The sequence below is a fragment of the Rhodococcus sp. PML026 genome, from assembly GCF_000963615.1.
GTDB classification, from domain to species: domain Bacteria; phylum Actinomycetota; class Actinomycetes; order Mycobacteriales; family Mycobacteriaceae; genus Rhodococcoides; species Rhodococcoides fascians.
In genome coordinates this window covers 230,687-286,973 of sequence record NZ_KQ031371.1, presented here as the reverse complement: position 1 = coordinate 286,973, position 56,287 = coordinate 230,687, and the positions used below count along the sequence as shown (strand labels likewise).

The following is a 56,287-nucleotide window of genomic DNA, read 5'->3' as shown; positions in this document are numbered from 1 at the left end:
ACACAATCCGCTCGTGCCGCCGCGACTGTTCACCCGACCGGCGTTCACCGGCGGTGTGATTCTCGCGCTGGTGTACTTCGCGGCGTTCACCAGCATCTTCTTCACCATCTCGTTGTTGTGGCAGACCGGGCTCGGCAATACGGCCCTCTCGTCCGGGTTGGTCTCGATACCGTTCGCGATCGGCAGCATCATCGCGTCCTCGCAGAGCAACAAGCTGACGATCCGGCTCGGCCGCACCGTATTGATTCTCGGCGCATCGCTGGTGTCGATCGGCTTGATCTGGCTGTGGATCATCTTGGCGACCAGTTCCGCCGACACCATCTCCCATTGGACTCTGCTGGTCCCGCTGTTCATCGCCGGCCTGGGTAACGGCGCGTTCATCGCTCCCAACGCGCAGTTCATCGTCGCAACCGTCGACCGCGACGACGCAGGGGCCGCGAGCGGCGTAATCTCGACGATGCAGCGCGTCGGCTCCGCAATCGGTATCGCAGTCATCGGTAGCGTGCTGTTCGGCTCACTCACCATCACCGGCCCCGATACCGTGGGATCCGGCTTCCTGCACGGTGCCGCAATGGCCATGGCCGTCAGCGCCGCGTTCAGCGTCGTTGCGTTGACGTTGGTGTTCGCTCTACCGAAGAAGGTGCAGAGCGGTCATTGACCTCGGCGCGTTCAGCTCGACAGGCCCTTGCCGTGCCGCTGGACGACCGTCGATGCGAGATCGGCGATCTTGACGTTCAGATCCTGCGACGATTTGCGGAGCAGTGCGAACGCTTCTTCGTCGGATACTTTGTGCAGCGCCATGATGAGGCCGATCGCCTTGCCGATCTCGCGGTTACTCTCGAGGCCGTCGCGCAAGGTCGATGCCTCTTGGCCGTTCAGCATCGCCCCGACCGTCACAGAAGTGAATGCAGTCAGGATGACGGCTTTGTCGGCGGTGTCGGCATCGAAGGCACCCGCGGTGTCGGTGAACAGGTTGAGAGCACCCACCTTCTGCTCGTCGACCTTGAGGCGGAACCCCATCGCTCCCCGGACCGGCGTGCGGTTCAGGACACCCCGAGCCATTGCGGGCCACTGGGTGGGGCTGCTGAAATCCGGCTCGAGTTGGACGGCCTCGGTGGTCAGCGCATCCAGGCACGGTCCCTGACCTGTGGCGCGTTCGATGTCGTCGACGACGCGTGCCACGTCATCCGAGGCCGCGACGGTGACGGCCTTTCCGTGGCGCAACAACATGAGGCTCGCGTGATCGCAGTGAGGGACAACCATCGTCGCGGCGTTGCAGATAGCGGTGTAGACCTCTTCTGCGCTACTGCCGCGATACACGATGTCGGCCAGAGCGGCGAATACAGTTGCCGGGTCGGTCGACGGAGCGTCGAACTGTTCGTCGTCGGTCATTGCTTCTCCCGTCGTGTGGCGCATGCCGGGCAAACCGGTTGCGCAGCACATCAACCGTACCGCCCTGCGCCGGGGTCCCTGCACCAACGGGCTGGCAGTAGCCTCATGTCGTGAGCAATGCGCAGGAATCTACGGGATTCGAGTACGGCCACGACGGCCCGAAGTCCATCGTGGTGGGCGTCGACGGCTCGGATTCGTCCTGGCGGGCCGCCGCATACGCCGGAGGACTGGCCCGTAGGCAACAATCGCTTCTGGTGCTGGTCTACGTGCAGCCCATCGCCACCGCGTCGTGGGGCCAGGCGGGGATCTCGATGGTGGAAACGGGCCGACAGATCGCCGACGAACTCCTCGAATACATCAGAACCTCGGTGGCCCGCTTCGGGGAGCGAGAGCAGGTTCGCTGGGAATTCCGCACTGCGCAGGGTGATCCTTACAACGGACTCGTCGCGGTTGCCGATGGACTCCGCACCGACGCCGTCGTGGTGGGGGCCTCCGAACGCGCCGGGCACCGATTGGCGGGATCTGTGGCAGTGCGACTGGTCAAGGCGGGCCGCTGGCCGGTCACAGTGGTGCCATGAAGGCTCGAATTCCAACCAGTCCGCGGTTTTCCCTGCAAAAATAGGCAGTCACCTCGTCGGATGCGAGGCGCATGTGGTGCGGTTCTCGGATTCGGGGAGTTCCATGGCTGGTCTGTCGCGTCGTCAATTCGTCACTCGGGTGGGCACCCTCGCCGCGGCATGGGGAATCGCACCGCAGGTTCTGGGCCACGTCCTTGTCGCTCGGGCGCAGCCGGCGTCAGGAGAGACCGATGTCGGCGGAACGCTGGCGCAGACCATCCTGAGATCGTCGACCGGCCCCGGTCGGTACCGGGTGCTCGCTGCGGGGCCGGGGGAGCCCTACGTCCCTCGCCTCGACATCCTCGGGCGGGCACCCAGCGCGTCTCGGGTGCAGGCCAGACGCTCGTTGCTCTACTTGGGGCACCTGTCGGACATGCATGTCATCGATGCGCAATCGCCCGGCCGGATCGAGCCCATGATCGTCTCCGACCATGCCGCATGGGGCTCGGCCTTCCACCCGCAGGACCCGCTGACCGTGCACGTCACGGCAGCGATGGTGAAGGCATTTGCGGATGCACGAATCAGTTCGGTCACCGGCGCTCCCATGGGGGCCGCGGTTGTCACCGGTGACAGCGCCGACATGCATTCTCATCTCGAACTTCGTTGGTACATAGACGTTCTCGACGGCGTCGCGGTCCGGCCCACGAGCGGCGCATCCGACGTCTTCGAGGGCGTGCAAGCGTGGCCCGAGGCGCAGTGGGCGTATCGGCCGGGCGATCCGTCGGGAGGGTCGTTCGGTGACTACGGATTTCCGACGCTTCCCGATCTGTTGACGCAGGCGATGTCGGGGACCGTCGAATCGGTGGGGCTACCCGTCCCGTGGTATTCCGTCTACGGCAATCACGACACGTTGTTGCTCGGCACGTTCGATCTCTCCTCTCAGCTGCATGCCCTCGCGGTCGGCGGACGCAAGGCGTACACACTCGAAGCGACGGCCACGTCGGCATTGGCCGGCTACGCATCGACGGGTAGTCCGCTGCAGAGGATGGTCGATGCGCTCGGGGTCGGATCCGGTGCCCGGCCCGGGTTTCGGGCAGTGTCGGCGGATCCGGCTCGGTATCTCTTCGAGCAGCGTGAGTTCATGCAAGAGCACTTCGAGACGACTCCCACCCCAGGGCCGATCGGGCACGGTTTCACCCAGCACAACCTCGACTCGGGTGAAACGTGGTGGGCGGCGGACCCGACTCCGAACGTTCGCACGTTCGGACTCGACACGTGCAACGCCGTCGCCGGCCCCGACGGGGCGGTGCCCGAGGACCAGTTCGACTGGCTCGCTCAGCAATTGGAGAAGGCGCAGGCCGAGCGCAAGCTCGTCCTGATCTACACCCACCACAACAGCCTGACCCTGGAGAACCGTGCACAGCGGCCGGGACAGTCGGTGAAGCTGTACGGCGCAGACGAATTCATCGACCTGCTTCTGAAATATCCTGTGGTGATCGGTTGGCTCAACGGTCACACCCACCAGAATCAGATCTTGGCGCATTCGCGAGACGGACGAGGGTTCTGGGAGATCACCACCGCGTCGTGCATCGACTTTCCGCAGCAACAGCAGGTGGTGGAGATCGTCGACAACAGAGACGAGACATTGTCGCTGTTCACCACGGTGCTCGATCACGCGTCGCCGATCACGCCCGGCAACAGCGGCAGCTACCTGGACCTCGCCTCGCGTAGTCGTGAGCTGGCTGCGAACGACTGGGCCGAGAATCCGCTGATGCGACGGGGTTCGCGCCTCGACCGCAACACCGAACTCCTCCTGCCCGCGCCGTTCGACCTGAGCGCCATCACCGACGCGGCTCTGGAACAGCAACACCTCGACGAGCACGCCAGACTGATTGCGTACGAGACGAGGCAGGGACGATGAACGGTGTTCGTAGACAGCTCATCACGGCGGCGGCAGTGCTGGCCTGCGCGGGGTGCTCGCAGACCGCCGCGCTCGCGCCGGTCGGGGGAGCCGAACTCGGGAATCTCCGCTACGCGGTGAACGACGTTCTGTTCGAGCAAGGAATCGAGATCCTGGTTGCGCCCGTGTGCTCGGGCACCGGGGCGGACATCGAATGTGCCGGGACGACAACCGGTAACGAGACGATTAACGGTACGGCCACGTCCGACGATGCCAGTACCGTCGAAGTGAAGGTCGGCGCAACCCTTCTCTACTCGGGTTCGGTGCAGGACGTACTCGACCGCAATTCGACGGTCGGTGCGCCATGAGAGGGGTGCTACTGCTCGCATCGGTGGTTATCGTCTCGGCTCTGATTCAGGCGCTGACCGTGGTGGGGGATCCGGCTCCGACGTCCTCCCTGAGATTCGCTGCGCTGGTCGTCGTTTCCGCCGCAACGGTGGTGTGTGCGCTGTGGTTCACCGCCTCGATAGCACTCGACGTGGTGGACGGTAATGCGTCGGGCGCATCGAGCCGGACGTTGCGACGACCGCGGGTACTGGCGTGGTGCGTGGTGCTGACCGGGATGGCCGTTGCGCTCGCAATTCTCTTCCCCTTGCTCCCGGTTATCGTGATTGTCTTTGCGCTGCTGATACTTCCAGCGGCGGTCGACGGTCGCCGAAACCCTCTGCGCGCTGCACTACACACCGTGAAGCAATCCCCGTGGCGCTGTACCGCAGCGGCGGTCATCACGATCCTCGCCTACCTACTCGGCTGGGTGGTGGCACTCGTGCTGGGATTCTTCGTCACCGGCGTGGTGGCGGCATTCCTGACGTGGCTGTGGTTCGGGGCCACTGCTGCTGCACTGCTGCTGTATTGGTCGGCTGTGTATCGGAGAGCAACCGCTGTGACGATAAAGGTAGTATGCCACCGCGCTTCATAGTTCCTTGGTTGCGTAGTGAAGGATCGCTCGATTTGCTCAGGAAGTTGAAACGTGAAGTGAACACCCTTTCTGCGACGCTGTACCCGCCCCTGTGTTGGCACCGTCCGCAATGACGGATTCCTTCTTGTCGGACACTCGCGCTAGCCTCCACGAAAGTGAACTCGGCCCCGGGGGAGTAATAGAATGATGAACGTCGAATCCGCGCAAACCAGTCTCAAAGGGTTGGTCCAGGACTTCTTCGAAACTACATGGGCACGCCTCATCGATATGTCGTTCTTGCTTCTCGTTTCCACGTGGGTGTGGTGTGCTGGTGTGTCAGCGATCCTCAACGAGTCGGGGTTCCCAAGGCCCATCGATTGGTATCGAGGACCTGTAGAATCGATGGGTTGGCAAATGCCGACCTGGATCGTATCCCTCTCGGACTGGCGGAGCCCCGAGGGAATGTGGTGGCCACAAGCTGCGGTCTTGGGAGTCGCTATCGCGTGTTCTCTTCGGGCCCGTACTTCAGTCGCACCAGGATATCGGTTGTCAGCACTGGTTCTGCTCGTGGCATCTTGTCAATGGTTTGGGGTGAAAAGCACGTTTGCGGGCTTTGTCTCAACTTCTGCATTTTTAACGCTTATGGCTTTGATCAGAAGCGGAATCGACCAGCGCTTCGGTGAACGCGACAACGCGACATATTCGTACTTGCCGAATATCGTTCTCCGAGTCTTCGTATACGGGCCACTTTTGGTCCTGGTATTGCCATTCTTCGCGCCGGTACTGGCGCTGGTCGCTGCTCTACGGTCGTTTGCTTTCGATAACCGCGACTTCATAGAGCCGAGTGAGCTTGCAACCGTGACAGCAGTTGTCGACGGATGTCCCTCGGGTGAGGGGACAGCAGCCCAAATGTCAACACGGCGTTTAGCGCTGCTCCTGACCGCCGCGCAGTTGGCAGCGGCTGCCGAGAGCGGCACTAGATCTAAGATTGCGCAAGCGGTGGAAAGAAGTTTGCAGAGTCGGTGATCGGCTGAGTAAACCCGGCTTCGCCCTGGCGACGGCCGCTAGTTGAGCTCCAGGGGCCGTCTGACGACCCGGCATCTAGACAATGTCAGAAGTCTTGGTGGGGCGGGCGGGGCTCGAACCCGCGACCAATGGATTATGAGTCCACGGCTCTAACCGACTGAGCTACCGCCCCAATCCCGTACCAGGTACGAGCCAGCAGAATCGTACAGAATCACGCCGTCTCATGGTTCCATCGGGGGCGCTACTTGGCCCTCACCTGCACCGGAACGCCGTTGAGAATCGCGTTCGCCGAGACCGCGTCGACTCGGGCGGGGTCGGTGATGTCGTTGACGCTCGGTCCGGTGACAGTGGTGGCGACCGAGAGCTGCACGCCCGGGCGCTGATGACCGAATCCGTGCGGCATGCTCACCACCCCGGGCATCATCTTTTCGGACGCCGCAACCTCGATGTCGACGGTACCGGCCGCGGAAGTGACCGACACCATCGAACCGTCCTCGATCCCGCGCTGGAGGAGATCGTTCGGGTGGGCCAGAAGCTGATGTCGCGCTTTGCCTTTGGTGAGCCGAGCGGTGTTGTGCATCCACGAGTTGTTGCTGCGCAGATGCCGTCGACCGATCAGCAGGAGCTCGTCGCCCTTGGGGGCCGCGCTCGAGTGCATCAGGTCCACCAGGGTAGGCAGTTCACCGACCACGACGTCCTGGATCAATTGAATGCGCTTGTCCTTGGTCTTCAGCTTCTGGGGAAAGCCCGGACGCAGCGGTCCCAGATCTATGCCGTGCGGGTTGGCTCGAAGCCTCCTCAGCGACAACCCTTTTCGTCGGCTACGGAGCAGGATATCCAGAGTACGAGCAGGAGACAGGCGCAGACGGGCCTCGCCGATGACGCTCTTCGGCGTCAATCGTGCCTTAAGTCGATCGACGGTGGAACCCGCCATGCGGTTCTTGTAGCGCAGTGACAAGTCTCGGAAGATCTCCCAATCATGCTTGGCCTCAGCCTGCTTGGGTAGGACTGCGGGCATGTACTTGGCAGTGTTGTGTACCGCGAAAGAATTGAAGATCAGATCGTAGTGATCGCGTTCGAGGGACATCGTCGGAGGCAGAATCACGTGAGCGTGACGCGAGGTCTCGTTGATGTAGAAGTCGAACGACACCATGAAATCGAGTCCCGCGAACGCGTCGTTCAGGGTAGTACCGCCGGGCATCGACAGCACCGGATTGCCGGACAGGACGGCCATGGCACGAATCTGGTCCTTGCCCTCGGTGGTGATCTCGTCGACGAGCGTCGAACAGGGATACTCGCCGGCGAACTCGGGTAGATCGCGAACGCGGCTGCGCCACTTGTCGAAATGTCCACGACCGACGATGCCCTGCGAGATCAGATCGATCGCCGGATCGGTCACCATCGCACCGCCCGGGCGGTCGAGGTTGCCGGTGATGATGTTGAGTACCTGGATCGCCCACTGGCACACCGTGCCGAACTGCTGCGTCGACACTCCCATCCTGCCGTACGCCACAGCAGACTTCGCCGCAGCGAAGTCCCGTGCGAGAGAAGAGATGTCGTCTGCCGACATGCCGACGATCGGTGCCACCGCCGTCGGCGTGAATTCGGCGACGAGATCGGCAAGTCGATCGGCACCATCGACGTAGTCGGCGACACGGACGGAGCCGTCGGCGACGATCGTGTGAATCATCGCCAGCAACAGCAGCGCGTCGCTACCGGGACGAACGAAGAAGTGGGTGTCGGCAATATCCGCCGTTTCGGTCTTACGTGGATCGACCACTACCAGTCGGCCACCCCGCTTACGGAGTGCGCGTGCTCTTTTGGCGAAGTCGGGCACCGTCATCATGCTGCCGTTGGAGGCCATCGGATTGCCGCCGAGGACGAGGAAGAAATCGGTTCGATCGATATCCGGAATGGGCAGCAGGAGCTGGTGGCCGTAGAGCAGATGGTCGACGAGCTGGTGCGGCAACTGATCCAAGGACGTCGCCGAGTACCGATTGCGGGTGCGCAGCAGCGACGTGAACGGAATGCCGTGGGTCATCGCACCCATCGAGTGCACGTTGGGATTGCCCTGATACAGCCCGACAGCATTGGATCCGTAATTCTTCCGCGTCGAGACAAGGCCATCGACGACGAGGTCGTACGCTTCCGCCCAGCCGATCTTCTCCCACTTCTCACCCACCCGCTTGACCGGTGTGGTGAGCCGATCGGTGTCGGCATGAAGGTCGATCAACGACAGAGCCTTGGGGCAGATGTGGCCCCGGGAGAGTGGGTCCTTCTCGTCGCCGCGGATCGAGACCACCGTCTTGTTCTCCACCGTGAATTCGAGACCACAGATCGCCTCGCACAGATTGCACGATCCATACACAACCGACATCGCATTTCTCCCATTCCTGTCGTCCGAGACTAGCCCGGCAGGGGACCGATCCACGGGCATCGGCAGACAATTAGGCTCTGGAGTCGTGACTACCCTCGATCTCACTGCCTCGTGGCCCGTCGACCATGTCAGTGCCGCCGTCGTCACCGACGCCGGAGTGCGGGAGGAGGTGGGGGACACCGCGCGCGTCTTCGAGCTGGCGTCGGTCACCAAATTGCTCACCGCCTACGCGGTGCTTGTTGCCGTGGAGGAAGGTGCCGTCGAGCTCGACCAGCCCGCAGGGCCGGAGGGGTCGACTGTGCGGCATCTGCTGGCGCATGCCTCGGGACTGGCGTTCGGCGAGCGGAAGGTGCAGGCTCCGGCCGGCACCAAGAGGATCTACTCGAGCGCGGGATTCGAGGTCTTGGCCGAACTCATCGAAGCAGAGTCGGGAATCACCTTTCCCGACTACCTGGATGAGGCAGTCTGCGGACCGCTCGGGATGGTCGACACGTCGTTGCCCGGGTCGGCCGGTCACGGTGCCCGTTCGTCCGTTGCAGACCTGACCAAGTTTGCCGCGGAACTGTTGCAGCCGAGTCTCCTCGCGCCGCAGACATTCTCTTCGGCCGTCGACGTGCAATTTCCCGGACTGAACGGAATCGTGCCCGGGTACGGATCGCACAAGCCCTGCGACTGGGGTCTGGGGTTCGAGCTGCGCGATGACAAGACCCCGCACTGGACTGGGAGTAACAACTCGAGGGCAACGTTCGGCCACTTCGGACAGGCCGGGACGTTCCTGTGGGTGGACCCGTCGGTGAGGATCGCGTGCGTGGTGCTGACCGATCGAAACTTCGGAGATTGGGCCAAACCGCTCTGGCCCGAGCTCTCCGACGCCATCCTGGCCGGGTGAAACACCACCGTTCACAGATTGCACTGGCGCAACAGGGGCAACTCGGGGCACACTAGTACACACACGCGTTGAATCGCTGCAACCAGTTCGAGCATGTCGAGGTCGTTGGGGAAGACGTCCCTCGTCGAAGCTGGAGGTAGTGCAATGCGTGGATCGAACCAATTCGCAGATGCGACGTCGGGTGTTGTGTACATCCACTCGTCGCCCGCTGCGCTGTGCCCGCATGTCGAATGGGCGTTATCCGACGCCCTCGATTGCCGTGCCAATTTGAAGTGGTCCGCGCAGCCGGCATCCGACGGACAGCTGCGCGCCACCACGGACTGGATCGGGCCCGTAGGCACCGGAGCGAAGCTCGCCGGCATCCTGCGCTCCTGGCAGATGCTGCGCTACGAGGTGACCGAAGACGCCAGCGAAGGCGTCGACGGCGAACGGTTCTCGCACGTACCCGGATTGGGTCTCTGGCGCGGATCGACGAGTGCCAACGGGGACGTGGTGCTCGGCGAGATGCGACTGCGCGCCCTGATGGAGAACAACCAAGGCAACCTCGCCGCCGCAGTGGAGCACGCGCTCGGCTCGGATTGGGATGCCGCACTCGAGCCGTTCCGCACCGGAGGCGCAGGAGCAGAAGTGACCTGGCTCAGCCGCAACGTCGGCTAGCAGCGGTTGCCGGGGATTCGTCGCGGCGGTAGTTTCGCGTTCGTGCCTGGGGTAGGCATGTGGGAACGACCGTGGAGTGGTGAGTTCGATGTTGTCGACCGGAAAAGTGATTCGATTCGACGAGTTCAAGGGGTACGGATTCGTAGCGCCGGACGAGGGCGGCGAGGACGTGTTCATCCACGTCAACGATCTGGACTTCGACAAACGACTGTTGGCACCGGGAGTACGCGTCGAATACGTTGCCGTAGACGGTGACCGTGGTCTGAAGGCCACCGAGGTCCAGATCATCGACGGGCCGACGTCGACCGCTCTGGTTACCCGTCACAAACCCGACGTCCCATTTCACAACACCGCACCCGTCAGTGGTCACCAGCGCCACGACGACGCAGGCGCGGACGTCCTGTCCGAGGCGGACTTCACCACAGAGCTGACCGAACAACTACTGACGTCGAACGGCACGCTCACGGCTGCGCAGATACTCGACGTGCGATCGGCCGTAGTTCGACTGGCCCACGATCACCGATGGATCCAGGGCTGACCGACCTCGATCGACCTCGTTCGCCCGTCCCCGGTGTGAATCAATGTGGCTTTCTTGCACATGGAGTGCCTGAAAGGCGCATTGATCCCAACCGGGGTGGGTTTCCCAACCGGGGTGGGTTTCCCAACCGGGGTGGGGTCTCGGGGGTGGGGTCTCGGGGCAGGGCTGACGGACCGCAGGAAGTAGCGGTCGGAGTCGATCAGAGCGGAATGTTCTTGTGATTTCCGCGAGCCGCCGGTGCTGCGGCGAGAGCCTTCGCAACCGTGCTTCGGGTCTTGCTGGGCTCGATGACCTCGTCGACGACGCCGATGGCCACGGCGCGATCGACACCGCCTGCGATGCTCTCGTGCTCGACGGTGAGGCGGTCGTGCAGTGCCTCACGCTCTTCTTCGGGTGCGGCGGCGAGCGCCTTCTTGTGCAGGATGCCGACGGCCGCCTTCGCGCCCATTACGGCGACCTCGGAGCCGGGCCAGGCGTAGACCGCGGTGGCACCGAGTGCGCGGGCATTCATCGCGATGTAGGCACCGCCGTAGATTTTGCGAGTGACCAGCGTGACGCGGGGGACGGTGGCCTCGGCGAACGCGTGCAGCAACTTCGCTCCGCGGCGAACGACGCCTTCCCATTCCATGCTGACGCCCGGCAGGTAGCCCGGCACATCGACGACCACAATGAGCGGTATACCGAAGGCGTCGCACAGGCGAACGAAACGCGCTGCCTTCTCGGCACTTTCGGAGTTCAGGCAACCTCCGAGTCGGATGGGGTTGTTGGCGATCACGCCGACGGTGCGGCCACTGATGCGGCCGAGACCGATGACGATGCTGCGAGCCCAGCCTCCCTGGAACTCCTCGAACGTCGATTCGCCTTCGACGTTGTCGAGCAGTTCGTGAATGATCGGGTGCACGTCGTAGGCACGACGGTTGGATTCGGGCATCAGTGCGCGTAGATCGGTGTCGCCGTGTTCTGCGGCGGCGATGTCGAACACGCCCTGCTCGCAGAACATCGACACCAGACGGCGGGCGCGGGTGAACGCGTCCATCTCGCTGTCGGCGACGATGTGGCAGACCCCGGACTTCTTGTGGTGCGTGTCGGGGCCCCCGAGCGACTCCATATCGACCTGTTCGCCGGTGACGCTGCGAACGACGTCGGGTCCGGTGACGAATACGCGTCCCTCGGGAGCCATGATGACGACGTCGGTCAAGGCGGGACCGTACGCTGCACCACCGGCTGCGAAACCGAGGACGACGGAAATCTGTGGGACGAGGCCGGACGCTCGCACCATGGCCTCGAAGACGAGTCCGACGGCATGGAGAGCCTCGACGCCCTCGGCGAGGCGAGCACCACCCGAGTGCCAGACGCCGACGATCGGGGCGCGCTGTTCGATGGCGGTGTCGATCGCGGCAACGATGTGCTTGCAGCCGTCCACCCCCATGGCACCGCCCATGACGGTGGCGTCGGAGCAGTAGGCGATGGTGTGGACGCCGTCGATTTCGCCCGATGCGGCCAGAATTCCCGACTTGTCCCGATCATGCAGGGGGACAGTGGTTCCGGCGTCGAAGAGCTTTTCGAGGCGGGTCAGGGGGTCGCGCGGATCGGTAGAGGTGCCGGATCGTGTGACAGGGGCCAGAATGGTCATCGCGTTGTCCTTCTTCAGGGCCCCTGGCGGGGGCGAGGCCCGAGCCGGGACCGTCCGTCGAAAGAACGGCCCCAGCTCGGATCATGCACTGCGAGAGCGGGATTCGCTGAGTCGAGAAGTCGACTCAGTGGATCACGCCTTACCGAAGGCGAGCGCTACGTTGTGCCCACCGAATCCGAACGAGTTGTTGATCGCGTAGTCGATCTGTCCGACGCGGGGCTCGCCCTTGACGACATCGAGATCGATTTCGGGATCCTGGTTCTCCAAATTCAGTGTGGGAGGGATGATTCCCTCTCGCACTGCCAGCACCGTCAGTACCGACTCGAGGGCGCCGACGGCACCGATCGAGTGGCCCAGAGCGGATTTCGGTGCGTACACCGCTGCGTGATTTCCGACTGCCTTGTTGATCGCCAGCGCTTCGGCGGTGTCTCCGATGGGAGTTGCCGTTGCGTGTGCGTTCACGTGGGTGATGTCGGACTTCTGCAGGCCTGCGGTCTCGATGGCGCGCTGCATCGCACGCGCGGCACCCTTGCCCTCGGGGTCGGGGGCCACGAGGTGGAACCCGTCCGAGGTGATTCCGGCACCGAGCAGGCGGGCGTGGATCGTTGCGCCGCGTGCTTTGGCGTGCTCCTCGGTCTCGATGACCATGAGCGCACCCGCTTCACCGAAGACGAAGCCGTCACGATCCTTGTCGAACGGACGTGACGCACCCTTCGGGTTGTCGTTGTTGGTGCTCATCGCCCGCATCATGGAGAAGCTGGCGATCGGAACCGCGTCGATGTATCCCTCGACGCCGCCGGTGACGACCATGTCCGCGTCGCCCATCACGATCATCCGCCATGCATGCGCAATGGCTTCCGATCCCGAGGAGCAGGCGGAGACGGGCGTGATGACGCCGGCTTGTGCTTTGAGCTCGAGCCCGACGACCGCTGCTGGGCCGTTCGGCATGACCATCTGAACGGCGAGCGGGGACACCTTGCGGTAACCGCCGGCCTTCATCTTGTCGTTGGCGTCGATGAGAGAATCGCCGCCACCGAGTCCGGTACCGATCGACACGCCGAGGCGAAGGGGATCGACGTCGGGCGAGCCGGCGTTCTTCCAGACCTCACGACCGAGCACCGTGGACAACTGCTCCACGTAGCTCAGGCGACGGATCTCGACCCGCGAGAGCAGACTCTGCGGGTTCACCGCGAGGTGTCCGCCGATCCGCACGGGCAGGTCGTACTCGGTGACGAAATCGTCTTCCAGAGTGCCGATTCCGCTTTCGCCGTTCAGCAGACCCTTCCACGTGGCATCGACGTCACCCGCGAGTGACGTGGTCGCAGCAAGGCTGGTGACGACGACACTGGGGAAGCGTCCGTTGGCGGTGGATGGGTTGGTCATGGGTCGTGTCACTCGCTCGCGGAGTCGTCGAGCTTGGCCTTGATAGCTTCTGCGGCTTCGGGGTTCTCCGCTTCGAGCTTCTGGATGTAGTTGACGGCGTCGCCGACGGTGCGCAGACCTGCGAGGTCTTCGTCGGGGATCTTCACGCCGTACTTGTCCTCGGTCTGCACTGCGATCTCGACCATGGAGAGCGAGTCGATATCGAGGTCGTCCACGAAGGACTTCTCGATGGTCACCTCGGACGGTTCGATGCCCGTGACCTCCTCGATGATCTCTGCAAGTCCGGCGATGAGGTCTTCCTGGCTGGCCACTGTTGTGGCTCCCTTCTCTTCTGTGTCGAACGCCGAAGTCATGTGCTTCGAGACGCGGTTGTGCATTTCTGCCACTCGGGGAGTGGAAGTCGATCCGCAGTACCGAGACTGCGGTGTGAAGGTGACCGAGCTATCCGAGCTCGGCCAATGCGGCGATGTCCGCCGGTGTCTTCAGGCCGAGGTTGGGCACGCCGCGCAGTTCACGCTTGGCGATACCGACCAGTGCGCCTGCCGGGGGCAGCTCCGCAAGTCCGGTGACCTGCGCGGTACGCAGGTACGCGCTGCACAGGTCCCACCGCACGGGGCGTGTGACCTGGGCAGCGAGTTTGGTGAGCGCATCGGCACCCGATGCGACCGGCTGACCGTCCGAGTTGGACAGCAAGGTGTGCGTCGGCTCGGACGGAGTGATGGCGGCTGCGGCCGCGGCGACGGTGTCGCCTGCCGATGCCATGTACTTGGTGTGGAAAGCACCCGCGACCGGAAGTGCTCGGACCCGCGCCTTCTCGGGTGCGCTCTCGGCCAGTTCCGCCAACTTGGTCAGCAGACCTGCAGCAACGATCTGACCGGCTGCGTTGACGTTGGCCGGGGCGAGATCGAGTTCTTCCAGCCTGGCCAGAACTGCAGCTTCGTCGCCGCCGAGCACGGCGGACATGCCGGTGGGTTCGAGGGCGCAGGCCTTGGCCATCGCAGCCCCGCGCACCGCCGCCAGGGATACCGCGTCGTCGGAGGAGATCACGCCGGCAATGGCCGCAGCCGCCAGCTCGCCGACCGAGTGGCCGGCCACGATGGCGTCGTCGGGGAGCAGTCCACGCGAGGCGATTTCCTCGAAGGCCAGTAGGGCCGACGCCACGACCAGTGGCTGAGTCACCGCAGTGTCGGTGATTTCTTCAGCGGTGGCGGTGGTACCGAGTCGCACGAGATCCAGGCCGGAGGCCTTGGACCACAGCGCCAACCGATCGGCCGCGCCCGGGATTTCGAGCCAAGGCAGCAGCATGCCGGGAGTCTGGGAGCCCTGACCGGGCGCAAGCAACGCAATCACAGAGTTAAGGGAACACTGTCGGGCCCCTCATCAGTGATGTCGCGCTCGATGAACTCTCGACAAGCAATTTGTGGGAACCCTACAAATTGCCTCGTGGAGACCCGCTATCGCCGGAAGGCGGTTCGGCGTTACGTAACCACTTCTCCAAATGTGACCTGTGTGACATATGGGGCTGGATATGTCGGTTCGTGATGCGTTCGAGCCAACCTACCTACCGTTGCCGCGACCCGAAGGACGTACGCATCGCGTGGGTGAGTGGGATCACGACCGGTCACCTCGGCGATGCGCTTGAGCCGATACCGGACGGTATTTGGATGAACAAACAGCTGCCGAGCGCAGGTTTCCACCGCACCGCCGCAGTCGAGATACGCGTCGAGCGTGTCGGCCAAACCCGAACCTGCCGCGGCCAACGGCACGACGACATGATCGTTGAGAGCCGAGATGGCCGCCCCGTCGTTCAGCAACGCTCGTTCGGGCAGCAACTCGCCGGCGTGAACCGGCCGCGGTGCGCCCCGCCAGCCCGCCACGGCCTGCATGCCGGCAAAGGCCTCCACCGCGCTCGAGTGCGCTGCGCCCAAGGTGCGGGTGGTGGGACCGATGACGACAGGGCCATCGGAGAAGTTCTGCAACATGTCGTCGATGAACGCGTGATGCGCCGCGGTGTCGTCGAGCTGGCCACTGACCACCATCACCAATCGGGTCCCCTGAACCACCGCCAAAGCAGCTCGACCGTGCTTCTGAGCGACGGAGTGCACGGTGCCCACCACGGACACGCCGCGGTCTTCCGGGGGAGTCCCCACCAATACCGTCGCGGGCGCAGTGGCGTCCCAGTTCAACGTGGCAGCACGGGAGAGCATGTCCGATCCGGTATCGCCCCGGACGACGGCGTCGACGACGAGGGCTTCGAGGCGGGTGTCCCACGCGCCTCGTGACTCGGCTGCACTGGCGTACACGGACGCCGCTGCGAAACCCAGCTCGCGGCCGTACCGCAGCACGGCCTCGGTCAGCGCGACCAACTGCTGGTCGTTGCGGGCGAGCGCGGGGAGCCACTGCTCGAAGAACTCCATCGCCACCCGGACCATGTCGACGGTCTGACGCAGCGTGAGGCGTCGGGCGAGGTCTTGCGGGATCACCTGGAACGCGTCGAGGCTGAATCGAATGTCGCTGTTCGGGTTCTTGAGCCATTCGAGAAAGTTGTCGACGGCCGTCTGGATCAGCAGCTGGACGCTGGCCCGCTGGGCGGCGTCGAGGTCGCCGAAGAACGGCAACTGGCCCTGCATCGTGGTCACTGCCTCGGTCGACAGGCGGCCGGAGAACTGTTTGACGCGTCGCAACAGGGCGTCGGGCAAAGGGTCGCGCTTCTGGCGCGAAGGGGCCAACGAGTTGACCGGAAGGTGGACCTCGTTGTCGGTCGTGAGCGAATCACGGGTGGGGGAGTCACGGGCCGGGGAGTCACGAGCCAACGACTCACGCAACGCTTCACGGTAAGCGTCGCGCCGGGAGACATCACGCGCGGACGAACTGTCCGGTGAATCGGGTTTCGCATCGGACATAAGGAGAACCTACGCCCGACCCCCGCCCACCTCGCGCTGGACACTCGTCGCGAGGTGGAACGGGGGTCGGCCGATCACGGCGAAGACCTACGCCGAGCCGGTGTCGGCGTACGACGTCGGAGCTGCGGTGACGTCGTCGATCTTGTACTTCTCGGCAGCCTCGACGGCCTTGGACTTGTCGATCTCGCCCGATGCCGCGAGAGCGGACAGTGTGGCGACGACGATGGACTCGGCGTCGACGTTGAACACCCGTCGTGCAGCCGGGCGGGTGTCGGAGAAGCCGAAGCCGTCGGTTCCGAGGGTGACGTAATCGCCCGGAACCCACTGGCGGATCTGATCGGGCACGGCGCGCATCCAGTCGGACGACGCGATGACCGGGCCGTTGGCATCGGCCAGGGCCGAGGTGACGAACGGAACGCGCTTGTCGGCACCCGGGTTACGCAGCGACTCCTTCTCGGCTTCGACGCCGTCGCGGCGCAGTTCGCCCCACGAGGTGACGGACCACACGGCTGAACGAACGCCCCACTCCTCGAACAGCAACTCACGTGCCTTGCGGGCCGAGACGATGCCGACGCCGGACGCGAGCAGCTGTGCCTCGGGTCCGTCGCCCTCCTGGGGTTCTGCGAACCGGTAGATGCCCTTGAGCAGCCCCTCGACGTCGAGGTTCTCGGGCTCGGCCGGCTGTACGTACGGCTCGTTGTACAGGGTGATGTAGTAGAAGATGTTCTCGCCGCCGAAACCAGGCAGCAACTCTCCGTCTGGGCCCTTGGTGCCGCCGTACATGCGACGCAGACCGTCCTTGACGATGTGCGCGATCTCGTAGGAGAACGCCGGGTCGTACGCCACCGCCGCGGGGTTGGTCGACGCCAGCAGCAGCGAGTGACCGTCGGCGTGCTGGAGACCCTCACCGGTCAGCGTGGTGCGACCTGCCGTGGCACCGAGCACGAACCCGCGGGCCATCTGGTCTGCTGCAGCCCAGAGACCGTCGCCGGTGCGCTGGAAGCCGAACATCGAGTAGAAGATGTACAGCGGGATCATGACCTCGCCGTGCGTCGCGTACGAGGTACCGACCGCGGTGAACGACGACGTGGAGCCTGCCTCGTTGATGCCCTCGTGCAGGATCTGACCGACCGAGCTCTCCTTGTAGGCGAGCATCAGTTCCGAGTCGACCGAGGTGTACAGCTGGCCGTTGCGGTTGTAGATCTTCAGCGACGGGAACCACGAGTCCATACCGAACGTGCGGGCCTCGTCGGGAATGATCGGCACGATTCGGTGGCCGATCTCCTTGTCTCGCAACAGCTCCTTCATGACGCGCACGAGTGCCATGGTGGTGGCGACTTCCTGCTTGCCCGAGCCCTTGCGGAGCGTCTTGTAGGTATCGTCGCCGGGCTGCGGCAGTGGCTTGACGTCGACGCGGCGCTCGGGGACGAATCCGCCGAGCTTGCTGCGACGATCGAGCATGTACTGGATCTCGGGAGCGTCCGCACCGGGGTGGTAGTACGGCGGCATGTACGGATCCTTCTCGAGCTCCTCGTCCGAGATCGGGATGTGCTGGAGATCGCGGAACGTCTTGAGATCGTCGAGCGTCAGCTTCTTCATCTGGTGCGTGGCATTACGGCCCTCGAAGTGCTTGCCCAGGGTGTAGCCCTTGATGGTGTGCGCCAGGATGACCGTCGGCTGGCCCTTGTGCGACATCGCAGCCGCGTAGGCAGCGTGCACCTTGCGGTAGTCGTGGCCGCCGCGCTTGAGGTTCCAGATCTCGTCGTCCGAGAGATCCTTGACGAGCTCCTTCGTTCGCGGGTCGCGGCCGAAGAAGTGATCGCGGACGTAGCTGCCGTCGTTGGCCTTGTAGGTCTGAAAGTCGCCGTCGGGCGTGGTGTTCATGAGGTTCACCAGTGCGCCGTCGCGGTCCTTGTGCAGCAGCGAGTCCCACTCGCGGCCCCAGACGACCTTGATGACGTTCCAGCCGGCACCGCGGAAGAACGACTCCAGTTCCTGGATGATCTTGCCGTTACCGCGCACCGGGCCGTCGAGACGCTGCAGGTTGCAGTTGACGACGAACGTGAGGTTGTCGAGGCCTTCGGTCGCAGCCACATGTGCGAGTCCACGCGATTCCGGCTCGTCCATCTCGCCGTCGCCGAGGTACGCCCAGACGTGCTGATCGGAGGTGTCCTTGATGCCGCGGTCGTTCAAGTAGTGGTTGAAGCGCGCCTGGTAGATGGCGTTCATCGGACCGAGGCCCATTGACACCGTCGGGAACTCCCAGAAGTCCTGCATCAAACGCGGGTGCGGGTAGGACGGCAATCCGCCGCCCTCGTTCACATGGCTCGCTTCCTGACGGAAGCCGTCCATGCGCTCGGCCGGAATGCGGCCTTCGAGGAAGGCGCGGGCGTAGATACCGGGGGAGGCGTGCCCCTGAATGAAGATGTGGTCGCCGCCGCCCGGGTGATCCTTGCCGCGGAAGAAGTGGTTGAAGCCGACCTCGTACAGCGCAGCCGACGACGCGTAGGTCGAGATGTGGCCACCGACGCCGACACCCGGACGCTGTGCGCGGTGCACCATGATCGCGGCGTTCCAGCGGATCCAGGCTCGGTAGCGGCGTTCCATCGACTCGTCGCCGGGGAACCACGGCTCGTTCTCGGTGGGAATCGTGTTGACGTAGTCCGTCGATGTCAGCGACGGGAGCGCAACGCGGCGCTCACCGGCGCGCTCGAGCAACCTGAGCATCAGGTAGCGAGCGCGGTTGGGGCCGGACCTCTCCAGCAAGCCGTCGAACGACTCGATCCATTCGTTGGTCTCGTCGTTGTCGATATCGGGCAGGTACGACGCGACACCCTCACGGATGACGCGGACCCGGCCGTCCGAGCCCTTCTTGCCTGCAGACGATGTGTTCTGCCGTTCGCCGCTGTTCACTTCGGACAACGTGTGCACTCCTCAATGTGGCGGACGCTCGGTGTGGCGCCCGGTCCGGTAGCTCGCCCCTGTGACGGCGATCTACATTCCTCGTTCTCGTGATTCCTCCCCAATCCTGCCGCATCTCGTCGGTTCTGGTAGTACAGAGGTCCGATACCCACCAGTAGAAATTTATGTACGCAATTTCGGCGCGGTCAGCTTGCGCGAACGGCTTCGACCCTGTTCGCTTTGTCTACTGCACCCACAATTCAAGGAGGTCACCACCGTGGTCGCCGCGGCGGACGCTCAGAACTACGCTCAGAAACTTGGCATCACTCGCGACATGGTCGTTCAAGAGCTGGGCTGGGACGAGGACACCGACGATGATCTGCGCGCCGACGTAGAAGATGCGATCGGTGGCGAGACCCTCGACGAGGATTCCGACGAGGTGATCGATGTCGTACTGCTGTGGTGGCGCGACGGAGACGGTGACCTGGTCGATGCACTCATGGATGCCATCGGTCCGCTCTCGGACGATGGAATCGTGTGGGTCCTCAGCCCCAAGACCGGCATGTCCGGTCATGTGGAGCCCAGCGAGATTGCCGAGTCCGCTCCGACAGCCGGATTGACGCAGACCTCTGCGGCCAATCTCGGTGACTGGATCGGAAGTCGATTGGTTCAGCCCAAGACCCCTGCCAGCAAGCGGTAGGCCCATGCTCGACACAGGAAGACGGTTCTAGATGCCGATCGAGGTTGGCGCTGTTGCGCCCGACTTCACCCTCAAAGACCAGAACAACCAATTGGTCACGTTGTCGTCGTACCGGGACGTGAAGAACGTACTGCTCGTGTTCTATCCACTGGCCTTCACCGGAACGTGCCAGGGCGAGCTGTGCCGAGTGCGCGACGAGCTACCGACATTCGAGAACGACGACACCGCGATCCTGGCGATCTCGGTAGGTCCGCCTCCGACCCACAAGATCTGGGCAGCAGAGCAGGGTTACACCTTTCCGCTGCTGTCCGACTTCTGGCCACACGGTGAAGTGGCTCAGGCGTACGGCGTGTTCAACGACAGCGCAGGATTCGCCAACCGTGGAACCTTCGTGGTCGACAAGTCCGGAATCATCAGATTCGCCGAAATGAACGGTCCCGGGGAAGCCCGAGACAGTTCATCGTGGGCTGAGGCACTCGCACAGGTGAGCTGACCTGCGGAATTGTAGTTAGACAGCAGACACGATAAATTTCTCCAAGCGTTCCGGTGGCCCGGGGATGTCCCTAGGCCACCGGCACACGGGCGTATAGCTCAGCGGTAGAGCTCTGGTTTTACACACCAGCGGTCGGGGGTTCGAACCCCTCTGCGCCCACCCTGGTCACAGGGGCCTATTGGCCCTGGTTTAACCTAATCGACGGCGAGTTATTGTCACGTTTGTCGAAAGTGCTTCCGCCGCGACATCCTGTTCGTTAACGAGGCCAACAACATCAGCTTTCCGATCTACCGCCAGCTCGCAGGCCGTACCCGCAAGGCCATCATCCTCGACTTCAATCCCGTCGCCGCGTTCTACGCGCACGAGAAGCTGATGCCCCACCGCGACCACGACTTCCTGAAGCTCCCGATGGTGGTGGATATATCGACATCACACCGGTGAACATCACCGGCCAGCAGAACAAGCAGGTGGTCATACCGTTCTTCTCGAACCAGCAGATCCGCGCCTACGGTTTCGGGATCGACACTTAGCTCTCGAACGCCATACTCGGAACCGTCAAACTGACTGCCACTGATTGCAGCATCTACAAGGCCAGGTGATGGCGACCGTTATCGTTGTCCCACAAACGCTTTCATCGGTGAACACGGGGTGGATCGACAACGGAACGCCGACGCCTGCGAAAGTGAACACGGACGACGAGGCGTCGAGTTTCATCTACTCCCCGACGAACACGAGCATTGTTACCTATCTGATGTCGGCGCATGGCATTTGAGCTGGATCGACGATCAATTCGGTCACGGTTCAGGTGAAGGTGCTCAAGCTCGACCCGGTGGATGCGCTCACACGTGAGGCGGTACGCATCGGCTCAACGAACTACACCAACGGGATTGCCTTCTCACCAAGCGCGCAGAACGTCTACGAGTTGTCCACAGGCTGGACGATGACTACGAACCCGGCAACAGGCGTGGCGTGGACGTTGTCGGACCTCACTGCCCTAGAAGCGGGGATCTACAAGGAGAACACTGCAGGGGAGCGCTGCACGTACATCCCGATGTCGATCGACTACACGGCAGCTCCGACTGGACCAGCGGACATCGCGGCGACGACGCAGACGCTTGTGAGCACAGTGTTCTTCTTGTAGCGCTCTAGTGCATCAGAAAATCCGCAGGCCTACTTCGGTAAGAACGGCAGCTATTAGAAGAAATACGAACGCAATTTGCAGTCGCAGTGCGAGTTTCAGATTTTGTGCGCGAGACTGATTGGCTTTCCTAAGTGTCTGGAGAGTTTCAACGTTGCGAGCAGCCACGATGAAGCGAGCGTGGTTCTCCGATGAACCCCATTTCTCGCCGATCATCATATTCAAGGTTTCGTCACTCACCAGCGAATATTGGCTTGTTCCGCTCTGAACAACGGCGGAGTAGATCAGTGAGGGCACGAGTGCGCACACGCTTAGGCCGAGCACGACGAACGATGCTGTTTCGATTCGGAATGGTCCGAACCTACCTATGGCGAAAGCTGCGATCGCGACAACAGCAGTGACGATTGCGAGATCATTCCGAAATATCAATCCGCCGCGACCCTCCAGGGTCTTCTGGCGATCGAACTCAAGGTCTCTTCCGTTGGCGATGAAGTCGCCAAAAACGACTCCATGTTCCGTCGTCTCATCGTCGCCGTCGTCGCTCATCCGGGTTCCTTGGAGCGCCGCTACCTGTCACAGATTGGCTGCTGCCCCAATCTCGGGCCTGCATCTCTGCTGATGAGGCCTCATCCACGTCGTCGTCATCCGACTCATCGTTGTCATTTTGCCGTGCCATGCTCAGTTCCTCGGTCTCAGCCCAGGCATCTCGCCGCGCTCGTTGGGCTCACCACGACCACCGAGGAAGAGCTGACCACCGCCCCAGTCGTCACGACCTGAGTCATCCGAGCCCGTGTCGGTGTCGCTCGTCGGTCCTGCGTTCAGCTCTTCTTCTGGAGTTGCCATGTCAGATGCCCTCTCCCGTGCAATGTGGTGTGTTCGATCTTACATGGCTGTTATTTACGGAGCATAATACGAGGTAGATGCAGTACATCACTGACTTTCACCAAGCTGAACTGAACGCAGCTGACAAGATGCGGTCGTGGGGATTCGTGGATGAAGTCGCAACGACTGGCAGAGCGGACGGAGGTATAGACGTTCGATCAAGTCGAGCCCTTGCGCAGGTGAAATGGAAGGGTGGAGCAGCCGGCAGTCCCGACATGAACCGGCTATTTGGAGCACGGGGCAACGACACCTCGAAGCAGCTGTTCTTCTTTGTCGCGTCGGACTACAGCAAGGCAGCAGTCAAGGACGCGGACCAGGTTGGGATTGCCCTGTTCACGTATGACCCCGTGGGCAAGGTAGAAGCGTCGACCAGGTGGCGAGGGCGTTCATTCAATCGAATGATGGAGGAGTGAAGGTGTCGTTCAAACGAACGATGTGGCTCCCACTGCTTAGCCCCCGCGACCTCACCTTCCTCGGCCTAATCGCAGGTGGCCTGTTCGGCGTCGGCGTGTTGTTTCTGCTGCTGTCGATCTAGTCAATGGATACTTCAGATGTGACCAGCCCGAACTTGCCTCGCCGCCAGCAATTTGTGAACGTTTGGCGAGACAGTCCCGACTGGTTACGAACGTCTACCAAGGTCAGTGTGACGCTCTCAATTATCCTGTTCGTTCTCGGCGTGGTGGCTGATGCGCAAAATTGGGGCGTAAGTGAGTGGGGATTTGCAGTCAACATCTACTCGTCATTGACGGCCTTCTTCCTCGCCGTGCCGATCGCACTCGTTGGGTTGGACGCCGTTTCGGAGATGCGTCGAGGCGAATCCGAAATTTTGAAAGTCAACAATCAGACGGTGAAAGCGTGGGATCGTTTTGCGAATGCCGTGAAGGACTACTGCTCGCCTGCGGCAATGGATGTGCTGACTGTTAAGTTTGCTGACCCGTATCGGTCCTTTGACAAAGTGCGGCGCGAAATACGCACCTACGTCGCCGCCCAACCGTTGGAGCCGCTACCCACAAACCGGTACATGCAACAGCCCCAGGTTGGGCTCGACGTGGAGGGGTACCTCAGTCTTCGCAACAAGATCGAGGTCGCCATCGTCGAGATCAAGACTGCTCTGGATCAGATTCAGTCAATCTTGCCAGCGGAGTCCGAGTCAAAGGTCAGGTGGTTTCACCTACTACGGACATGGAAAGTATTCAGCACTGAGGTTCAACTGCGGAGGGATGAGCTCGACCTGGCCTCAATCGACGACCACACATTTGCCGCTATCGACTATAAGACAAGTTCTGAGAAGCATCCGCTGGCAGATCTATACCAGTCACGGCGGCGTTCGAAGGCGATACCTGATACGGCAGAACGGATGGGAGATACACCTCATCTCCTTCAGCGTCTGCTTGATATGAATGAAGCTGACTTCTTAAATACAGTTTACGCGGCAACGACTAATCCGTTCAGGCGCGAAAATGACGGGTCGGAGATGTTTCTAGTAGCTGTAAATGAAGCGCGAATGCCAATGTTAGACCTTCTTGAATTAATTGAGAATGTGGACATACGGCATGTTGTCGGGAGTCGTTAGCTATTGTTAAGTGTGGTGGGTTGATTTAAGTTAGGGTGTATATGAAGAGCACTGCGATCTTACTCGATGCTGGCAGATCGCAATGTTAAGAATTGCGGTTGGGTCAGTCCAGCTTGCGGGCGTATTGCGACTGCAAGTAGAAGAAGTCATTGGCGTCATTGCTACTCATACGACCGTGATTGTCATGAAGCCTTCGCTTAACGCGGCATCCCCAGTCGCCAAGAATGCCCTTTTGACCGCCAGCAGTAAAGTCTCCATAATAAGAACAAATAAGCGGTAATCAGTTCAATGTCTACGACACTCGCAATAGAATCATTCAACGAGACCAACCTACGAGAACGAACCTCACTAACGACGGGGGCGTCTGCAGGCGACACGGAACTCCTCGTCGACAGCACCCAGGGCTATGGCGCAGGCGACATCGTCTACGTGGGACAACTGAGTCGTGAAGGATGCGAGAAGGCGTCTGTCGCCGCCGCAGCCAATGAGACGACTCTTCTTCTGTCTGCCCCACTCACACGCGCCCACGAGCGCTTTGAGCCCGTCACATCGGTACTTGGAGACCTCCTCCACGTCTACCGCGCTGCCAACATCAACGGCCAGGTTCCAGACGAGGCGGCGTTCTCCGTGTTGTCAACGCGCTCAATCGATCCGGACCAGCTGTCGACGTACTACACGGACAGCGCAGGCAACTCTAACTTTTGGTACCGCAATACCTACTACAACGCGGTGACGTTGGCCGATACAGCGCTGGGAGATTCGACTCCCACTCGCGGCAACGACTTTGGCCACTACGCAAGTCTGAGCGAGATCCGCAAAGAGGCCGGCTTCGAGAACTCGCTCAACCTAAGTGACACCATCGTGGACCAGCAGCGCCGAGCGGCTGAGGCGGAGATTAACACTGCGTTTGGCTCGCTCTACACAGTGCCGTTCGTCAAGGTTCCCGAGATCGTCCATATCCTGACCATCAAGCTCGCAGCAGCGATGCTGATTGACAATCAGTACCCAGGAACGATGCGTGCGGACAGAAAGCTGGAGGATGCACGCGCTGCAATCAAGGCAATTCAAGACGGTGAGCAGACGATCGTCGATGAAGGCGGTCAATCCGTCGGCACTGCGACTGGCGGCGTGGCGTTCTGGCCAGATGAGACTGAGTACAGAGCATTCCACATGGGAGATTCGTTCTAGGTGGCTAACAGCTCCACCCTCAGTCTCAAGCTCTCCGGTGACAAGGACGTCAAGGAGATGCTGCACGACGTGGGTCTTGGGATGACCGACCTCCGACCAGCTATGCAGGACACCGGCAAGTATCTGAAGGGCCTCTTCAGTGGTGAGGTGTTCGCCTCTCGGGGTCAGATCATCGGTGAACCATGGCCCCGACTGTCTGAGCCGTACGCAAGTCGCAAAGCCAAGTTCTATCGCAAGGGTGTCTTCGTAGCGACGGGTGCGATGCAGAAGTCGTTCTCGTACGCAGCAACCAACAGCTCAGTCACGATCACGAACACTGATAGGAAGTTTGAGCACCACCAGCTCGGCACTCGCCGGATGCCGGTGCGCACGATGATGAAGCTCGAAGACAACGATGCCCGCTACGACATGGTCGTCACGATCATCGAGCGACGTCTTGCGAAAACGATCGCTGAGAAGGGTGGCGCGTGATGGCAGAAGTTGTCTACCTCGACAATGTGCAGCGTCTCCTCGACCTGATGCGCCAGACCTTCCCGGCATCCAAGGGATCGTCAAGTACTTCTATTACGGTGACCCAGAGGAGATTCCAGTCATGAATCTTACCTGCATCATCGTCCAACTTCCGAGTGAGGATGTCGCTCGCGATGCTCAATCTGAGGATGAAGTGACCGAGACCTAGGTGATCAAAGCTGTGTTCAACAAGGCCGACGACTGGACCAACGAAGTAGAGGACAAGGACACGACGCTCTACCGGCTACGACTTGCCGTTGGTATGCGCGACCTCACCACACGGGAGTACGAACCCGGCACGATCAAACACGCGGTGCGCAACGCTGCGACTAAAGGTTTGAGCGCGGATGCCGACGACATCAGTGTCGAGTACACAGCAGTGCTGCGGTCGGGTGGTCAGGAACCCCTCGTGACGGCGGAGGCAGCTGTCACCGTCCCGATCAGGTACTCCGTCTAATTCGACGAGACCGATCGCGCTCAGCTGTCTTAGTGATGAATACCCCTTACGGCGTTATGGGCACTTTTTTTGTTTTTCTCAGGGCAGTGTCCTGGTAGAGAACGTTCAGGTCGAGGGAATCGACAAACTCGTCCAGAAGTGAGGAGTTGTCTGTCCGGTAGGCCTCGAAAACAGTCTTCTTGTCCACGCCCTCAAAGATGGACCGCATCGCAACATTGAGTGCTTGAAGCGCCAGATCAAACGAAAAGTTTGCCATCGAGTCACATGCGTCGAGGGATAGGACGCCTCCGTGTACTGCTGCGTTTCGCGACCGCCTCAACCGCTGGGCTAGTGTGATGATCCGTTTGCGATCGCTGTCAAAGTGCGCTTGGACCGATGCGCTGTCCTTGAGTATTAGCGCGAGGTCTCTCAATGGCCTGGCAAGCGCCGTGTCCTTCTGCACCTTGCGTAGCTGGTCTAGGTGCTTGGAGATGGCAACGATGTTGTAGGCACCTCTCTCTTCTTCAGCCTCATCTTGTACGTGCCTCAGCATCGCTTCGGCCTCATAGTCGGGTGGATAATGAGATGGCGGGTTTGTAGCGGCCGAGTGGAGGTAGTTCCCGACCATGATCCTAAGTCTGAGCTTGAGCGTGGCGTCAGCTAGGTAATTGTTAACGAAGGTGCTCCACGGCGGTCCCTCGCCTGCCACCCAGGACTTAACATGCTCGGCGGATCGCACAGAGGCCATGATCACAGACTCAAGATCACCGTGCTTCGTTTTTAAAACATCGTTGATCAGCTTGAGAATAGGTTGCGCGTCCTCGATAGAATCCTGATTTATCGTCTTCGGTGCGCTGTCCAGTGTCTTCAGTTTAGCGAGAGTGTGATCATTCTCGATGAAGAGTCTTCCTTCAAACGGCTCTCGTCTTCCCCACTCAAGTGCACGGTAGAAGAAACTTCCGGATACAAACCTCAGATGCCCGCCCATGACGTTCCACTGGTTGTCGTCGAGATAGGAGACGTCGAGAACCGCTTGCAGCAGAGTGCGCGCCTCTTCCTCGGCTTTATGAATCGGCACGTCAACTAGCGACACCCGCACGTAGACCACGAGTGGCTCGTTTGGAAACCCGAAATAAGCATCTGGCTCATCGGATGCACGGAACTTTTGCACTTCTGGATCCAGCAACTCAACAGGCTTTACGGTGTAGGCATCCTCAAGTTCAATTGGGTTTGCTACTAACCAACTCAGTCGCCTTCCCTCGTAGAACGTGATCGCGCCGTAGGAGACACTGTCGGTTTCCGGTAGATACGCATCCTTGATTCGTAGCCAAACGACAACATCCCGCCTATCTGGCGCGATTGCCACGAGCCGGTCGCAGAGCGCCAGACGTTCCGTTTCGTTCAGCCTTGGCTCACTCGTCTCTTCGAAAGATGAGGCCGGTCCTAGCTCGTCTAAAGTTTCCTGACCCCTATAAATGCTCGTGTGGTCAGCATCTAGTATCTGGATCAGGGTATCTAGTGGCCCTCCGAGCCCGGTATTGATGTAACGGTCCTCAAGGATTGTGAACATGGATTCTCGCAGGTAACCAATGCGATCACGCGTCAGCGAGGCATCGTGCATGTCCTTGCAGCCAGCCATGAGGTCATGCCAAGAGGCGACCGCTGCCTCCGGTGTTTGTAGCTTCTCAATCAAGGTCTGGATCTTTGAGAAAGTTTCGTCTCGTTTTTGTTTATTGACTACAGATTTTTTCCTGTTCTGTACATGCTTAGTTTGCACGACAGTATCAATCTTGCCAAGTGCAGCGTCATATTCCGGTTTGATGAGATCGGTTAGCTCAGGCCCGCTGTACCCGTAAGCGTCGAGGAGATCCTGCCTCAGGGACTCCCAGACGCTGGTGTCAGAATCGATCGGTTTGCGCGATATCTCTGATGCGTCTCGGATCTCTTTCGATATTCCAAGGAGTGTCATATGACCTGTGCGGCTGGTCTTTTTGGTCCGTTCTTGCATCTCCCAGTACAGCTCTTCGATCCATCGGTCACGCTTCTCGAACAAGTTCGTGCCCCCGTCTCCCTCTGCACCTTTGGTGATTCCAGGCATCTTAGCAACACAGGTCAAGGCAAAGGTGATGGTCCGGGTTATATACCTGTTCATTATTAATCGCAAATGATTTATATTGAGAGACATGAGTAAGAAGTCTACCGATCAAAATGAAGAAGCGCTCACCAAGTTCCTCGTGCCGGCTGTTGGCGAGGTAGAAGCTAAGGACTTCGACGACTTGGCCAAGAAACTAGAACAGCGAAAGAAAGAGGATGGTGATGGCGACAACGAATAGTCCTGACATTGCACGTAAGAACTTTATTGGGATTGGCAGCAATGTCGCCGCGCAGACCTGGTTCCGCTGGCTTGATGAGGACGTACAGCCGAAGACCGAGGTCGTCGAGAACGACAGCGCGATGGGCGTGGTCGAGGAAGTCAACGACAGCGATTTCGCATCAAAGTGGGTTGAGGGCAATCTCGGGGGAAGATGACGATCCAGTCATTCGGCTTCATCCTGCTCAACCACTACGGCTCTGTCTCTACCGGTGCAGCAGCAGGTGGCAAGTATCCGCACACCTTCAGTGTCAACCAATCGTCAGTCGCACCTGCGATGACCTACGCCCGCAAGACTCCGCTCACGACGAAGCGACACAACAAGCTCACGATCGACACGCTGGAGATCACGGCTGAGGAGAAGTTCTACGTCACTTATTCGGCTGCGGTCAAAGCGACGATCGGTACCGATTCCACCGAGACACCAGCCTTCAGCACCGAGAGTGAGTTTCAGGCCAAGAACATCGTGGTCAAGGAAGCTTCAAACACAGCCGGCCTCGCCGCAGCACCAACGAAGCGCCCGATCAGCTTCAAGCTCAACTCTGAGCGACCATCTGAGGCAGAGTTCCCATTTGGCAACATCGACGATCCTGACTTCTTCCGTACTACGTTCAAGGCGAACGGTGAGATGGTCGTGAACTACTAGGTCAGCAGATCGGGCTCGGGGGCAACCCCACCGAGAGGCGATTCGAGTTCGCTAGTAACCGCGTCCGATCGGGGGTCACGCCTGCGCGCGATGGCTCCTGACTTCCCGCACTATCTGCTGCGCCCGGTGTTCCTCGGGCAATCGTTCACCCTTACCGAAGAGCTTGTGACGCAATGTGCCCGGTGTGTATTGGGTGCGATAGACACCCCGCCGCTGCAATTCTGGAACGACGAACCGAACGACATCCTCGAACGTTCCCGGGGTGATGGCGTACGCAAGGTTGAATCCGTCGACGTCGGTCTCGTCCACCCACTCCTGCAATTGGTCTGCGACTTCGCCGGGGGAGCCGACGATGCGCGGACCGGCACCGCCGATTCCGCCCCACTCGGCGATATCGCGCACCGTCCATTCCTTGCCGTCGGCCCCGATCGACTGGAACGACGCGACGAACGACTGAATCGCGTTGCTCTCGACATTGCCGAGCGGCTCGTCGAGCGCATACCGCGACAGGTCGACTCCCATCCAACCCGACATGAACACCAACGCACCCTCGGCACTGGCATACGACCGATACTCGTCGTGCTTGGCGTGGGCGAGCTCTGATGTCTCGTCGGTGACGATGGTAAGCAACTGGTAGATCCGTGCCGAGTACGGATCTCGGCCGGCATCGCGCAAGGCTCGACGAATATTCGAAACCGTTTGCGCCAGAATCGCCTTGGTGGGTGCGCCGACGAAGATCGCCTCGGCATTCTGCGCCGCGAACCGCACGCCGCGTGGTGACGCGCCGGCCTGGAAGATCACCGGCGTCCGCTGCGGCGACGGCTCGGCCAGATGGATACCCGGCACCGTGAAGTGCTTGCCGCGGTGGCCGATTCGATGCACCTTGGTGGGGTCGGTGAACACGCCGGTTTCGCGATCACGGACCACCGCGTCGTCGTCCCACGATGCCTCCCACAGCTTGTAGAGCACCTCGAGGTATTCGTCGGCGTGGTCGTAACGATCGTCGTGTTTCAGCTGATCGTCGTGTCCCATGTTCTGCGCCGCCGACGGCAGATACCCGGTGACAACGTTCCACCCGATGCGGCCGTTCGTCAGATGGTCGAGCGTGGAGAGACGTCGCGCGAACGGATACGGATGCTCGAAACCGGTTCCCGCGGTGATGCCGAAGCCCAGATGCTGCGTGACCGCGGCCTGCGCACTGACAAGCAGCAGCGGGTCCGACACCGGAATCTGCGCACCGTGCCGGATGGCTGCGTCGTGATTTCCGCCGAACACGTCGTAGGTGCCGAGGACGTCGGCCACGAACAGGCCATCGAACAGCCCGCGCTCCAACAGCTTCGCAAGATCGGTCCAGTAACCAAGTTCCTTGTACCGCCACGACTGATCGAGCGGATGACGCCACAGACCGGGGGACTGATGCGCGACGCAATTCATGTCGAAGGCATTGAAACGAATCTCGCGTGACACGGGGAACTCCTTCGGCAGGACGACCTGTCTTGGATATGGACAGCGATGCGACGCTATCGACGACCTGGGCCGGTGGGAACAGTTCGGATCGTGATGAGTCGATAGCTGGTCATCGAGCCGCCGACACCTCAGTGTTGCGCCGTCACATCACTGAAAAGAGCGTCGGAGCATGATCGAAATAGCGCAGTTGACCAAGACCTACGGGACAGGGGAGAGCACAACCGTCGTACTCGACCGGCTGGATTTCTCGGTTCGGTCCGGCGAGATTCTCGCCGTGGTCGGCCCCAGCGGTGCCGGCAAGAGCACGCTGGCCCAGTGCATCAACCTGCTCACCCGGCCCACCTCGGGCTCGGTGATCGTCAACGGGGACGACCTGACGGCGTTGAATGCCAAACAACTTCGGGTTGCGCGGCGGCGCATCGGCACGGTGTTTCAGTCTTCGAGTCTGCTCTCGCGTCGAACCGTGGCGGAGAACGTCGCCTTGCCATTGGACTTCCTGGGGGCCACGAAAGCCGAGACGGCCAGGAGGGTGGGTGAGCTTCTCGACCGAGTGGGATTGTCCGACAAAGCCGCTCGCTATCCCTTTCAACTCTCGGGCGGACAGCGGCAACGAGTGGGAATTGCGCGTGCGTTGGCGCTTCGACCGTCGGTGCTGCTCTCCGACGAGGCCACCTCCGGCTTGGATCCGCAGACCACCGAATCGGTGGTCGAGTTGCTGCGAGAACTGCGCCAGGACCTCGACCTAGCCATTGTGTTCATCACCCACGAAATGGATACCGTTCTGCGAGCCGCTGATTCGGTGGCCAGACTCGATCACGGACGCATCGTCGAATCGGGTCGGCTGGTCGACCTACTGACCGACCACACGTCGGCGCTCGGCAACGAGCTGCGCCCCAGGCGTGACGACGCACAGGCTGCAGCCGGCGACGTGCGCTGGTACGTCACCTACGACTCGCCCGACGTTCCGCAGGACTGGATCTCGCGGCTGGGCCAGGACCTGGGCGCACCGGTTGCGCTGTTGGGAGCCTCCGTTCAGGTAGTGGCCGGAGTGGCTGTCGGCAGTGCGTCGCTCGGCATCGGTGCCCACCTGAGTGGACGCGTCCCCGGTGCACTGAAAGTCCTGGGGTTGTCCGGATCTGCACAGACCGCGCAGCCGATCTTCGAGGCTGCGTCGTGATCGCAATCGTGGCCGCAGGCAACAAGGTTCCGGTCGACGAGCTGCCTGCTCTGCTCCTGCCTGCGCTCGGCGACACACTGACCATGGTCGGCATCGTGATGTTCATCGTGGTGCTCGTCGGTGTGCCGCTCGGAGCGGTGCTGTTCAACCTCGGCCCCGGCGGACTGTTCGAAAACCCGGTGTTCCATGCGCCGATCAGCTGGATCGTCAGCATCGGGCGGTCGTTGCCGTTCCTGATCTTGATGGCTGCGTTGGTTCCGGTCACTCGTTGGATCACCGGAACCAACATCGGTATTGCAGCCGCGGTGGTACCGATGTCGTTGGCGGGCATCGCATTCTTCACCCGCATCGTCGAGAACTCTCTCCGCTCGGTCCCGACGTCGGTGGTCGACGTCGCCCGGGCGTCCGGCGGTTCCACGCTGCAGGTGACCACCACACAATTGTCCGAGGCCGTGCCGTCGATCATCGGGGGCCTGACCATCAACGTCATCGCCATGATCGAATACTCGGCCATCGCCGGCACCATCGGAGCGGGCGGAATCGGTTATGTCGCAGTCACATACGGATACCAAAGATTCGATCACACCGTCATGATCGCCACGATCGTCATCCTGATTCTCACTGTCGCCGTCGTGCAGCTCGTCGGCGATGCGCTCGTTCGCTTCACCACACCTCATCAGCGCGCATTGCGCACTGCTTGAACCACATTCGAAAGGTCTCATCCATCATGACAACGTCCACCGAAGCGCACGGCTTCGAGCTGAAGAACCGTCGGAAAGCGCCCTGGATCATTGGGGCCGTCGTGCTGCTGATCGCACTCGCCGTGGTTGTCCGCATCGCGTTCTTCGGCGACACGGCCTCGGCCAACGAAACCGAGGGCGCAATACTCGTCGTCGCCACTGCCGAAGGCAACGCATCCGAGCAGGCACTCGTCGAATTCGTCGCCGATCAGGTAGCTCCCAAGTATGGCATCACGGTTGCATTCCGCGGACTCGCCGACAGCAACACCATCAACCGCGCGGTGAGTGAGGGCGAGGTGGCCGCCACGGTGTACCAGCACAAGCTGTGGCTCGGACAGGTACTCGAATCCAACCCCGACTTCCAGGAAGAGGCCGCAACCCCGGTGTTCCGTTGGGGCTTCGGATTGTGGTCCGACAAGTACTCCGACCCAGCTCAACTGCCGGACGGCGCAACGGTCTCGCTCTACTCGGATCCCGCCAACGAAGCGCAGGGTCTGTGGGTACTCGAGCGAGCCGGTCTGATCACCCTCGACCCCGCGGTCGACAAGTCGACGGCCACGCAGAAGGACATCGTCGGAAACCCGAAGAACCTGAAGTTCACGTTGCTGGACTTCGCCGCGCAATCGCGGGCATTGCCGGATCTCGACGCAGCAGTGGGCTATACGGAGTACTACCTCGCGGCCGGAATTCCCGTCGAGAAGCAGATCTTCGCACCACCGGCACCGGACGAGTTCGCCGGCCAGCTCACGATCGGTAGCCGGTGGGCGGACAGCGACAACATCAAGAACCTCGTCGCCGCGTTCAAGGACCCTGCGGTCCAGGAGTTCCTCGCCACCGACCCGCGGGTGAAGGACATCCTCCTGCCACTTCAGTAACGGCCTCGCGCCCGACGGTCCGACAGCGGACCGTCGGGCGTAGCGGTGGTGCTACGTTCGGTCGGAAGACGACACGATGTGAGGCGGACGACGTGACCCGGTACGAATCGTTGACAGGTCTACTCGACGAGCGGTACTCATGCCGGCAGTTCCTGTCGAAGCAGGTATCACGGGACGTGCTCGAACAGTTGTTGGCGGCCGCCCAGCGCACTCCATCGTGGTCGAACACCCAGTCGTGGCAAATAATCGTGACCGAGGGCGATGCCACGCGAAAGTTCTCCGAGGCATTGGTGGAACATGTGGCGTCCGGTGTGCCGCAACCGGATTTTCCGTTTCCGGCCAACTACAACGCCCTGCACCGGGCACGTCGTCGTGAGTGTGGCGGTGCACTCTACGAGAGCATCGGCGTGGTCAAGTCCGACACCGAGGCGACGACGCGTCAGTTCATTCGCAATTTCGAGCTGTTCGACGCCCCACACGCGGCAATCATCACCACCGATGCGGACCTGGGTGTCTACGGTGCCGTCGACTGCGGGCTGTATCTGCAGACGTTCCTGCTGGGCGCGCAGAGTCTCGGGCTCGGCGCGATAGCTCAGGCCGCGCTCGCCGCGTACTCGCCGTTCGTCCACGAATGGTTCGATATCCCCGATACCCGCCGGGTGGTAGCCGGCATCTCGTTCGGCTACCCCGACGAGAGCCACCCGATCAACGGATTCCGCACCAGCCGTGCACCGTTGAGTGAGACGGTGACATTTTTCAGCTGAGGTGTGACGGCGTCAGCTCTGGAGCCGACCAACCAGTTCCGTACCCAGATCCGTGCCCGATCGCCATGCGCTTTCCACCCTGGGCGCGCCGGATTCACACCATTGATCGCCTGCGAATCCGACGAGCCGTCCGTCCAGCAGCTCGAGCGCAAAGGTGGAATCATGTTGCGCCGCAGGCTTTGCGAACGTCCAGCGATGGGCATGCGTCCAGTTGGGTGCCGTGGAGATTACCGACAGTTCGCGTAGCGCGTCGAGGACCGGGGCAATCACTGCGTCGGGATCGGCGAGGTGCTGCTGTGCCCGCTCGGGGGTCGTGTGAACCACCAGCACGGGCGCACCGTCACCCCGCCGGGCACCGTCGTCGACGACGAACGCGATATCGGGATGATCGTTGACGAAGGCCGCGTCGCGGAACGGCACATCCAACCCGTCGAATCCACATGCCACCGCGATGACCGGTTCGTAATCGACGGCGTCGGGGACCGTGGTCAGTCGAGTCGCTTGAGGATCGGGCATCGCAACCACGACGTGGCCGTCGGGTAGGTCGGTCAACTCGGAGGCACCTTCGATGTCGAAGTCTGCCAGCAAGTCTCGCACCAGAGAACGGAGTCCGTTCGGGGTGGCCCATCGAACCGGGCCGGTGGTGGTGCACGGCGCGGTATCGGGCTTGAGGATGCCGAAGGTGTTGGCCCACTGGCGCGCGAGGCCCCTCGACTCCCAGTCGGCCACGACTGTCGCGAAATCCTGATCGCGAACGGTGAAGTAGCCTGCACCCAGATCGACACGACGCCCGTGCAGCTCGGGGGATGACATCCGCCCGCCCGGGGCACGTCCTCGATCGACGATGCGGAACGGGACGCCCGCCGCGCGCAGTACTCGGGCACAGGCGGCACCCGCGATACCCGCGCCGACAATGGTGATCGAGTCCGTGGTGCGCCCAACATCGACAGTCATGTCGTCAGTATGCCCGGCAGAGGCCGCGCGTAAGCCCGCCATTTGTACTACTGATTGTCTGGACAATTCGGTCACCTGCTGCGGAGGGCCCGACCTTGTGCTGAACTGTTGAAATGGCAATTACGGATAAGCCAGATACCGGAGAGCACGGACTGGGAACCAGTCTCAAACCGCGGCACGTGACGATGATCTCGATAGCCGGAGTGATCGGTGCCGGACTGTTCGTCGGCTCCGCAAACGCCATCGCCACCGCAGGACCTGCGGTGTTGTTGGCCTACTTCTTCGCCGGACTCCTCGTCATCCTGGTGATGCGCATGCTCGGGGAAATGGCCACCGCCAACCCCGACACAGGTTCGTTCTCGACGTATGCGACCCGGGCACTGGGACATTGGGCCGGCTTCTCCGTCGGTTGGCTGTACTGGTGGTTCTGGGTATTGGTGATCCCCGTCGAGGCGACCGCCGCTGCCGCCATCCTCACCAACTGGCTGGGCGGTGCCCAATGGATGTGGGCTCTGATCATCGTCGTCGCGCTCACCGCCACCAACTTGATCAGCGTCGGCAACTACGGCGAGTTCGAGTTCTGGTTCGCGTTGGTCAAGGTAGTGGCCATCGTCGCGTTCATCGGCCTCGGCATCGCCGCTATCCTGGGCTGGCTGCCGAACTCCGAAGTCAGTGGCGTGGACCAACTGTGGGCCTCCGGCGGCTTCATGCCGCTCGGCTTCGGTGCGGTGATCGCAGCCATGCTGACGACGATGTTCTCCTTCATGGGATCCGAGATCGTCACCATCGCTGCCGCCGAGTCCAAGGATCCTGCAAAGGGCATCACCCGCGCGACCAATTCGGTGATCTGGCGTATCTCGATCTTCTACTTCGGATCGATCTTCGTCATCGTCGCGCTCGTACCCTGGAACGAGTTGGACCCGGCAACCGGCTCCTACCAGTATGTGTTGTCCAAGATGGGAATTCCCCACGCGGAGACCATCATGGACATCGTCATTCTGACCGCCGTGGCGTCGTGCCTGAATTCGGCGCTCTACACCGCGTCGCGCATGCTCTACTCGCTCGGTGATCGCGGCGATGCGCCGCGCTCAGTCAAGAAGATCACCGCCAACGGAGTGCCGTGGGTTGCCGTCATCGCCTCGATGGTGCTCGGCTTCCTCGCCGTCGTCGGAAACTACATTCTTCCGGAGAAACTCTTCACCTACCTGCTCGCGACCACCGGTGCCGTAGCTCTGTTCGTCTACCTGGCTATCGCCAGCAGTCAACTCGTGCTGCGTCGCCAACTCGATCGCGACGGCGAACGCCCGGCCGTTCTGATGTGGCTCTACCCGTGGCTGACCTACCTGGCCATCGGGTTCATCGGGTTCGTCCTCGTCATGATGGTCGTGCGACCCGAGCAACGATCGTCCATCCTGCTCTCGGCCGTGCTGGCAGCAGTGACGGTGATCGGCGGAATCATCGTTCAACGCCGAAACACGCGGCGCGACAAGGTTGCCGCCCGCGTGTCCGGTGACTCGGCCTAGATCCCGGCGTACACCTGGCGGTACAGATCGACGATCTGCTCCGCCGTCGGAACGACCGGATTGTTACCGGGGCTGCCGGACGCGAGAGCCTGCTCGGCCATCAGCGGCAACAGGTCGTCCCACGTCGACTTGTCGATGCCGAACGACTCGGGTGTGGGAACTTCGACCTCACGGCACAGCGTGACGATGGCGTCCTGCAACTTGCCACCGGCAACCGCGTCCGAATCGGCTTCCGAAGCAGCACCGAGGGCGCGGGCGCAGTCGGCATAGCGGGCCTGGGCTCCGTCGATGGAAAAGGCTGTGACAGCGGGCAACAGCATCGCGTTGGACAGTCCGTGTGCGACGTGGAAATGCGCGCCGATCGGTCGACTCATCCCGTGGACCAGACAGACGCTGGCGTTGGAGAACGCCATTCCCGCCTGGGTGGACGCATGCATCATGGCCTCGCGTGCCTGCCGGTCGTCACCGTCTCGATACGCCCGAAGCAGCGACGTTCCGATGGTGCGAATTGCGCTGAGCGCCAAGCCGTCGGAGATGGGGTTGGCTTTCTTGCTGACATACGCCTCGATGGCGTGGGTCAGAGCGTCGACGCCGGTATCGGCAGTCAGACGTGCCGGCATCGACATCGTCAGCTCGAAGTCGATGATCGATGCTATCGGCAGAAAGGACAGCCCGGGGCACAGCATCTTCTCGTCCGAGGCCACGTCGGTGATGATGGTGAACTGCGTTGCCTCCGAACCACTTCCCGCCGTAGTAGGGATCGCGACGATCGGAAGCGCCGGACCGGTGGAGAGCACCGGAGCCTTGAAGTCCCGCATCGTCCCGCCCTGCACAGCGAGGATTGCCAGCGCCTTGGCCGTGTCCATCGGACTGCCGCCGCCGAACCCGATGATCGAATCGGCCGAATGCTGCTGCACCGCTTCGAGACCGGCGATCAACGAATCCGTCGTCGGGTCGGGCACGGTGCCGGAGAACAGAGCAGGCGACTTACCGGCCTCGGTCATGATCGTCATCAGTCGATCGGCCGAGCCGTTGCCGGCCATGAACGCATCGGTGACGAGTAGGGGACGAGATACGGCCAGGTCGGTCAGTACCGTACCCAGCTCCGCGACGGCACCGCCGCCGAGCTTCAGAAAGCGTGGAAAAGAGATGTTGGCAACCATGGAGTGCTCCTTCGCGGTATCTCCATGTGCGTGGAACTTCGTAGTGGGCTACGAGTTTCCACGCACATGGGCTTTGTAGAACTCAGTTGTTTGCAGGAAAGCCGAGATCGATACCGCCGTGGCTGGGATCGAGCCAGCGACTGGTGACGGCTTTACCCCGCGTGAAGAAGTGCACTCCTTCGGTGCCGTGAGCGTGGCTGTCGCCGAACAGACTGCTCTTCCAGCCGCCGAAACTGTAGTACGCCATGGGAACGGGGATCGGCACATTGACACCGACCATGCCGACCTCGACCTCGTTCTGGAAACGCCGCGCCGCCCCGCCGTCGTTGGTGAAGATCGCCGTGCCGTTGCCGTACGGATTGTCGTTGATCAGTGTCAGCGCTTCGTCGTAGGTGTCGACACGGACGACCGAGAGCACAGGACCGAAGATCTCGTCGGTGTAGATGCTCATGTCCGGTGTCACATGGTCGATGAGCGTGGGGCCGAGCCAGAATCCGTCCGCAGCCCCGTCGGGTTGGACGGTGCGGCCGTCGACGACGATCGTGGCACCGCACGCCTCGCCTGCGTCGACATAGGACGCAACCTTGTCGCGGTGTACCCGGGTGACGAGCGGGCCCATGTCGGCACCACGGGTGCCGTCGCCGGTGACCAGTGGTGTGGTGCGTTCGGCGATCTTGGCGACGAGCTCGTCGGCGATCTTCCCGACGGCCACGAGAGCGGAGATGGCCATGCATCGCTCACCCGCCGAGCCGAAGCCGGCGTTGACCATGGCGTCCGCGGCCAGGTCGAGATCTGCATCGGGGAGGACGACGGCATGGTTCTTGGCACCGCCGAGGGCCTGAACACGCTTGCCGTTGGCGGTGCCTGTCGAGTAGACGTACTGGGCGATGGGCGTCGATCCGACGAAGGAGATCGACTTGATCTTCTTGTTCTCGAGCAGTTCGTCGACGGCCTCCTTGTCTCCCTGCAGCACGTTGAACACGCCGTCGGGCAGGCCTGCCTCGGCCCAGAGCCGCGCGAGCCAGATGCTGGCACTCGGGTCCTTCTCCGACGGCTTGAGCACGACGGTGTTACCGGCGGCGATGGCGATGGGGAAGAACCACATCGGCACCATGGCAGGGAAGTTGAAGGGGGAGATGATGGCGACGGGTCCGAGCGGCTGACGAATCGAGTAGACGTCCACTCCGGTGGATGCATTCTCGGTGTAGCTGCCCTTGAGTAGATGGGCTATGCCACAGGCGAATTCGACTACTTCCTGACCGCGGGAAATCTCGCCGAGCGCGTCGGAGAGCACCTTGCCGTGCTCGGCCGTGATGATCTCGGCGAGCTCGTTCTTCTTGGCGTTGAGCAGTTCTCGAAAGGAGAAGAGAATCGAGGTGCGCTTGGCCAGGGAGGTGTCGCGCCACGCGGGAAAGGCCGCTGCGGCGGCATCGATGACGGCGCGGGCATCGCTCCGGTCGGCGAGCGTGAGGGTGCCGGTGACCTCCCCGGTGGCGGGGTTGGTGACCGGTGACGTCCGATCGGAAGATCCGGAAAAAGTCTTACCATCGAGCCAGTGTGAGATGACGTCGGTCAACGTTCGTTCCTTCCATCGGTGTGTCTCGAGTCTCATTGGGATCGATGCACATGTCAAAGGCCAAAATCGCAGATCGCCGTGCATAAATGCACAGGGGGATAGGCTGGGCGAGTGTTCAACCCAGACCACCTCCGCTATTTCCTCGAAGTGTCGAGAACGGGACGTCTGACCGATGCGTCGCGAACGCTCGGCGTGGACCACACCACGGTCGGTCGACGCATCACGGCCCTCGAGAAGTCCGCAGGGCAACGACTTTTCGACCGAACCCCGACGGGATGGCGATTGACCGAGGCGGGGCGAAGGCTGGTCGGGTACGCCGAAACCGTCGAGTCCACGCTGATCGCCGCCTTCGAGGATCAGACATCCGATACCGGATCGCTGCGAGGGACAGTGCGCATTGCTGCCCCGGACGGATTCGGTGCCTTCGTTCTGACGCCGAAATTGGGTGCGCTTCGCGACAAGCATCCCGATCTGGATATCGAACTCGTCACCGCCACCGAGCACAACTCGTTGGCCACCAGGGAATTCGACATTGCCATCACGTTGGAACGGCCGTCGCCCAGGTTGGTGGTGGCCCGGCAACTGGCGACCTACACCCTGGCGCTCTATGCCGCCGAGGGATATTTGGCTGCGCAGCCGACGATCGACTCGGTCGACGGTTTGCGTGGGCACACCCTGATCTCCTACGTGGATGCGCTGCTCGACGTTGCGCCGTTGCGCATCCTGGATTCGATTCTGCCCGACGGTCGGGCGCAGATTCAGACCAACAACATCACCGGCCAGTGGATCGCGACGCGGTCCGGCGTGGGAATTGCGCCGTTGCCCAGCTACATCGGCGAACCGGACGACACGTTGATTCCGGTGTTGCCGGGCCTCGTCTCGGTCGAACGCACCTACTGGACGGTGATTCCGCGGGAGCTGACGGGGTTGGCGCGGGTGAAGGTGGTGGACGATTTCATCGGCTCGGTCGTGGCCGAGGAGCCGCACATGCATGCGGTGCCCGTCGGTCGATAGTCGCGGTCACTAAATGCACGAGATCGGCGGTGGCCGTTGAATTTTGGACGTTCTATGTGTCCGGCGTCTCGTGACGACAGACACACGTGACGCCGACCTCAAAGCAGTGGGAATCGCCCTACCGGCGGGTAACAATCTGTTACGGAACACGTCGGCCACGGCACCGCCGCGGCAGGCCCACAACGATTCTTGGGGGAATCATGACCATGTTCGTAGTAGCAGCAATCGGTTTCGTCGGTATGGCCATCGCCTTGCTCAACGACGGAAGCGACATCGACTTCAGGAGCCGTCAGCTCTCCGGCGCGTACAACCGGCGCTGGGCCTGACCCGTACCGATTCCGCACACCGGATGGCCGGTGGATAGATTCGTGCGATGTGGACACACCCCCGAGCGATCGGATTGCTGGTCGGTTACGTCCTGGATCGAGTGTTCACAGACCCACAGCGCTGGCATCCGGTAGCAGGATTCGGAACGGCTGCCCTTCGCGTCGAGGCTCGGCTCTACCGCGACAACAGGATTGCGGGTGTCATCCATACCGCCGTACTGGTCGGGGGCGTCACCGCACTCGGAATCGCGTCCACGCGAGCAGTGTCGCGTCTCTGCCCACCGGCCGAGGCCGCTCTGGTGGCCACCGCGACGTGGGCCGCGCTGGGCGGATCATCGCTGTCGGTAGTAGGTCGCTCGATGGCCGATCACCTCGACCGAGACGACCTGCCCGGCGCACGCGCATTGCTCCCGTCACTGTGCGGACGTGACCCGGCATTCCTCGACTCCGACGGGCTGGCACGCGCGGCACTCGAATCCATCGCCGAGAACACATCCGACGCAACAGTCGGTGTCGTGGTGTGGGGAGCCCTGGCCGGTGTACCGGGAATCCTGGCATACCGAGCCAGCAACACACTCGATGCAATGGTGGGATACCGGTCTCCGAAATACCTACGGTTCGGATGGGCCGCCGCACGCCTCGACGACGCGCTGAACCTGTTGCCGGCACGAGTCACGGGTGCGGCGACCGTTCTCGCTGCACCGCTGGTGCAGGGTTCTGCTGCCCACGCGCTACAGGTGTGGCGACGAGACGCATCCCGCCATCCCAGCCCCAATGCCGGGGTGCCGGAAGCCGCGTCGGCGGGTGCGCTCGGACTACAACTCGGTGGGCGCACTCAATACCGGCACGGCGTGGAGATCAGGCCGACACTCGGCGACGGGCGAGCGCCCACGGCACGGGACCTTCGGCGAGCAGTCGTGCTGTCGACGCGGGTGCAAGAGTTCGCGACGGCTGCGTCAGCGGTTCTTGCCGTATCGATCGGCCAAGCGAGGGTCCGTCGGCGTTCTCGCCTGTGATGCCGCGCGGGCTCTGGCCCGCTTCTCGCGTCGGGTCGGAAGAGTGAATTCTTCTTCGTCGTCCAGCGCGGAATCGTCGTCGGACGTCCGGTCGGACTGATCGGACATCGCGTCGTTCATCTCGGTTCGAGACATGCGTCGCTCCCGCAGCTCGGCGCGGACGAAATACGCAAGACCCAACGGTGCCATGATGCCGAACGCCAGCCACTGCAGCCCGTAGGACAGATAGGGGCCCGCGTCGGTCTGCGGGAGCTCGATGAGGCCGAGGCCACCGGGCTGACCGTCGTCGAGCTGCAGGTACCCGTCGATCGCGTCGACACCGACCGCTGCTCCGATCTGCTCCGGGTTGATGTTGTACACCTGCAGGCGGCCGTCCTCCTGGATCGGCTCACGTGATGTTCCTTCGGCCTGACGAACGCGGGCATCGAGAGTGACCGGGCCGGTTGGGGCTGCTGCGAACTCGGGCGGTCGCGTTCCCTCCACCGGGAGCACGTATCCGCGGTTGACGAGAACAGTAGGGCCACCGTCGATGACGAACGGAGTGATGACCTCGTACGCGGGCTGCTCACGAATGCTGCGCAGCCGCACCAGGGCGTCGGAATTCTCCACGTAACTGCCCTGCGCGATCACCCGCCGCCATTCGTCGTCGGCCGCGAAACCGTTCGCGGTGAGAACGTCGGTGATCGGCACCGGATCTGCCCCGACCGATCGGGTGATCAAGTCGTTGCGTGCAGAAGTCGAGGTGTTCTTGCCCAGCTGCCACGGAGCGAGCACGCTGAAGCACAAGAATGCGAACGCCAGCGCGACGGCGGCCAGCACCAACCACTTCGGACGTAGCAAAAACCGTAACTTCTCCACCCCACCACGGTAGCCGGGTCAGGCGGTCAGCCGAGACCGCGCCCAATCGATCAAGCCGGGCACGGCATCCTCGATCTGTTCTCGCACCTCGGTGAACGCAGAATCCGACGAGTAGTAGGGATCTGCGACCGACGCATCGTCGGCGTCGGGATCGAACGAACGCAGCAGCTGCACCCGATCGGCCGGTGCACCCAACTGCAGTAGAGATCGAGCGTGGCCGGTGTCGAGAGCAACGATCAGATCGGCAGCGAGGTGGTCCGGTCCGACCTGGTTCGCTTCGTGCTCGCTCTCGTAGCCGTGCGCATCGAGTTCCGCGACCGTCCGCGGGTCTGCGCCGTCGCCGACATGCCACCCGTCGATTCCCGCGCTCGATACGCGGACTGCATCACTCAGGCCCGCCTCGGTCAGGTGGGCGGCGAACACCTTCTCGGCCATCGGTGATCGACAGATGTTTCCGGTGCACACGAACGTCACGTGCAGTGGCTCGCTCATCGTGACGCCTGCGTGTTCTGCTCGAGCACGGCGGCCAGTTCGTCCATGTCCGACGCGGTGAACGCGGCTTCGTCGCTCTCACCGTCGATGCCGTAGCCCCATTCCACGTAGACCGCCGGAATTCCGAACCGAGCCGCGCCGTGCACATCGTGGTCGCGGTCGCCGATCATGATCACCCCTGCGGTGCCGCCGTCCGAGGATTCGACGGGATCGATGCCGAGATTGGTCAGCGAGTGCGCGATGACGTCGGATTTCGCTCGCCGCGACCCGTCGTTGCTGGCACCGCCGATGAAGTCGAAGTACCGGGACAAGCCGAAGTGGTCGAGAATCCGGATGGCGAAGCGCTCCGACTTGGACGTCGCCACGCCCAGCCGAACACCGCGATCCTGCAATCGCGTCAGCACTGTCTCGATGCCGTCGAACGCGGTGTTCTCGGCCCAACCCCGCTCGTCGTATCGGTCGAAATAGGCGGCGAGCGCGCGCTGAGCTGCCTCCTCGTCCAGGCCCATCGAGCGCAGCGTGTCGATCAGCGGTGGACCGACGACGAGAGAGAGTTGCTGTTCGGTCGGTTCGGGAGCGCCGACCGAGGCCAGCGCGTGGCGAAATCCTGCGTGAATTCCCGGTGCGGAATCGGTCAACGTTCCGTCGAGATCGAACAGGACAACGGATGCGGGCAGAGCGGCAGACATGGCCTGAGCCTATCGGTGCACGTGACGGCTAGGCTCGTCGCGATGTCCGATACAGCGTCCGGCCCCGATGCACTTCTCCGTCATCACGGGGATCTCGAGGTCGGCTCGGGCCTCGTCGACTTCGCTGTCAACGTGCGCGGTGCCGGCCCGCCCCCGTGGCTTCGTGATCGGCTCGCTGCAGCACTGAACTCGCTCGGTTCGTATCCATCGGGGGCAGCCGAGCGGGCGGCTCGGGAGCAGGTCGCCGCACACCACGGGCGCTCGCCGGACGAGGTACTGCTGCTCGGTGGCGGAGCCGAAGGATTCGCGATGCTGCCACGGCTCGAGCCCGCCCTCGTGGCAACCGTGCACCCGTCCTTCACCGAGCCCGACTGGGTGCTCGAGCAGGCCGGCATTCCCGTGCATCGGGTGTTACTCCCGCCGCCGTTTCTGCTCGATCCGGGCCTGGTGCCCGAGGCCGCCGACATGGTGATCGTCGGCAATCCCACCAATCCGACGTCGGTGCTGCATCCCCGAGAAGAAGTACTCGGTCTGCGTAGGCCCGGCCGCATGGTCGTGGTCGACGAAGCATTCGCCGACGCAGTGACGGGACCAGGAGAGTCGGTCTCCTCGGACAGCGTCGCGGACGTGCTGGTACTCCGAAGCCTGACGAAGACGTGGGCATTGGCGGGGTTGCGGTGCGGCTACGCTCTGGCCCATCCCGACGTACTCGAACGAATGCAGCGGGGCCGTGCGCACTGGCCCCTGGGCACTCTGCAGCTCGAAGCAATCCGCGCCTGTACCGAGCCGTTCGCGGTCGAGCAGGCCCGAGCCGAAGCGCTGCGTATCGACGCCGAACGTGACGCCATGATCGCGAGACTGACCGCACTCGCTCTCGACATTGCCGGACCGGCGCGAGCGCCGTTTCTTCTGGCGCGGGTCGACGGCGCCGACGGGATCCGAGAACGCCTGCGCACGAAGGGAATTGCGGTTCGGCGCGGCGACACGTTTCCCGGACTGGATCGCAACTACCTACGCGTCGCCGTACGGGACTCGGCACACGTCGACATACTGGTGCATGCGTTGAACACCGTTCTGTGAGGAGAGCAATCGACATGGCAGTGACTCTGGAGAACGTCATCGAGGTTCTCGACAAGGCATACCCGCCTCGATTGGCCGAGAGCTGGGACTCGGTGGGATTGGTGTGTGGAGATCCGGAATCCGAAGTGCGACAGGTGCTCTACGCCGTCGACGTCACCCCGGCCGTCGTGGACGAGGCCATTTCATGGGGCGCCGACCTCATCGTCGCCCATCACCCTCTGCTGCTCAAAGGAGTCGATTCGGTTGCGGCCGACACCGCCAAAGGCTCGGTGATCCACCGCCTGATCAAGGCCGATTGCGCGCTGTTCACCGCCCATACCAACGCCGACTCGGCCGATCCCGGTGTCTCCGACGCACTCGCGTCGGCCCTCGGTGTGATCGACACCAGGCCACTCGATCCCATTCCTGCTCCGGCGCACGACAAATGGGTCGTATTCGTGCCGTCCGCCGACACTGCGGCGGTGCGCCAGGCGCTGTTCGACGCTGGAGCCGGTGAGATCGGCGACTACAGCGAAGCGAGCTGGCACACCGAGGGGCTGGGCCAATTTCGGCCGCAGCCCGGTGCTCATCCGACGCTCGGTGTCGTCGGCGAAGTCCACACCGTGACCGAGGACCGAATCGAGGTGGTTGCATCTCGGGCCGACCGCGCGCGGATGCAGTCCGCGCTCAGACTTGCGCATCCGTACGAGGAGCCCGCGTTCGATGTCTTCGAGTCCGCGGCCCTACCGTCGTGCACCGGTCTGGGGCGGATCGGTCGATTGCCTGATCCGATGACGCTCGCCGCGTTCACGAACGTCGTCCGAGACGCTCTGCCGGCCACCAGCTGGGGAGTGCGAGCAGCGGGTAATCCGGACGCCACGGTGTCGATCGTCGCCCTGTGTGGGGGAGCAGGGGACTCGTTCCTCGCAACCGTCGCGCGGACCGACGCCGACGTCTATGTCACGTCCGATCTCAGACATCATCCCGTCGACGAGCACCTGAGGGCGGGAGGGCCCGCGGTGATCGACACAGCCCACTGGGCGTCGGAGTTCCCGTGGTGTGCTCAGGCGAGGGGCGTCGTGGACGCCGAATTCGGCTATACGGAGGGCTGGAGCAGCAGGGTCAGCGATGTGCGTACCGACCCGTGGACGCTGTGACCGACGAACCCCGCGACCGGGGGAGTACACGGATCCGGCTCGGTACGTTCTGCGCAGCCGGTAGGGTAATCGGAATCAACTTCCATAGTCGCAGGAGTCATCTAGCGTGAACGTCGATCCCAAAGTCCAGGCCTCGCTACTCGAATTGGCCGGTGTGGATACCGAACTCTCGCAGATCGCCCATCGCCGAAAGACCCTCCCCGAGCAGCAGGAGGTCGACAAACTCGAGGCCGAGCGCATCACCCGCAAGGATGCTGCCGTCACGGTGCAGATCTTGATGGATGACCTCGATCGCGACATCCGCAAGCTCGAGGGCGAAGTCGATGCCGTTCGCCAGCGCGAGGCGCGCGACAAGAAGATGCTCGAGAGCGGCACGATTGCGCCCAAGCAGATGACCGAGCTGCAGCACGAGCTCGGCAGTCTCGAACGGCGGCAGAGCATCCTCGAGGAAGAACTGCTCGAAGTCATGGAACAGCGCGAGGCCAGCGAACGCGACTACGAACACGCCGGGGCGCAGCTGACGCAGATCGAGGACGAAATGGTCGACGCCGGTCGTCGCCGCGACGACGCTGTCGCAGACCTGGACGTCGCCGAGAAGCGGAGCGCCGAGCGTCGCGAGGCATTGATCTCGGGCATGCCGGCCGATCTGCTGGCGCTGTACGAGAAGCAGCGCGCACTGACCGGTCGAGGCGCAGCATTGCTGCAGGCCCGCCGATGTGGCGCATGCCGAATCGAGCTCGATCGCAACGAGATCGCGAGCATTGCCAACAAGCCTGCCGACGCTCTGGTTCGTTGCTCGGAATGCAACGCAATCCTGGTGCGCACCAAGGAGTCCGGAATTTGAGTGCCGCGCAACGGGTCGTCGTCGAAGCCGACGGCGGCTCCCGCGGCAACCCGGGTCCCGCCGGGTACGGAGCCGTGGTGTTCTCGGCAGATCGCAGCGAGGTGTTGGCCGAACGCCGGGAGGCGCTGGGAATCGCAACGAACAACGTGGCCGAGTACAGGGGCCTCATCGCTGCGTTGACGGCAGCCGCGGACGTCGGTGCCCGCGAGGTCGACGTTCGGATGGACTCCAAACTCGTCGTCGAACAGATGTCGGGACGCTGGAAGGTCAAGCATCCCGACATGATTCCGCTCAATCGCCGAGCGGCGGAGCTTGCTCGGACGTTCGATCACGTCACCTTCCAATGGATTCCGCGGGAGCAGAACTCACACGCCGACGGTCTGGCGAACGAGGCGATGGACGCCGCGGCCAAGGGGATCGACCTCCCTGATCTGCCCGATTCCGAACCGGCCGCGAAGCAACCCGCGGCGGCCCCCGGGTGGACCGGTGCAGTGGGCGACCCCACCCGAATGTTGTTGTTGCGCCACGGCCAGACCGCGCTGTCGGTCGACCGGCGATACTCGGGTCGCGGAAATCCGGAACTGACCGAGCTGGGGGTTCGACAGGCCACCGCTGCAGCGGCACGGCTCGGCGGACACGACGACATCGCAGCGATCGTCTCGTCCCCCCTCGGCCGCGCCCGACAGACCGCCGACGCCGCGGCAGGTGCACTCGGACTCGACGTGACCACCGTCGACGAACTGACCGAAACGGACTTCGGCGACTGGGAAGGTCTGACCTTCGCGGAGGCGAAAGACCGCTATCCCGAACAACATCGGGCCTGGCTGGGTGACACCTCGGTGGCCCCGCCCAACGGTGAGAGTTTCGACGCAGTGCGCACTCGAATCGAAGCGGCACGCGATCGACTGATCGGAGAGTACGCGGGCAAGACGATCGTCGTCGTGACACACGTGACGCCGATCAAAACACTGCTGCAACTGGCACTGGACGTCGGACCGTCACTGCTCTACCGAATGCACCTGGACCTCGCGTCGCTGAGCATCGCCGAGTTCTACCCCGACGGCGGGGCATCGGTGAAATTGGTCAACGACACGTCTCACCTGACCTGACCCTGTGGAGGTGCGGGTCTCAGATCTGCAGCGCCAGCCACAAGCCCGCCACTGCACCGACGATGGTCAGGGGAGTCGTGATGACGCCGAGAATGGTGAACGTCCTCAGATCCGCCGGCTCGTCGTTGGCCGATGCGACGCGTCGCCACAACATGATCGCCAGTGAACCGACGTAGGTCAGGTTAGGACCGAGGTTCACGCCGATCACCATGGCCAACAGCAGCGCCGGGGGAGCGTCCGCGCCGAAGGCCGCCAGGAGCAGTAACGTTGCGGGCAGGTTGTTGACGATGTTCGACGCCACCGCCGCAATGGCAGCTGCGGCCAACAGGGACGCGAAGGTGGTGTCGGACGGCAGAATTCGCGCCAGCCAGTCGCCGATCGGGCCCGTCGTCACGCCGAGAACGACGATTCCGAGAAGGAAGACGAAGCCACAGAACGGCAGATCGGCACCGCGCAGAATCGCGCGAGGCGTGGTGTGGCGAGCTCGAAGTGCCGGGATCGCGAGCGCAATCGACCCCACGGCAGCCACCCAGAACGGTTCGATATCGAACAGTCCTGCCACGGCGAAGCCGATCAATGTCGCGCCGAGGATGACGAGTGTGCTTCGCGGTGCTGGGACGTCGTCAGTGCTGTGTTCGGTCGCGGAGTCCGTCGGTGTCGCAGTGCGGGTCAGATCCTTGCGGAAGAAGATCAGGAACACCGCCAGTTCGATGGCGACCGCGAACATCCACGGCAGTGCCATGAGCGCGGTGAAGTGCAGGAAGGTCAGGCCCGTCGCAGCGAAGGCCAGCAGGTTGGTCAGATTCGACACCGGCAGCAAGGTCGACGCCGAATTGGACAGGTGCGCAGTGGCGTAACTGTGTGGACGCGGCGACATCCCCAGGATCCGAGCGGCACCGATGATGGCCGGTGTCAGCAGAACAACGGTGGCGTCGAGGCTCAGTACGGCTGTGGTGGCAGCGGCAGCGGCGAACACGAGGGTCAGCAGTCTGCGGGGGCTGCCCTTGGATCCGCGGCGTAGCTTCGCAGCGATCCAGGTGAACACACCGAGGGCATCCGACAGATGCGCCAGGATCAGGATGAACGCCAGAAAGACGACGGTGGGTGCGAGTTCGAGTACCTGCTCACGGGCCGCGTCGAGGCTGACGAGGCCGACGAGAAGAACAACTGCGGCCGCTGGAAGTGCAGCAACGATCTCGGGAAGACCGCGCGGGCGAACGATGGCGAATACGAGAACGGCGGCGACCAATGCCGCAGCGAGAACGGTCACGCGAGAATCTTCACGAGAGTGCGGACGTTCCGCGTGGTGGTCGTGGCCTTGTACTTCGCCTTCGCCGTGGCTTTTCCGAACGTACTGTCGGTGGTGTTGCCCTTGCGCACCTCCCAGTAGAGCACGCTGTTCCCCTCGGCAATCCTCTCGAGATCGGAGTCGAGTTCCACTGCAAGAGCGGACAATTCGGTCAAATGGCTATCGTCGTTACCGAACACTACATAAGGATGCCAGCCCTCCCGTTCGGCGTCGAACGGGTAGGACTCCACTATCGCCCTCAGTGTCGGGACGTCGAGTGCGACAACCCAGGCTCGGTAGCCGAACGCCTCGGCGAGCGTGCTCTCCACCTGCGCTTTCAGGGCGGCGGCCGCCAGCGGAGACTGCAGCAGTACGTTGCCGGTCGCCAGAATCGTGCGGACATTCGTGAAGCCGGCCGAGGCCAGAGCTGCGCGGAGGTCGACCATCTTGATGTTGATGCCGCCGACGTTGATGCCGCGCAGCAGCACAACCCATTCACTCATGGAAGGAACTGTAGTGAAGCGCACGAGAACAACCATTGAAGTAAGTAGTTAGTAACCAGTAACTTGGCGGTATGGCGCAGAGAGGACGGATGACAGGCCCGGAACGACGGCAGCAAATACTGCGGATAGCGGCAGACGAATTTGCAGCGTCCGGACTGCACGGCGGTTCGACCGACAGGATCGCCCGCGAAGCAGGGATCACCCAGGCTTACATCTTTCGAATATTCGGAACCAAGAAGGCACTCTTCTCCGAGCTGGTGGTCGCGTCGTTCGACCGTGTGGCGGATGGGATGCGCGAGGCCGCAGGTACTGCCACCGGTCAGCAAGCCTTGGCCTCGATGGGGGAGTGCTATTACGCCATGCTCGAGGATCGAACCTCACTCCTGCTGCAGCTGCAGGGCCTCGCCGCGTGTGGCGACAAAGAGGTGCGCGACGCCGTTCGAGAGGCGTTCGGCCGGATGTGGAACACCGTCGTAGAGGTCACCGGTCTCGACGCCGTGACCGTCAAAGCGTTTCTGGCGTTCGGCATGCTGCGCAACAGTGGCGCGGCCCTGCAGATTCATGACGTCGACCAACCCTGGGCGAACGGAGTGGGCACTCGTATCCACGCCGGATTGTTCGACCACATCACGAGCGAGACGAACCGTTGATCTCCGGCTCCGAGCACGACGAATCACGAATGTTCGTGCCTTCTCTGTTGTTCGTCGGAGTCGTCGTCGCCGCTGTCGGTAGCCTCGGTGCCCCGCTGATCACCAGCGTCGCAACCACTTTCGACGTCTCCCTCTCCAGTGCGCAATGGACGTTGACGTTGGCTTTGTTGACCGGTGCCGTCACGACACCGGTTCTGGGCCGCCTCGGATCGGGTCCGCATCGACGGGCAGCAATACTCGGGACACTGGGCGTCGTCTCGGCCGGAGGCATTCTGACCGCACTGCCGCTGTCCTTCTCCTGGCTGCTCCTCGGCCGCGCAGCCCAGGGAGTGGGACTGGCCCTGACTTCGATGCTGATGGGTGTGGTGCGAGATCATCTGTCCGACAAGCGGTCCGGATCGACCATCGCTTTGTTGTCGGTCGCGTCTACTGCGGGTGTCGGTGTGGGCTATCCATTGTCGGGGTTTCTGGCCGAGCACGGCGGTCTCCGGCTCGCCTACGGATTCGGTGCTGCGATGACGGTCATGGCGTTTGCCGTTGCTCTGCGAGTTGTTCCTGCCTCGACGCGCAAGCGTGCGACCCGGATCGACGTTCCGGGTGCGGTGCTGCTGGCGCTCCCTCTCACCCTGGTGCTCGTTCTCATCAGTGAGACCGCGCTGTGGAGTAGCCGCCCTTGGACGGCGGGGGTGCTGGCTGCAATCGCGGTCGTCGCTGCGGGCATATGGGTACGCGTCGAACTGAGAAGCTCGGCGCCGCTCGTCGATCTTCGGTTGTTTCGTCACAGGGCCGTGGTCGGAGCGAACGGCGCAATGTTTCTCGGCGGCATCGGAATGTATCTGCTGCTGACCCTCGCTACGCGCTACGCGCAGACGCCTTCCGGTGCCGGATACGGTTTCGGCCTCGACGTGTTCGCGGCGGGCCTCGTCCTGGTTCCGTTCTCGGTGTTCGGATTTCTCGCCGGCAAGCTGGTACCCAGAGCGCTGCCTCGGGTGGGGGCAGCCAGCGCGCTGACGGTCAGCGCACTGATCGTTCTGGTGGCTCTCGCCTTGTTCGCCGGTACCCGCGCCGGCGTCGTTGAACTCTGTGCGGTGATGGCGATTCTGGGTTTCGGAGTCGGAAGCTTTTCGGCCGTGCTGCCGGCCGTCGTGCTGCCGGTGGTGCCCTCCGCGGAGACCTCGAGCGTCATGAGTATCAACCAGGTGGTGCGCAGTGTCGGATTCTCTTTCGGAAGCGCGGTCGGTGGTCTGGTACTCGCCGCCGGAACGAGTCCGGGCTCCACCTTCCCCGGAGAGGATGCCTACACGTCCGCCGCCTGGGTGGGGGTGGTCGTCACCGCTGCCGCGGCCATCGTGAGTGCCTCTGTTCTTCATGGCCGGGCAATCGCCGGGCATCCGACGTGAGGCGGGTAGAGTACGCAATCGCGAACGAGTTGGCTGGACGGCTGCGGCTCGAAGTACCGACGGACAGGTTCCGTTCCGCTTCGGGCCGAGGAAAGTCCGGACTCCACAGAGCAGGGCGGTTGTTAACGGCAACCCGAGGTGACTCGCGGGACAGTGCCACAGAAAACAGACCGCCTGCGGTTCGGTTCTTCGGAAACGAAACGCAGGTCAGGGTGAAACGGTGCGGTAAGAGCGCACCAGCATCCCAGGTGACTGGGGTGGCTAGGTAAACCCCGCCCGGAGCAAGGTCGAAGGCTGCACCGCGCAAGGGGTGCAGCTGCGCAGGTGCTCGAGGGCTGCTCGCCCGAGCCTGCGGGTGGACTGCTCGAGGTACCCGGCAACGGTGTGCCCAGATGGATGGTCGTCTATTCGATCTCGCGAGAGCGGGTCGATGCACAGGATCCGGCTTACAGGCCGACTCGTTCGCACTCCAATTTCTCGCGCGGTACACCTGCGGCGTGGCTGTATGGGGCACACTGGAAGTCATGACCGACGACGACAGCTCCTGGTACTACGACATCAGCACCAAGCAGGTTGTGCAGGGCAAGGAGACCAATGCCCTCGACCGCATGGGTCCGTATCCGGACAAGGCCACCGCAGAGCAGGCGCTGAAGATCGCAGCCGCCCGCAACAAGGCCGCCGACTCCGACGACGACTGGAACAACTGACGGTGCTGCTCACCCGGCTGAGGGCTCCGAACTTCGATTTCGAGTCCATCAGATCCGAGTTCGGTCTGTCCGATGTCTTCGACGCAGACGTGATGCGCGACGCGATCGAAGCCCGAGACCTGCACGCCGACAGCAGAATCGACCGCACCGACATTCCTTTCGTCACCATCGACCCACCCGGCTCGAAGGACCTCGATCAAGCCGTACACATCGAGAAGACGGCCAACGGCTTGGTGGTGCACTACGCGATCGCCGACGTGGGTGCGCTGGTGATGCCGGGGGGAGCGCTCGACGTGGAAACCCGCCGACGCGGCCAGACGTACTATCTCCCCGACGGATCTGTTCCCTTGCACCCGCGTGAGTTGTCGGAGGGCTCGGGAAGCCTGTTGGAGGGCCAGACTCGCTGCGCTGCGCTGTGGACCATCGAACTCGACGACGTCGGTGAAGCCGCGGCGTGGACCGTCACCCGGGCGCTCGTGCGTTCGACCGCGCGTCTCGATTACGCGGGAGTGCAAGCCGACTTCGACGCCGGCACACCGCACCCGTCGATCGCTGCCCTTGCCGAGTTCGGACACCTACGGGCGGAGGCAGCGAGGCGTCGAGGAGCCATCGACATCACGCTCCCCGAGCAGGAAGTGGTTCCGGACGGGCACGGTTGGCGAATCGTTCTGCAACCGCGAACAGCAGTGGACGGCTGGAACGCCGAGGTGTCCTTGCTGACGGGCATGTGCGCAGCCAGAATCATGCTCGACGCCGGAATCGGCATCGTACGCACGCTTCCGCCCGCACCGCCCGAGGCCGTCGAGACCCTGAAGAAGACCGCGAACGCACTCGGAATCGAGTGGCCCGCCGGCGCGTCCGCCGGCGCGGTACTCGCCGGCCTGCCCACCGACGAACCGTCGACTCTGGCGATGATGACTCAGGCCACGGGATTGCTTCGGGGAGCGGACTATTCGGCGTTCGACAGTCGGACCCCGAACTCGACCATCGATGCACCCGGCACCGACGATTCCGTCGAACACTCGGGTATCGGAGCGCCGTACGCCCATGTGACGGCCCCGTTGCGACGGCTGTCGGATCGGTTCGCCACCGAGGTGTGTCTGGCCGTGGTCGCCGGTGTGCCCGTCCCCGAGTGGGCGGCGCAGGCGCTGCCGGAGCTACCGGCGATCATGCGTGGATCGGATTCTGCAGCATCGAAAGTGGACCGAGCCTGCATCGATCTGACCGAAGCGCACGTGCTCGAAGATCGCGTAGGTCATACGTTCGACGCAGTGGTGCTGCGCGGTGCCGAGGGCAAGCGCGACGCCGAGGTGCTCGTGTCCGAACCGATAGTCATGGGCAAGTGCGACGGCGAGCCGCCTGCGGGGGAGTCGGTGAAGGTCCGATTGACTCGGGCCGACACCGACTCGCGCACAGTCCGATTCGACTATCCGTCTGTCACGGCCTGAATCGGTCGGTCGCCTCGACCAGGTGGTGGACGATGCCCGGCTCGGCCGCAGAATGGCCGGCATCGTCGACGATCACCAGATCTGCACTCGGCCAGGCCTTGTGCAGTGCCCACGCGCTCGTGGCCGGGCACACCACGTCGTAGCGGCCCTGCACGATCACACCAGGAATACCGTCGAGCAGGTGCGCGTCGCGTAGCAACTGGTTCTCTTCGAGGAAGCACCCGTTGCGGAAATAGTGGTTCTCGATTCCGGCGAAGGCGCGAGCGAAACGCGCATCCGAATTATGCTGTACAGCATCGGGTTTCGGGAGCAGGTAACTCGTCGCTGCCTCCCACGACGACCACGCCACCGCGGCCCGGGTCGCGGCAGCGTCGTCCTCGGACATCAACTGTCGGTGATATGCCTCGACCAGATCCCCGTCTCGTTCCCCTTCCGGAATGGGGGCGAGAAACTCCTCCCACAGGTCCGGGAAGATGTGTCCGGCACCGCCGCGGTAGTACCAGTCGATCTCCGACGGCCGGACGAGGAAGATTCCTCGGAGCACGAGTCCTCGCACCCTCTCGCGATGCGTCTGTGCGTAGGCCAGCGACAACGTGGAGCCCCAGGATCCGCCGAACACCAACCAGGTGTCGATGTTCAGGTGCTCGCGGAGTTTCTCCATGTCGGAGATCAAGCGATCGGTGGTGTTGACCGACAGATCTGCCCCGTCGGCAATATGTGGGGTCGACAGCCCGCAGCCTCGCTGATCGAACAACACGATGCGGTAGACCTGCGGATCGAAGTAGCGACGCTGCAGTGGATTGGTGGCACCGCCGGGACCGCCGTGCACGAACACCACCGGTTCGCCGTCGGGGTTGCCGGAGATCTCCCAGTAGATCCGCTGCCCCTCGCCGACGTCGAGGTGACCAGTCTGCACGGGCTCGATCTCCGGGTACAAGGTGCGCATCCTAGAAACCGACCAGACCGGAGGCCAGATCCGGGATGTCGAGGGAGCGGATGGCCTCGTCCCGCACGTCCGAGCACGTTTCCTTCGTGATGTCGTCGACGAGCGCGCGATTCTGCACCACCTGGAGATTGATGACGCCGCTCTGCGCAGCCCAGGTCTGCACCAGAATGTTCAGACCGCCGCGGCCGAGAGTGGGGCCCTGCACGCGCCAATTCGACAGCTGCGCTTCGAGATCGGTGCACAGCTGCTGCTTCTGGGCATCGGTGACAGCCGCTCCCGCAGGAGTCGTCGTCGCCACCGTCGTGCTCGGAGCGGTCGTTGTGGTCGACGACGAACCGGTATTGGTCGTGTCGGTGCTGCATGCCCCCACTACGGCGAGAAGCGCAGCCGCACCGACCAGTGCGACTGCGCTTCGTCCTGCAATGGACGTCGTACCCCGTCTGATTGTCATGGCCCGAGTGTGCCATCCGAACCGGGATCAGACGACGACGGTCAGTAGCTGTGTTCGGGTCCGGGGAAGACTCCCGAGCGCACCTCGGACATGTACGTGGTGGCTGCGGTGCGCAGCGAATCGCCCACGTCGGCGAACTTCTTGACGAACTTGGCGGTCTTGCCGTTGGTGTATCCGGCCATGTCCTGCCACACGAGAACCTGAGCGTCGCATTCGTTGCCCGCTCCGATGCCGACCGTCGGGATCGTGAGCTTGCGGGTGACCTGGCCGGCGATGTCGGCGGGGACCATCTCCATGACGACGGCGAAGGCACCTGCCTCCTGTACGGCGATGGCGTCGGCGACGAGTTGTTCGGACGCGTCACCGCGACCCTGAACGCGGAATCCGCCGAGGGTGTTGACGCTCTGCGGGGTGAATCCCACATGGGCCATGACGGGGATGCCGGCAGCGGTGATGGCGGCGATCTGCGGTGCGACCCGCTCGCCGCCCTCGAGCTTCACCGCGCCCGCGAGGCCTTCCTTCATGAAACGAACAGCGGTTTCGAGGGCCTGCTGCGGTGAGGCTTCGTAGGTACCGAAGGGCAGATCTGCGACGACGAGCGCGTGCGGTGCGCCGCGTACCACTCCACGTACGAGAGGAAGCAACTCGTCCACGGTGATCGGCACGGTGGTGTCGTAGCCGTACACGACGTTGGCCGCGGAGTCACCGACGAGAAGCACAGGCACGCCGGCTTCCTCGAAGATGCGGGCACTGGAGTAGTCGTACGCCGTCAGCATTCCCCAGCGCTCACCCTCTGCCTTCATCTGCAGCAGATGGTGGGTACGGGTCTTGCGGGTCAGCGCGGTCGCCGGAGATTCGGTGGACGAACCGCCGTACACAGCATTTTCGGACATCTTTGTCCCTTTCTGGTCCTCGAGGCCCGCCTGGCGGGTCCCCGGGATGGGGTGTGATGACGTGCTCAGTCTGCCACCGCCCTTCCGTCGCAGGAATGCTGGTAGGGAGTGCAATTTGTCACAGTCGCGCCAACAGCTGATCGTCAC

General features: G+C 62.7%; 58 protein-coding genes, 2 tRNA genes and 1 other RNA gene (2 of these 61 cut by a window edge). 37 read left to right on the top strand and 24 right to left on the bottom strand.

Annotated features, from left to right (window positions below; translation table 11 throughout):
* On the top strand, positions 1–658 hold the 3' portion of the coding sequence (locus VF34_RS08925) for an MFS transporter (protein WP_032374415.1). Its footprint begins 809 nt before the window's first position; the window shows 658 of its 1,467 coding nt (coding positions 810–1,467); its start codon lies off the left edge, out of view; the stop codon is at positions 656–658.
* Positions 659–669: 11 nt separating this feature from the next.
* On the opposite strand, the gene VF34_RS08920 is transcribed toward VF34_RS08925, so the two are convergent.
* Positions 670–1,392: a GAF and ANTAR domain-containing protein gene (locus VF34_RS08920; protein WP_027497474.1), complete on the bottom strand. Its 723-nt coding sequence runs from the start codon at positions 1,390–1,392 to the stop codon at positions 670–672.
* A gap of 110 nt (positions 1,393–1,502) precedes the next feature.
* Between VF34_RS08920 and VF34_RS08915 the strand changes: the two genes are divergently transcribed.
* From VF34_RS08915 to VF34_RS08900, 4 genes are all read left to right on the top strand, one after another.
* A complete protein-coding gene (locus VF34_RS08915) occupies positions 1,503–1,970 on the top strand; it encodes a universal stress protein (protein ID WP_032374414.1) in 468 nt (155 codons plus the stop codon).
* 103 nt (positions 1,971–2,073) lie between these two features.
* Positions 2,074–3,870 carry a TIGR03767 family metallophosphoesterase gene (locus VF34_RS08910; RefSeq protein WP_032374413.1) on the top strand — a complete coding sequence of 599 codons (1,797 nt, stop codon included), beginning with the start codon at positions 2,074–2,076 and terminating at the stop codon, positions 3,868–3,870.
* The gene (locus VF34_RS08905) at positions 3,867–4,217 is read left to right on the top strand and encodes a hypothetical protein (RefSeq protein WP_032374412.1); all 351 of its coding nucleotides are present in this window, start codon (positions 3,867–3,869) and stop codon (positions 4,215–4,217) included. Before VF34_RS08910 ends, VF34_RS08905 begins: the two co-directional genes overlap by 4 nt.
* Complete coding sequence (locus tag VF34_RS08900; RefSeq protein WP_155289576.1) at positions 4,214–4,828, top strand: EI24 domain-containing protein; 615 nt, start codon at positions 4,214–4,216, stop codon at positions 4,826–4,828. The genes VF34_RS08905 and VF34_RS08900 overlap by 4 nt, the downstream gene beginning before the upstream one ends.
* Before the next feature lie 1,100 nt (positions 4,829–5,928).
* On the opposite strand, the gene VF34_RS08895 is transcribed toward VF34_RS08900, so the two are convergent.
* Positions 5,929–6,005: transfer RNA gene (locus VF34_RS08895), tRNA-Ile, on the bottom strand.
* Positions 6,006–6,074: 69 nt separating this feature from the next.
* Positions 6,075–8,210, bottom strand: a complete 2,136-nt coding sequence (locus VF34_RS08890) for a molybdopterin-dependent oxidoreductase (RefSeq protein ID WP_032374410.1) — start codon at positions 8,208–8,210, stop codon at positions 6,075–6,077.
* Positions 8,211–8,295: 85 nt separating this feature from the next.
* On the opposite strand from VF34_RS08890, the gene VF34_RS08885 reads away from it, so the two are divergent.
* The 3 genes from VF34_RS08885 (at position 8,296) to VF34_RS08875 (ending at position 10,294) form a co-directional block, all read left to right on the top strand.
* The gene (locus tag VF34_RS08885; RefSeq protein ID WP_032374409.1) at positions 8,296–9,099 is read left to right on the top strand and encodes a serine hydrolase domain-containing protein; all 804 of its coding nucleotides are present in this window, start codon (positions 8,296–8,298) and stop codon (positions 9,097–9,099) included.
* 144 nt (positions 9,100–9,243) lie between these two features.
* On the top strand, positions 9,244–9,756 hold the full coding sequence (locus VF34_RS08880; RefSeq protein WP_032368158.1) for a DUF3145 domain-containing protein: 513 nt from the start codon (positions 9,244–9,246) through the stop codon (positions 9,754–9,756).
* Positions 9,757–9,844: 88 nt separating this feature from the next.
* Positions 9,845–10,294, top strand: a complete 450-nt coding sequence (locus tag VF34_RS08875) for a cold-shock protein (protein WP_032368157.1) — start codon at positions 9,845–9,847, stop codon at positions 10,292–10,294.
* 199 nt (positions 10,295–10,493) lie between these two features.
* On the opposite strand, the gene VF34_RS08870 is transcribed toward VF34_RS08875, so the two are convergent.
* The 6 genes from VF34_RS08870 to aceE all read right to left on the bottom strand — a co-directional run bounded on the left by VF34_RS08870 (position 10,494) and on the right by aceE (position 19,135).
* On the bottom strand, positions 10,494–11,927 hold the full coding sequence (locus tag VF34_RS08870) for an acyl-CoA carboxylase subunit beta (protein ID WP_032368156.1): 1,434 nt from the start codon (positions 11,925–11,927) through the stop codon (positions 10,494–10,496).
* Positions 11,928–12,059: 132 nt separating this feature from the next.
* Entirely contained in the window at positions 12,060–13,310 is a 1,251-nt protein-coding gene (locus VF34_RS08865) for a KasA/KasB family beta-ketoacyl-ACP synthase (RefSeq protein WP_027497449.1), read from the bottom strand.
* An 8-nt stretch (positions 13,311–13,318) separates the two neighbouring features.
* The gene (gene acpM / locus VF34_RS08860) at positions 13,319–13,663 is read right to left on the bottom strand and encodes a meromycolate extension acyl carrier protein AcpM (RefSeq protein ID WP_045841363.1); all 345 of its coding nucleotides are present in this window, start codon (positions 13,661–13,663) and stop codon (positions 13,319–13,321) included.
* An 88-nt stretch (positions 13,664–13,751) separates the two neighbouring features.
* Positions 13,752–14,660: an ACP S-malonyltransferase gene (locus VF34_RS08855; RefSeq protein ID WP_032374408.1), complete on the bottom strand. Its 909-nt coding sequence runs from the start codon at positions 14,658–14,660 to the stop codon at positions 13,752–13,754.
* Between the two features lie 128 nt (positions 14,661–14,788).
* A complete protein-coding gene (locus VF34_RS08850; RefSeq protein WP_228139233.1) occupies positions 14,789–16,213 on the bottom strand; it encodes a PucR family transcriptional regulator in 1,425 nt (474 codons plus the stop codon).
* A gap of 87 nt (positions 16,214–16,300) precedes the next feature.
* Complete coding sequence (gene aceE / locus VF34_RS08845; RefSeq protein WP_032374556.1) at positions 16,301–19,135, bottom strand: pyruvate dehydrogenase (acetyl-transferring), homodimeric type; 2,835 nt, start codon at positions 19,133–19,135, stop codon at positions 16,301–16,303.
* A gap of 256 nt (positions 19,136–19,391) precedes the next feature.
* Here aceE and VF34_RS08840 point away from each other — a divergent pair, with 256 nt between their 5' ends.
* The 4 genes from VF34_RS08840 to VF34_RS08825 all read left to right on the top strand — a co-directional run bounded on the left by VF34_RS08840 (position 19,392) and on the right by VF34_RS08825 (position 21,448).
* Positions 19,392–19,814, top strand: coding sequence for a DUF3052 domain-containing protein (locus tag VF34_RS08840; RefSeq protein WP_027497444.1), 423 nt, complete (start codon positions 19,392–19,394; stop codon positions 19,812–19,814).
* 31 nt (positions 19,815–19,845) lie between these two features.
* Entirely contained in the window at positions 19,846–20,307 is a 462-nt protein-coding gene (locus VF34_RS08835; protein ID WP_027497443.1) for a peroxiredoxin, read from the top strand.
* Positions 20,308–20,394: 87 nt separating this feature from the next.
* Positions 20,395–20,466 (top strand) — tRNA-Val (locus tag VF34_RS08830).
* A 646-nt stretch (positions 20,467–21,112) separates the two neighbouring features.
* Entirely contained in the window at positions 21,113–21,448 is a 336-nt protein-coding gene (locus VF34_RS08825) for a hypothetical protein (protein ID WP_032374406.1), read from the top strand.
* 12 nt (positions 21,449–21,460) lie between these two features.
* On the opposite strand, the gene VF34_RS08820 is transcribed toward VF34_RS08825, so the two are convergent.
* Positions 21,461–21,991, bottom strand: coding sequence for a hypothetical protein (locus tag VF34_RS08820; protein ID WP_032374405.1), 531 nt, complete (start codon positions 21,989–21,991; stop codon positions 21,461–21,463).
* A gap of 374 nt (positions 21,992–22,365) precedes the next feature.
* Between VF34_RS08820 and VF34_RS25860 the strand changes: the two genes are divergently transcribed.
* The 5 genes from VF34_RS25860 to VF34_RS08795 all read left to right on the top strand — a co-directional run bounded on the left by VF34_RS25860 (position 22,366) and on the right by VF34_RS08795 (position 26,055).
* Entirely contained in the window at positions 22,366–22,740 is a 375-nt protein-coding gene (locus VF34_RS25860) for a restriction endonuclease (RefSeq protein WP_052718651.1), read from the top strand.
* Positions 22,741–22,880: 140 nt separating this feature from the next.
* Complete coding sequence (locus tag VF34_RS08810) at positions 22,881–23,900, top strand: hypothetical protein (protein ID WP_155289575.1); 1,020 nt, start codon at positions 22,881–22,883, stop codon at positions 23,898–23,900.
* 288 nt (positions 23,901–24,188) lie between these two features.
* Complete coding sequence (locus tag VF34_RS08805) at positions 24,189–25,088, top strand: phage protein Gp36 family protein (protein ID WP_032374403.1); 900 nt, start codon at positions 24,189–24,191, stop codon at positions 25,086–25,088.
* On the top strand, positions 25,089–25,559 hold the full coding sequence (locus tag VF34_RS08800) for a phage virion morphogenesis family protein (protein ID WP_032374402.1): 471 nt from the start codon (positions 25,089–25,091) through the stop codon (positions 25,557–25,559).
* Between the two features lie 208 nt (positions 25,560–25,767).
* On the top strand, positions 25,768–26,055 hold the full coding sequence (locus VF34_RS08795; protein WP_032374401.1) for a hypothetical protein: 288 nt from the start codon (positions 25,768–25,770) through the stop codon (positions 26,053–26,055).
* A 46-nt stretch (positions 26,056–26,101) separates the two neighbouring features.
* Here the strand turns inward: VF34_RS08795 and VF34_RS24305 are convergent, their stop codons facing one another.
* On the bottom strand, positions 26,102–28,219 hold the full coding sequence (locus tag VF34_RS24305; protein ID WP_052063033.1) for a hypothetical protein: 2,118 nt from the start codon (positions 28,217–28,219) through the stop codon (positions 26,102–26,104).
* Between VF34_RS24305 and VF34_RS24955 the strand changes: the two genes are divergently transcribed.
* Genes VF34_RS24955 through VF34_RS08780 form a run of 3 tightly spaced genes read left to right on the top strand, consistent with a single transcriptional unit; the run spans position 28,218 to position 29,051 of the window.
* Entirely contained in the window at positions 28,218–28,367 is a 150-nt protein-coding gene (locus tag VF34_RS24955) for a hypothetical protein (RefSeq protein ID WP_155289574.1), read from the top strand. The two genes, VF34_RS24305 and VF34_RS24955, sit on opposite strands and share 2 nt — an antisense overlap.
* Positions 28,351–28,563, top strand: a complete 213-nt coding sequence (locus VF34_RS08785; RefSeq protein ID WP_155289573.1) for a hypothetical protein — start codon at positions 28,351–28,353, stop codon at positions 28,561–28,563. Before VF34_RS24955 ends, VF34_RS08785 begins: the two co-directional genes overlap by 17 nt.
* Positions 28,560–29,051 (top strand): hypothetical protein, encoded by a 492-nt coding sequence (locus VF34_RS08780; protein ID WP_032374399.1) that lies wholly within the window; start codon positions 28,560–28,562, stop codon positions 29,049–29,051. Before VF34_RS08785 ends, VF34_RS08780 begins: the two co-directional genes overlap by 4 nt.
* Positions 29,052–29,126: 75 nt before the next feature.
* Here the strand turns inward: VF34_RS08780 and VF34_RS08775 are convergent, their stop codons facing one another.
* The gene (locus tag VF34_RS08775) at positions 29,127–30,518 is read right to left on the bottom strand and encodes an LLM class flavin-dependent oxidoreductase (protein ID WP_032374398.1); all 1,392 of its coding nucleotides are present in this window, start codon (positions 30,516–30,518) and stop codon (positions 29,127–29,129) included.
* 169 nt (positions 30,519–30,687) lie between these two features.
* Between VF34_RS08775 and VF34_RS08770 the strand changes: the two genes are divergently transcribed.
* The 4 genes from VF34_RS08770 to VF34_RS08755 all read left to right on the top strand — a co-directional run bounded on the left by VF34_RS08770 (position 30,688) and on the right by VF34_RS08755 (position 34,074).
* Entirely contained in the window at positions 30,688–31,695 is a 1,008-nt protein-coding gene (locus VF34_RS08770; protein ID WP_032374397.1) for a methionine ABC transporter ATP-binding protein, read from the top strand.
* An 83-nt stretch (positions 31,696–31,778) separates the two neighbouring features.
* Positions 31,779–32,396, top strand: coding sequence for a methionine ABC transporter permease (locus VF34_RS08765; protein WP_080733341.1), 618 nt, complete (start codon positions 31,779–31,781; stop codon positions 32,394–32,396).
* A 26-nt stretch (positions 32,397–32,422) separates the two neighbouring features.
* On the top strand, positions 32,423–33,310 hold the full coding sequence (locus VF34_RS08760) for a MetQ/NlpA family ABC transporter substrate-binding protein (protein ID WP_032374395.1): 888 nt from the start codon (positions 32,423–32,425) through the stop codon (positions 33,308–33,310).
* Between the two features lie 92 nt (positions 33,311–33,402).
* On the top strand, positions 33,403–34,074 hold the full coding sequence (locus tag VF34_RS08755; RefSeq protein WP_032374394.1) for a nitroreductase: 672 nt from the start codon (positions 33,403–33,405) through the stop codon (positions 34,072–34,074).
* 12 nt (positions 34,075–34,086) lie between these two features.
* On the opposite strand, the gene VF34_RS08750 is transcribed toward VF34_RS08755, so the two are convergent.
* Entirely contained in the window at positions 34,087–35,028 is a 942-nt protein-coding gene (locus VF34_RS08750) for an NAD(P)/FAD-dependent oxidoreductase (RefSeq protein WP_032374393.1), read from the bottom strand.
* A 113-nt stretch (positions 35,029–35,141) separates the two neighbouring features.
* Between VF34_RS08750 and VF34_RS08745 the strand changes: the two genes are divergently transcribed.
* Positions 35,142–36,551 (top strand): amino acid permease, encoded by a 1,410-nt coding sequence (locus VF34_RS08745; RefSeq protein WP_032374392.1) that lies wholly within the window; start codon positions 35,142–35,144, stop codon positions 36,549–36,551.
* On the opposite strand, the gene VF34_RS08740 is transcribed toward VF34_RS08745, so the two are convergent.
* Complete coding sequence (locus VF34_RS08740) at positions 36,548–37,714, bottom strand: iron-containing alcohol dehydrogenase (RefSeq protein WP_032374391.1); 1,167 nt, start codon at positions 37,712–37,714, stop codon at positions 36,548–36,550. The genes VF34_RS08745 and VF34_RS08740 overlap by 4 nt on opposite strands.
* A gap of 82 nt (positions 37,715–37,796) precedes the next feature.
* A complete protein-coding gene (locus VF34_RS08735; RefSeq protein WP_196249561.1) occupies positions 37,797–39,326 on the bottom strand; it encodes a CoA-acylating methylmalonate-semialdehyde dehydrogenase in 1,530 nt (509 codons plus the stop codon).
* A gap of 75 nt (positions 39,327–39,401) precedes the next feature.
* Between VF34_RS08735 and VF34_RS08730 the strand changes: the two genes are divergently transcribed.
* The 3 genes from VF34_RS08730 to VF34_RS08725 all read left to right on the top strand — a co-directional run bounded on the left by VF34_RS08730 (position 39,402) and on the right by VF34_RS08725 (position 41,646).
* Positions 39,402–40,304: a LysR family transcriptional regulator gene (locus VF34_RS08730; RefSeq protein WP_032374390.1), complete on the top strand. Its 903-nt coding sequence runs from the start codon at positions 39,402–39,404 to the stop codon at positions 40,302–40,304.
* 200 nt (positions 40,305–40,504) lie between these two features.
* On the top strand, positions 40,505–40,630 hold the full coding sequence (locus VF34_RS25705; RefSeq protein ID WP_255032530.1) for a hypothetical protein: 126 nt from the start codon (positions 40,505–40,507) through the stop codon (positions 40,628–40,630).
* Positions 40,631–40,677: 47 nt separating this feature from the next.
* On the top strand, positions 40,678–41,646 hold the full coding sequence (locus VF34_RS08725) for a cobalamin biosynthesis protein (RefSeq protein WP_032374389.1): 969 nt from the start codon (positions 40,678–40,680) through the stop codon (positions 41,644–41,646).
* Here the strand turns inward: VF34_RS08725 and VF34_RS08720 are convergent.
* From VF34_RS08720 to VF34_RS08710, 3 genes are read right to left on the bottom strand one after another with little or no spacing between them, the layout of a single operon-like run.
* Positions 41,587–42,504, bottom strand: coding sequence for an SURF1 family cytochrome oxidase biogenesis protein (locus tag VF34_RS08720; RefSeq protein ID WP_032374388.1), 918 nt, complete (start codon positions 42,502–42,504; stop codon positions 41,587–41,589). The two genes, VF34_RS08725 and VF34_RS08720, sit on opposite strands and share 60 nt — an antisense overlap.
* Before the next feature lie 18 nt (positions 42,505–42,522).
* Positions 42,523–42,996, bottom strand: a complete 474-nt coding sequence (locus VF34_RS08715) for a low molecular weight protein-tyrosine-phosphatase (protein WP_032374387.1) — start codon at positions 42,994–42,996, stop codon at positions 42,523–42,525.
* A complete protein-coding gene (locus VF34_RS08710; protein ID WP_032374386.1) occupies positions 42,993–43,685 on the bottom strand; it encodes an HAD-IA family hydrolase in 693 nt (230 codons plus the stop codon). Before VF34_RS08710 ends, VF34_RS08715 begins: the two co-directional genes overlap by 4 nt.
* A 42-nt stretch (positions 43,686–43,727) precedes the next feature.
* Between VF34_RS08710 and cobC the strand changes: the two genes are divergently transcribed.
* The 4 genes from cobC to VF34_RS08690 all read left to right on the top strand — a co-directional run bounded on the left by cobC (position 43,728) and on the right by VF34_RS08690 (position 47,854).
* Positions 43,728–44,765, top strand: a complete 1,038-nt coding sequence (gene cobC, locus VF34_RS08705; RefSeq protein WP_032374385.1) for an Rv2231c family histidinol phosphate aminotransferase CobC — start codon at positions 43,728–43,730, stop codon at positions 44,763–44,765.
* Between the two features lie 14 nt (positions 44,766–44,779).
* Positions 44,780–45,901, top strand: coding sequence for a Nif3-like dinuclear metal center hexameric protein (locus tag VF34_RS08700; RefSeq protein ID WP_032374552.1), 1,122 nt, complete (start codon positions 44,780–44,782; stop codon positions 45,899–45,901).
* A gap of 106 nt (positions 45,902–46,007) precedes the next feature.
* Positions 46,008–46,745 (top strand): zinc ribbon domain-containing protein, encoded by a 738-nt coding sequence (locus VF34_RS08695; protein ID WP_032374384.1) that lies wholly within the window; start codon positions 46,008–46,010, stop codon positions 46,743–46,745.
* Complete coding sequence (locus VF34_RS08690; protein WP_032374383.1) at positions 46,742–47,854, top strand: bifunctional RNase H/acid phosphatase; 1,113 nt, start codon at positions 46,742–46,744, stop codon at positions 47,852–47,854. Before VF34_RS08695 ends, VF34_RS08690 begins: the two co-directional genes overlap by 4 nt.
* A 19-nt stretch (positions 47,855–47,873) precedes the next feature.
* Here the strand turns inward: VF34_RS08690 and VF34_RS08685 are convergent, their stop codons facing one another.
* Positions 47,874–49,124, bottom strand: a complete 1,251-nt coding sequence (locus VF34_RS08685; protein WP_032374382.1) for an SLC13 family permease — start codon at positions 49,122–49,124, stop codon at positions 47,874–47,876.
* Positions 49,121–49,645 (bottom strand): DUF1697 domain-containing protein, encoded by a 525-nt coding sequence (locus tag VF34_RS08680; protein WP_045841260.1) that lies wholly within the window; start codon positions 49,643–49,645, stop codon positions 49,121–49,123. Before VF34_RS08680 ends, VF34_RS08685 begins: the two co-directional genes overlap by 4 nt.
* A gap of 89 nt (positions 49,646–49,734) precedes the next feature.
* On the opposite strand from VF34_RS08680, the gene VF34_RS08675 reads away from it, so the two are divergent.
* From VF34_RS08675 to VF34_RS08660, 5 genes are all read left to right on the top strand, one after another.
* The gene (locus VF34_RS08675; RefSeq protein ID WP_032374551.1) at positions 49,735–50,295 is read left to right on the top strand and encodes a TetR/AcrR family transcriptional regulator; all 561 of its coding nucleotides are present in this window, start codon (positions 49,735–49,737) and stop codon (positions 50,293–50,295) included.
* A 29-nt stretch (positions 50,296–50,324) separates the two neighbouring features.
* Entirely contained in the window at positions 50,325–51,695 is a 1,371-nt protein-coding gene (locus tag VF34_RS08670) for an MFS transporter (protein ID WP_052063049.1), read from the top strand.
* 25 nt (positions 51,696–51,720) lie between these two features.
* An RNA gene (rnpB, locus tag VF34_RS24310) (RNase P RNA component class A) lies at positions 51,721–52,160 on the top strand.
* Positions 52,161–52,219: 59 nt separating this feature from the next.
* Positions 52,220–52,402: a hypothetical protein gene (locus VF34_RS08665; RefSeq protein ID WP_027497419.1), complete on the top strand. Its 183-nt coding sequence runs from the start codon at positions 52,220–52,222 to the stop codon at positions 52,400–52,402.
* A gap of 2 nt (positions 52,403–52,404) precedes the next feature.
* Positions 52,405–53,850, top strand: a complete 1,446-nt coding sequence (locus VF34_RS08660; protein WP_032374379.1) for an RNB domain-containing ribonuclease — start codon at positions 52,405–52,407, stop codon at positions 53,848–53,850.
* Here the strand turns inward: VF34_RS08660 and pip are convergent.
* The 4 genes from pip to VF34_RS08640 all read right to left on the bottom strand — a co-directional run.
* A complete protein-coding gene (gene pip / locus VF34_RS08655) occupies positions 53,840–54,796 on the bottom strand; it encodes a prolyl aminopeptidase (protein WP_032374378.1) in 957 nt (318 codons plus the stop codon). The two genes, VF34_RS08660 and pip, sit on opposite strands and share 11 nt — an antisense overlap.
* 1 nt (position 54,797) lies before the next feature.
* Positions 54,798–55,247 carry a hypothetical protein gene (locus tag VF34_RS08650; RefSeq protein ID WP_045841259.1) on the bottom strand — a complete coding sequence of 150 codons (450 nt, stop codon included), beginning with the start codon at positions 55,245–55,247 and terminating at the stop codon, positions 54,798–54,800.
* A 41-nt stretch (positions 55,248–55,288) separates the two neighbouring features.
* Positions 55,289–56,140 carry a 3-methyl-2-oxobutanoate hydroxymethyltransferase gene (gene panB, locus VF34_RS08645; RefSeq protein ID WP_032368131.1) on the bottom strand — a complete coding sequence of 284 codons (852 nt, stop codon included), beginning with the start codon at positions 56,138–56,140 and terminating at the stop codon, positions 55,289–55,291.
* A 143-nt stretch (positions 56,141–56,283) separates the two neighbouring features.
* Positions 56,284–56,287, bottom strand: partial view of an NAD+ synthase gene (locus VF34_RS08640; RefSeq protein WP_032374377.1) — the end only. Its footprint extends 1,721 nt past the window's final position; the window shows 4 of its 1,725 coding nt (coding positions 1,722–1,725); its start codon lies off the right edge, out of view — the gene reads right to left on this strand; its stop codon occupies positions 56,284–56,286.

Coding starts and splice junctions, on each gene's coding strand:
- VF34_RS08920 (WP_027497474.1), bottom strand. CDS start 1,392: ATGACCGACGACGAACAGTTCGACGCTCCGTCGACCGACCCGGCAACT.
- VF34_RS08910 (WP_032374413.1), top strand. CDS start 2,074: ATGGCTGGTCTGTCGCGTCGTCAATTCGTCACTCGGGTGGGCACCCTC.
- VF34_RS08905 (WP_032374412.1), top strand. CDS start 3,867: ATGAACGGTGTTCGTAGACAGCTCATCACGGCGGCGGCAGTGCTGGCC.
- VF34_RS08900 (WP_155289576.1), top strand. CDS start 4,214: ATGAGAGGGGTGCTACTGCTCGCATCGGTGGTTATCGTCTCGGCTCTG.
- VF34_RS08890 (WP_032374410.1), bottom strand. CDS start 8,210: ATGTCGGTTGTGTATGGATCGTGCAATCTGTGCGAGGCGATCTGTGGT.
- VF34_RS08880 (WP_032368158.1), top strand. CDS start 9,244: ATGCGTGGATCGAACCAATTCGCAGATGCGACGTCGGGTGTTGTGTAC.
- VF34_RS08875 (WP_032368157.1), top strand. CDS start 9,845: ATGTTGTCGACCGGAAAAGTGATTCGATTCGACGAGTTCAAGGGGTAC.
- VF34_RS08870 (WP_032368156.1), bottom strand. CDS start 11,927: ATGACCATTCTGGCCCCTGTCACACGATCCGGCACCTCTACCGATCCG.
- VF34_RS08865 (WP_027497449.1), bottom strand. CDS start 13,310: ATGACCAACCCATCCACCGCCAACGGACGCTTCCCCAGTGTCGTCGTC.
- acpM (WP_045841363.1), bottom strand. CDS start 13,663: ATGACTTCGGCGTTCGACACAGAAGAGAAGGGAGCCACAACAGTGGCC.
- VF34_RS08850 (WP_228139233.1), bottom strand. CDS start 16,213: ATGTCCGATGCGAAACCCGATTCACCGGACAGTTCGTCCGCGCGTGAT.
- VF34_RS08835 (WP_027497443.1), top strand. CDS start 19,846: ATGCCGATCGAGGTTGGCGCTGTTGCGCCCGACTTCACCCTCAAAGAC.
- VF34_RS08820 (WP_032374405.1), bottom strand. CDS start 21,991: ATGAGCGACGACGGCGACGATGAGACGACGGAACATGGAGTCGTTTTT.
- VF34_RS25860 (WP_052718651.1), top strand. CDS start 22,366: ATGCAGTACATCACTGACTTTCACCAAGCTGAACTGAACGCAGCTGAC.
- VF34_RS08805 (WP_032374403.1), top strand. CDS start 24,189: ATGTCTACGACACTCGCAATAGAATCATTCAACGAGACCAACCTACGA.
- VF34_RS24955 (WP_155289574.1), top strand. CDS start 28,218: ATGAGTAAGAAGTCTACCGATCAAAATGAAGAAGCGCTCACCAAGTTC.
- VF34_RS24305 (WP_052063033.1), bottom strand. CDS start 28,219: ATGTCTCTCAATATAAATCATTTGCGATTAATAATGAACAGGTATATA.
- VF34_RS08785 (WP_155289573.1), top strand. CDS start 28,351: ATGGCGACAACGAATAGTCCTGACATTGCACGTAAGAACTTTATTGGG.
- VF34_RS08780 (WP_032374399.1), top strand. CDS start 28,560: ATGACGATCCAGTCATTCGGCTTCATCCTGCTCAACCACTACGGCTCT.
- VF34_RS08770 (WP_032374397.1), top strand. CDS start 30,688: ATGATCGAAATAGCGCAGTTGACCAAGACCTACGGGACAGGGGAGAGC.
- VF34_RS08765 (WP_080733341.1), top strand. CDS start 31,779: ATGGTCGGCATCGTGATGTTCATCGTGGTGCTCGTCGGTGTGCCGCTC.
- VF34_RS08760 (WP_032374395.1), top strand. CDS start 32,423: ATGACAACGTCCACCGAAGCGCACGGCTTCGAGCTGAAGAACCGTCGG.
- VF34_RS08750 (WP_032374393.1), bottom strand. CDS start 35,028: ATGACTGTCGATGTTGGGCGCACCACGGACTCGATCACCATTGTCGGC.
- VF34_RS08745 (WP_032374392.1), top strand. CDS start 35,142: ATGGCAATTACGGATAAGCCAGATACCGGAGAGCACGGACTGGGAACC.
- VF34_RS08740 (WP_032374391.1), bottom strand. CDS start 37,714: ATGGTTGCCAACATCTCTTTTCCACGCTTTCTGAAGCTCGGCGGCGGT.
- VF34_RS08735 (WP_196249561.1), bottom strand. CDS start 39,326: ATGAGACTCGAGACACACCGATGGAAGGAACGAACGTTGACCGACGTC.
- VF34_RS25705 (WP_255032530.1), top strand. CDS start 40,505: ATGACCATGTTCGTAGTAGCAGCAATCGGTTTCGTCGGTATGGCCATC.
- VF34_RS08725 (WP_032374389.1), top strand. CDS start 40,678: ATGTGGACACACCCCCGAGCGATCGGATTGCTGGTCGGTTACGTCCTG.
- VF34_RS08715 (WP_032374387.1), bottom strand. CDS start 42,996: ATGAGCGAGCCACTGCACGTGACGTTCGTGTGCACCGGAAACATCTGT.
- VF34_RS08710 (WP_032374386.1), bottom strand. CDS start 43,685: ATGTCTGCCGCTCTGCCCGCATCCGTTGTCCTGTTCGATCTCGACGGA.
- cobC (WP_032374385.1), top strand. CDS start 43,728: ATGTCCGATACAGCGTCCGGCCCCGATGCACTTCTCCGTCATCACGGG.
- VF34_RS08700 (WP_032374552.1), top strand. CDS start 44,780: ATGGCAGTGACTCTGGAGAACGTCATCGAGGTTCTCGACAAGGCATAC.
- VF34_RS08680 (WP_045841260.1), bottom strand. CDS start 49,645: ATGAGTGAATGGGTTGTGCTGCTGCGCGGCATCAACGTCGGCGGCATC.
- VF34_RS08675 (WP_032374551.1), top strand. CDS start 49,735: ATGACAGGCCCGGAACGACGGCAGCAAATACTGCGGATAGCGGCAGAC.
- VF34_RS08670 (WP_052063049.1), top strand. CDS start 50,325: ATGTTCGTGCCTTCTCTGTTGTTCGTCGGAGTCGTCGTCGCCGCTGTC.
- VF34_RS08665 (WP_027497419.1), top strand. CDS start 52,220: ATGACCGACGACGACAGCTCCTGGTACTACGACATCAGCACCAAGCAG.
- pip (WP_032374378.1), bottom strand. CDS start 54,796: ATGCGCACCTTGTACCCGGAGATCGAGCCCGTGCAGACTGGTCACCTC.
- VF34_RS08650 (WP_045841259.1), bottom strand. CDS start 55,247: ATGACAATCAGACGGGGTACGACGTCCATTGCAGGACGAAGCGCAGTC.
- panB (WP_032368131.1), bottom strand. CDS start 56,140: ATGTCCGAAAATGCTGTGTACGGCGGTTCGTCCACCGAATCTCCGGCG.